Source organism: Dyella sp. (assembly GCF_036746095.1).
In the GTDB taxonomy this organism is placed as follows: domain Bacteria; phylum Pseudomonadota; class Gammaproteobacteria; order Xanthomonadales; family Rhodanobacteraceae; genus Dyella_B.
In genome coordinates this window covers 1-55,214 of sequence record NZ_DAIOEU010000007.1, presented here as the reverse complement: position 1 = coordinate 55,214, position 55,214 = coordinate 1, and the positions used below count along the sequence as shown (strand labels likewise).

Here is a 55,214-nt window from a genome sequence, read left to right as displayed (position 1 = left end):
CGTCATCAAGTAGAAGATCACGAACGTCGCCAACGACACGAAGGTGCCTGCCACAAGCGCACCCGGGTGTTGCGTGAGCACGTTGAGCATCGGCACTTTCACCCGCTCATGCTTGGCCATCGCCTGCGCGAATGCCGGCGTTTCGGTCAAGCGCAGGCGCATCCACAGGCCGATCAGCACCAGCGCCGAACTGGCCAGGAACGGCACGCGCCATCCCCATGCGAAAAACGCCGCATCGCCCATTTTTTCCGTGATCCAGAGAAACAGGCCGGTTGCCGCAAGAAAGCCAAGCGGCGCACCGAGCTGCGGAAACATGCCGTACCACGCACGCTTGCCCGGCGGTGCATTCTCGATCGCCAACAACACCGCGCCGCCCCACTCGCCGCCCAGGCCGAGGCCTTGCCCCAGCCGGCACAACGCGAGCAACGCAGGTGCCAGCAGGCCGATATGGTCATACGTGGGCAACAGGCCGATCACCACCGTGGAAACGCCCATGGTGAGCAAGGCCGCCACCAGTGTGGCCTTGCGGCCAATGCGATCGCCGAAGTGGCCGAACAGCGCCGAACCGATCGGCCGCGCGACAAACGCCAGCGCGAACGTGGCGAAGGATTGCAAGGTCGCCGTCGCGGCATCGCTTGCAGGAAAGAACAACTTCGGAAACACCAGCACCGCCGCCGTAGCGTAGATGTAGAAATCGAAGAACTCGATGGTGGTGCCGATCAGGCTGGCAAACAGGACCCGGCCGGGTGAATTGGCCGGCGTGGCGACGGCATCACGCATGTGTTTTGACTTCCCGGTAAGCGGAGCGCCGATTCTGCCAGACAAGCGCTCCCATAGGTTGTCATGAAACACCTTACCGCCTCATGGCCGTCATTCCCGCGAAAGCGGGAATGACGGCCATGGAGAATTCACCACGGCGAAAACCTATGCCTCGGCGCTACTTGATGTTGGGGTTCGCGTGCTGCTCACCCCAATCTACCAAATCTTCTTGCACATTCCGCCTGGCGTCGCTGCAAAAACCGCCGCACCGCGGGATCGTGTGCAAGGCCGATCGCCATCTCGTACGCATGCAAGGTTTCGTGCTCCTCGCCGATGCGCGCGCACAAGGCCGCACGCGCCGCCCAATACGGTTGATAGTCGGCCAGGCGTTTGTCGCCGGATAACATACGGATGATCGCCATGGCCGCTTCCGGTCCTTCCAACTCCGCCACCGCCAAGGCACGATTGAGCGCGACGACTGGCGAGTGCGTGAGTGCATACAACGCGTCGTAAAGCTGTACCTCCGGCGACCAGTCGCCACGCCCGGAACGTTGGCGCTCGATGTGCGCCGACTGCAACGCGGCCTCCAATTGATAGCGGCCGATGCGGCCGAACGTGCTTGCCCGCTGCAACAAAGTTTCGGCTTCATCGATCATGCCGGTATCCCACAGGCGCGTGTCCTGCTCGGCCAGCGGCACGTACTCGCCGTCCTTGCTGCGACGTGCGCGACGACGGGCTTCGGTGTACAGCATGCCGGCGAGCAAGCCGAGCGTCTCCGGTTCCTGCGGCAACAGCTCCGCCTGCAGGCGTGCGAGAAAGACGGCTTCTTCTACCAAGTCACGGCGCGTCAAGTCGGCGTCGTCCGGCTCGCTCCAGCCTTCCGCATACGTGGCATAGATCGCCGCCAGCACGGCTTCCAGCCGTTCGTTCCATGCATCGCGCTCGGGAATGGCGAAGGGAATGCCAGCTTCGCGAATTTTTTGCTTGGCGCGGCTCAAGCGCCTGCCCATCGCGTCGGGCGAGACCAGAAACGCCGAGGCGATGGTTTTTGCCTCCAGGCCCAGCACGGTCTGCAGCATCAGCGGCGCGCGGATGTTCACGTCGATGGCCGGATGCGCGCAGGCGAACAGCAAACCAAGGCGGCGATCCGGAATGGATTCGTCCTCCTGCGTGTCTACGCATTCGGCATGCATATCCGCGATCGCCTGCAATTGCACCGAGGCCGCCTCGCCGCTGCGTCGCCGCCGTGCGCCATCGATGCCTTTGCGGCGCGCCACCGTCATCAGCCACGATTCCGGATTGTCGGGGCAGCCATGCGCTGGCCAATCCGCCAGCGCGGCGGCGAAGGCTTCCGACAAGGCATCCTCGGCCGCCGACACATCACGCATGTCGGCGGCAAGGTACGCGAGCAGCTTGCCGTAGCTGCGGCGCGCTACGTCATTGGCGGCTGCCCGCGCTTCATCGGTCACGCCGCGCTGCTCCCCGGCATGGCCCATACCGGGCGCACCTCGACCACGCCGTGGCTGGCCGTGGGGCAGCGGGCCGCCCAGCCCAGTGCCGCATCCAGGTCGTCGGCCTCGATCAGGTAGTAGCCGGCGAGTTGTTCCTTGGTTTCCACATACGGTCCATCCAGCACCTGCGACTTACCGTTGGCGAGCCGCACGGTGGTTGCCGTGGCGGTGTCCTGCAAACGGTTGGACCCCACCCACGCGCCGGCTTTTTTCAGAGCTTCCGTATAGGCGGTGTAGGCCGCGCCTTGATGCGCCTTTTCGTCATCGGACATGCGGTGCCAGGCGCTTTCTTCGACAAACAGCATCAATAGGTATTGCATGGATATTCTCCGTCGGGTTGGAGCGGGCAACATGCACCGCCACTCCGATGACGCGCGAACCGGCGCCGATCGGACATCCTCGCGCAGCATAGCCAGCCCATCCTTGGCCAGCACACCGCAAAGAGCAACCAAATGGTTGCATGAAGCCCTGCGCGGAGACTAATATGCAACCAGGAGGTTGCCCATGAACACATCGACAGATCGCATCGAACGACAGATCCATATCAAGGCCCCGCGCTCGAAAGTGTGGCGTGCCTTGGCGAATGCCGAATCCTTCGGCGAATGGTTCGGCGTCGCACTGAAAGGAAAACAGTTCGTGGCCGGTGAGCCCTGCGAGGGAAACGTCACCTACCCCGGCTACGAGCACCTGACCTGGAACGTGACCGTGGAACGCGTCGAACCGGAACGCCTGCTTTCCTTCCGCTGGCATCCGTACGCCGTCGATCCCAATGTGGATTACTCACAGGAACCCACCACCCTGGTCAGCTTCGAACTGGAGGAAACCGCCGATGGCACGCTGCTACGCCTGGTGGAATCGGGCTTCGGCCAGCTCCCCGCACATCGCCGGCTGGAAGCCTTCCGCATGAACAGCGGCGGCTGGGATCAGCAGATGACCAACATCGACACTTATGTCGCTTCGCACTAGCGCTTCGGCACGCAACGCCGCCGCGAAATTTCCATTGCTGCGCAAGGCCGTGCCGGTCTTCGCGGCATTGGGCGACGAAACGCGCCTGCGCCTGATCGCCCTGCTCTGCGCCGGCAGCGCGCTGTCCATTGCCCAACTGACAGCCGGCACCGACGTCACTCGGCAAGCAGTTACCAAGCATCTGCGGGTGCTTGCCGACGCAGGCCTGGTGCGCGATCTTCGCCAGGGGCGCGAGCGCCTGTGGGAATTGCAGGCCTCACGCCTGGACGAGGCACGCCGTTCGCTCGAGGTGATTGCCGAGCAATGGGACCAGGCGCTGCTGCGGTTGAAAGCGACGTTGGAGCAATAGCAGTTTCTTACTGCATCACTTGCGGCTGCTTGCGCGGCCGGTGTGCCGGCCTTGCCCGCGCGTACCGCCCAAGCGCCGCCTCCACCCGCGCCTGGAAGGCCAGCGATCCCAGGGCACGCTGCTGCTGGATGTACATGCGGATGTCGCGCAACACCTCCGGCTCGATATCCAGCTCAAATGATTGGCGATACGCGCGCATGCATTGCTCGAGGTATTTGCCGAGCGCGAGATATCTGGCATGCGGAACGATCATGGGATCAGGCAGGCCGAGCGCGTTACAGGCGTAGCTGGACCACGCATAGGCCGATGGCTCGCCCACCAACCCTGCGCGTACCGGATTGAGCTCGATGTAGCGTTGGCAGACCAGCAGATAATCGTCGCCGATCAAGCAGGATTTGAAACGCCCCTCCCATAGCGTGCCTGTTCGATGATACGTGGCATTGAAGTAGCTCACGTAGTTGCGGCCGATGGCCTGCATCATGTGCGCGAGCGCACCCACGTGCGAGGGTGTCACCAGCAGGTGCACGTGATTGGGCATCAGCGCGTAAGCGTGCACGGCGCAATCCCAACGCGAACTGGCATGCAGCAATTGCACCAGATAGCAGCGGTAATCCGCCGGACTGTAAAAACATGCGTGCCCATCCTGCCCGCGCTGGATGATGTGCTGTGGCACGCAGGCAAGATCGAACCGTGGCGATCGTGGCATCGTGTAGCCTCCATGCGGCGATGCGTGTGTTAGGTCGCGTGATTGAAGATGTCGCCCTGTTGCTTCGAGACCGTGGCACGCGAAAGCGTCGCGTTATTCTGCGAATGTGCGTGGATCGAAATCGAATAAGCGCCTGCCTCACGACATGACCGAAGCAGGTTGGTGCAGAAGCTGTGCAGCTAGCCTTATCGCGCCGCAGTGAAAAGGCCGTGACGGCAAAGGCACAATGTGACGCAGCGCAAACGGGGACAGGTCGGCTTAACAGGGACAGGGAAAGAGACTGGCGCACACCAGCTCAGTAATATTCCCCCAACGCGGAAAACTTCGGGGAACGGCATGCCCAAGACCATGCGCACGATGCGTTTGTTGGCCGGCTGGCTCACCGTGGCCTTGTTCTTGCTGTTCGGCTCGTCATGGGTCGGCAACATCGGCAGCCCATGGGCTGCCCTCGCCCTGTTCGCATGGTTGTTCCTGGTGATCGTATGGGTTGCCTTCGGCGTCGTGCACGAGGCAGAAGAACTGGCGCATATGCTGGGTGAACCGCTCGGCACGCTGGTGCTGACGCTATCCATCGTGATCATCGAAGTGGTGCTGATTTCCGCCGTGATGCTCGGCTCCAGCGGCAGTTCCACCTTGGCTCGCGACACCATGTATGCGGTGCTGATGATCGTGCTCAACGGCGTGGTGGGGCTCAGCCTTTTGCTCGGCGGCTTTCGCCATTACGAGCAGACTTACAACTTGAAAGGCGCGTCGGCGTATCTGTCGGTAATCATTCCGCTGACCATCATCGCGCTGGTGCTGCCTAACTTCACCACGTCCACGCCCGATGGCTCATTGGCCCGGCCACAGTCCTTGGCCTTCTCGCTGCTCACCATCGCCTTGTACGGCGTCTTTCTTTGGCTGCAGACGGGACGGCATCGCGGCTATTTCGTCACCGCTGACAAGCCAATCGATACCGAACACGACACGCAGCGGCCCGCCGCCACGACCACCGACACAAAGTCGTTGTCGCTGCACTTCGGCCTGCTGCTGTTGAATATCCTGCCCATCATCATTCTGTCCAAGAGCCTGGCGAAAATTCTCGACTATGGCATCGACGTCGCGGGCGCGCCCAAGGCGCTGGGCGGCATCATCATCGCCATCCTGGTGTTCGCACCGGAAGGCATTTCCGCCTTGATTGCCGCGCGCGCGGACCGGTTGACGCGCGCCATCAATCTTTGCCTGGGCTCTGTCGCTTCGACACTGGGGCTGACCGTGCCCGCCGTGCTCGCCATCAGCCTCTACACCGGCCAATCCGTGCTGCTCGGCGTACCGCCATCAAGCATCGTGATGCTGATGGCCACGCTGATCCTCAGCGCCATGACGTTTTCAAATGCGCGCACCACCATGCTGGAAGGTGCGGTGCATCTGTCACTGTTCGCTGTGTTTGTCGTGCTGGTGTTCAGTCCGTGAGGACGGCCATGGGGTTACGCGTCCAAATACTCAGCCGCGAAAGAGCAGATAAACCGCGCTGTATGGCACGCGCACTTCCGCATTGACATGTGCAGCATCGCAGCCTGTAGCAGGGGCCACGCCGCCCTCGGTGCGCGTACGCACGATGTACTGCACACTCGCCATTTCGCCGTTGCCGCTATGCGACTTGGCGTGCAGCACCAGCCATGCGACCGCCCCCGCATCCGGTGAAGGCGACGCGTTCAACGTCTCGCCCACCACCACGCTACCGTCCGCAGCTTGCCAGCTCGGCCCGGCGAAATGCTTGCCGATGAGATGACCCTTGGCGTCGCTCAAGGTTGCGTCCGGCCCTTTCAACGTCCACGCATAACGGTTGCTGGCGGCCTTGCAGCTGTAGATCTGCACGCCTTTGGCGAACGCTTCGATGGCATGCGGTTTGGCTGCCGGCTCTTGTGCATGGATGCCGCCTGCGAACGTGGCTAATGCGAAAAGCAAAGAGGTCCGTAATTTCTGCATGGTGTTCTCCTGATGAGTTTCGTCAAGCCAGGCAAGGATAAGCGGCGATTGTGTTGATTGTGCTGCACGGTGCATTACATGAACCGTTGCCAGCGACACCGACCGACTCATCATCAACGCGCGTGGCGTTTGGCATAGACTCCGGCCACGGTTGTCCACCGCAAAACTCACCATTGCGGCGCATTTTGTTGCGATGACCATCTTCGCACGCACCCCGGTATGGCCCGATGCATGCGACACACATTGCGTAGTGAGGAGGGTAAGTAGATGACTCGCACCCCGCTATATCGGCAGCTTGCTGCCCTGGCCATTGCCGTGGCGGTGATCGCGCCATGCATGCCGGCCCAAGCGCAGTACCGCCGCCCCGACCGTGGCTGGCATCGGCCACCGCCACCACCGCCGCCGCGCTGGGATAACCGCCACCGTCGTGGCAACGACAATGCCGGCGTAGCCATCGCTGCCGGCCTGCTCGGCGTCGTGGCTGGCGCCGTGCTCGCCAACTCCGCCGCCGCTGCCTCGCAGCCACCTCCGGGCGTGGTCTACCAGTCGTCCGCACCACCGCCGCCGCCACCGCCCGGCGTGGTCTATTACGACAACAGCTACGCGCCGCCTCAGGGTTATGCGCCGGCCCAGGGATATTGATCTGCCCGCATCCAGCCATTTAAGGCAACACTCATGCATCGGAGCGTCCCATCATGAACAAACTTTTCAGCAAGGCTGCCTTACCCGTCGCGCTCTCCCTGGCCCTGCTTGGCGGCACCACCATGGCGCAGAGTACGGCACCGGCTTCGACCCCGTCGTCCAGCACGGCACCGGCTGCCAAGAAATCGCACATGCAGCGGCGCATGGACGAAGTGGAACAACAGATCAACGACCTGCACGAAGAGCTTGGCATCACGGATGCCGAGTCGAGCCAGTGGAACGCGTATGCCCAGGTCATGCGCGACAACGCGCAAAACACCGGCAAAGCTTTGCACGAACGCCATCAGAAAATGGAAAGCATGAGCGCGGACGATTCCATGAAATCCTATGCTCAACTTGCCCAGCTCAATGCGGACAACATGCAGAAACTGTCGTCCGCTTTCACGTCGCTGTATGCCGTGCTCTCGCCGGAGCAGAAACAGACCGCCGACGAGCTGTTCCGCAATCGTCCGCCGAAACAGCGAATGGGCGGGCATAGAGAGCACGAGGGCAAGCCGGCCAGCGCTTCATCGACGTCCGGCGGCTGATCCGCCGTTTCGCATCACGCATGCAAGGCCGGAGGTGCCACAGCCTCCGGCATTTTTTTGCAAACGTAACCACCTATGATCTACCGCACCACCCCTCAAGCATCTGCCGGGCATACGTCGACATCTATACGTTCGCTCAGGAGGAAGTATGGCTTCCTCTGTTGCGATGCAGTTATGCAGCCTGCTTTGGAAAATCGATGCCGCGCATGGCGTGGATTACGATGCGGTTGCAAAGATGTTGGCGGAAGCGAAGCGCAGGGCTGGCAGGATAGACGTGCTTGGCGTGGGCGAGCTTGCATAGCTATTACTGAATTCCGGCTTTCGCCGGAATGACGGCCGTGAGCTGGCGTCACTGCCAAGGCAGCCTGCGCAACAAAACCCGGCTGTATACTGCCGCCATGCACAACCGCACCGATTCACTTGTTCCGTCGCTGTTCGATGCTGTCACCCGCGACGGCTTTGCTTTCGCCACAGCGGATGTCATGCAGCCGCTATTGCAAACATCGGGCGAGCTGTCGGATTGGGAGGCTTTCACTGCCAGCTGGAACCGCCTCGGCCCCGATCCTTACCTTGCCGCGACCGGACGGCAGCGGCGCAGGCGCCACGCCACATTTGTCGCCAACGCCCACGGCAGCGTCGAGCCTACCCTGCATCAACCGCATTACCAGGCGCTGCAATACAACCAGCTGCAAGGCAATATCGAACGCTGGTTCGAGCCGATCGATCCTGCCATCGCGAACGGCCAAAGCATGCGCACCATTCTCGCCTTCTGCAATGGTTTCTTCAGCTCGCTCGCGTCCACCGTCGCAAACTGGCAGGTGGAAGTGCATCAGTTCCGCATCGAGGCAAGCTCCGATTCGGCAGGCGAACCCACACCCGAAGGCAGTCATCGCGATGGCGTGGATTTTGTGCTGGTGCTGCTGATCGATCGCCACAATATCGCCAGCGGCACCACCACGATCCACACACCAGACGGCAAGCCGCTCGGTGATTTCACCCTCACCCACCCGTTCGACGCCGCACTGATCCACGATCCGCGCGTGTTCCACGGCGTCACGCCGGTAACGCCGATGGTACCGGGCGAGCCGGCGCATCGCGACGTGCTGGTGGCGACGTTCCGGGCCAAGCCCTGATTTAACCCATAGACGCAATCGGAGTTCGGCATGACTTTTCACATAGTTGCCAAAAGCAACTATATGGTTTTAGAGTCGCGCCATGAACGCCAAGTCGATGCCACCGCAGCTTGCCCGGCAGATTGCCGCGATACGTGAGTTCAACCGCTTCTACACCGCCCGCCTCGGCCTGCTGCGCCGACGGCATCTGGATGGCGAATTTGCGCTGACGGAAGCGCGCATCCTGTACGAGGTGAGCGCACAGCCAAAGCTGACTGCCTCCGCATTGCAGGAAACCCTGGAGCTGGATGCGGGCTACATGAGCCGGCTGCTGGCGGGACTGATCCGGCGCAAGCTGATACGCCGCGTCACCTCCGACACGGATGCGCGTGAAAAACCACTGGTACTTACCGCCACCGGGCAAAAGGCTGTTGCACGGCTCAATCAGCAATCCATGCGGCACATCCGCGACATGCTCGTGCATGTGAGTGCGGCCGATCGCGATGCCTTGGTGGCATCGCTTGCGGGTGTTCGCAGTTTGCTTGAAGACCGTGCGCAACCTTTGCGCATCGTTCGCCTTGCCGAGGTCAACGATGATGCGCTTGCCATCATCCACGAATACTACGAAGCCGTGCACGTGGTGCAGCGGGACAAACCCGGCGGCATCCAGAAGCTGATCGACACGCCTGCTTCAGGCATATGGCTGGCGTATCTGGCCGATGAAGTAGTGGGCTGCGTCGTACTGCGTAAGTTGGCGAAACCGCGCGGCGCCAGCGAATGCAAGCGCCTTTATGTGAAACCCGGCGCGCGCGGAAAACATATCGCCGACAAGCTGCTCGATGCCCAGGAAGCGTTTGCCCGTGCCGAGGGCGTGCAATGGATCTATCTCGACAGCTACGATGATCTGAAAGCCGCCATTGCGTTGTACGAAAAGCGTGGGTACCAGCATTGCAAGCGCTATAACGACAACCCGCAGGCAACGGTCTTTATGCGCAAGTACCTCGGAAACGATCGTACCCCGCCATAAAAATAGGAACTTCTCACGGCAGTCATTGCCGCGAAAGCGGGAATGACTGCCCGGATAGCATTCATGCCGTTGGATATCAGGCACCAAGCCACCCTCACCCCCGACGGCGCGACTTCCATGCATCGATCCGCTGCTTGATGTACCGATCGTAATCGTCCCCTGTCGCCAGCTTCGCAATACCCGGCCGCGCACCCGGCGCCGGATCGGGCATCGGCAAATGCCCGGCGAGTTCCGCATACACCTGCTGCAGATGCGAGGGTTTGTTCGCCGAAGGATTCATACCCTTCGACTGCGGCACTGCCACACCGGACAGCGGGTCATCCGTGCGTGGCGTGCCCAGGCTGAGCACCGCGCTCACATCCGGTGCGGCGGCATCACGCGCCGTCAGCGCCGGCAAGCCCCAGCGCAATTCCACCGTCTTCAAAATCGACGTGTGGTCGAACGGCGTGGCGCCCGATGCACGGAACACCGTACCCGCCGGAATCCATGGCGAGATCAACAGCGCCGGCACGCGGGGCCCGAAGCGCTTGAAATCAAAACCGTATTCGCCGGCCGTGCTGTCCGGCGGCACCGCATTGGCGGGCGGCGCGACGTGGTCATAACAGCCGCCATGTTCGTCATAGATGACGATCAACAGCGTTTGATTCCACAGCGGGCTACGACGCAGCGCGTAGTAGACGTCATGGATGAACTGCTCGCCGAGCGCGACGTCGTAGTTCGGATGCTGGCTGTTGCCCTTCGAACCCCAGCTCGGCTCAAGAAAGCTGTACGACGGCAATGAACCGTTCGCCGCATCCGCTTGGAAATCCGTGAACTGCCCGAAATACGTCTCGGCCAGGTTGGTAATGTCGGTGAAGGTATGCCGTGTCAGCGGCTCGGCGTTGTAACCGTAGATTTTCCAGCTGACGTCCTTCTGGCTGAGCGCGGCATAGATGGTGGGCGCGGTGAAGGTCTTGGTCTTGTCGTCCAGGTGGCCTTGCGAGGTTGCCGCGTGCACGAACGCGCGATTGGGCAGCGTTTCCGTCGGCACCGACGCGTACCAGTGATCGCACACCGCAAAGCCACGCGCCAGCGCGGAAAGCACCGGCAAGGTTTGCGGTGTGTGCATGCCCATGATGTCGTTGGCGGTGGTGCCCGGCAGGATGGAATAGCCTTTGCTCTTCGACTCCCAACTCAAGGTGTAGGCGAAATTGGTGACGAAGCCATGCTGGGTCGCCACCGGCGGTATCGGCGCGGTGTTGCTGCCGAACAACTGCGAGTTCGTGGCGGTGTAACCTTCGCCGGGATCGGCGCCTGGCATGAAATACGTGCTGCTGGTACCGCCCTGTATCTTGAATACAGAGACCGGCTTGCCATTGGCATCGGGGTTCGACTCATTGCCGGTGAGCCCTTCGTACGCTTGTCCGGCCAGCGAAACATTGCCCGCATCGGCATACAGAAAACCGAGCATGTGATCGAACGAGCGGTTCTCCAGCATCAATACGACAATATGGTTGATCGCGGACAACGCCTTGCCGGAAGTCGCCATGGCATGCAGCCTCGTGTGTGAAGGAAATGTCATGGTGCGTCGCAAGCGCCCATGACCGCCGCTACCTTAGTCAATCGTGATGACAGTTTTCCGCCAATGGCGTCGACGATTCACACGCGATCCAGATACGGCGCCAGCATGTTGGTCAGCCATTCCATGAACACTTGCACGCGTACCGACAGGTTGCGCCGTTGCGCATACAGCAGCGACACCGGCATCGGCTCGGCTTCGTATTGCGGCAACACTTCCACCAGGCCACCGGAACGCAGCAAATGCGCAACGCCCGCGCGCGGCGTCTGCGTGATGCCCAAGCCGGCAGCGCAGCCGCTGGCATAAGCTTCGACACTGTTGACGGTAAGCACGCCATGCATGGGCACGTAGCGGCACTCGCTGCCTTCCATGTATTCAAAACCCGGCGGCCGCTGCCCCAGCACGGACACGTAGTGGATCAGCCGGTGATGGGCCAGATCCTCCAGCGTTTGCGGTACGCCATGTTCCGCCAGATAGGCCGGGCTGGCGCAATTGACGATGCGGTACTGGCCCAGCGGCCGCATGATCAGGCTGGAATCGGTCAGCGTGCCTACGCGTACCACGCAATCGAAACCTTCCGCCACCACGTCGACGCGACGATCGCTGCAGCTCAGTTCCACCTGGATGCCTGGATGCTCGCGCAGGAATTGCGGCAGGTGTTCGATCACATGTTTGGCGACGCCGCTGTTCGTATCCACGCGCACGCGTCCGCACAGCGCTTGCGGGCCTTGCTGGAACATCGTGCTCAATTCATCCAGGTCTGCCAGCACGTCCTTGCAACGCTCGTAGAAACGCTGGCCGTCTTGCGTCAGCTGCACGCGGCGTGTCGTACGGTGCAGGAGTTGCGTGCCGAGCTGCGCTTCCAGCTGTTGCACGGCTGTGGACGTACTGGCCTTGGGCAGGCCCAGGCTGTCGGCCGCCCTGGTGAAACTGGCCAGTTCAGCCACCCGCGCGAAGATGCGCATGGCCTCGATCCGGTTCATCGTCTGCCTCGCCCGATTGTTCGCCAATTACGAACACAGCACTCATGATCGGACGATTTATGCGCCGAGTACAGATCAATATCCTGCTCGCCATTGGTTACTTCGCTTCCCTCCAAGGAGACCACCCATGAGCACGAACCCTCCCATTGCCCTGATCACTGGCGGCAGCCGCGGCCTCGGCAAGAACATGGCGCTGAAGCTGGCCGGGCACGGCACCGACGTGGTGCTGACCTATCGCTCCAACCAGGCCGAGGCGGAGGCCGTGGTCGAAGCGATCCGCAAGCTCGGCCGCCACGCGGTCGCGTTGCCGCTGGACGTAGGCAAGGCATCTACGTTCGCCGCTTTCGCCGGACAGTTGCGCGCCGCGCTGAAAGACCATTGGCAGCGCGATCGCTTCGACTATCTGGTCAACAACGCCGGTATCGGCATCCATGCCAGCTTTGCGGACACTACCGAAGCGCAGTTCGACGAACTGATGAACATCCACCTGAAGGGCGCGTTCTTCCTCACCCAGGCACTCCTGCCGCTGATTGCAGATGGCGGACGCATCCTCAACGTCTCCAGCGGCCTGGCCCGCTTCGCATTGCCCGGCTATTCGGCATATGCGGCGATGAAGGGCGGGATCGAAGTGTTGACGCGCTATCTTGCCAAGGAATTGGGCCCGCGCCGCATCGCCGTCAACACGCTGGCGCCCGGTGCGATCGAAACCGATTTTGGCGGCGGCACCGTGCGCGACAACGCGGATGTGAATGCTTTCGTCGCGTCGCAGACGGCGCTGGGGCGCGTGGGTTTGCCGGACGACATCGGCGGCGTGGCGGCGATGTTGTTGTCCAAGGAAAGCGGATGGATCAACGCGCAGCGGATCGAAGCATCCGGCGGCATGTTTGTGTGAGGACATAACTCCATGACCGTCATTCCGGCGAAGGCCGGAATCCAGTTAAACATGCTGTGCGAAGCACACAACACAAAGAAGTTATATGTCCTTCGGACGCATATTCGACTGGATTCCGGCTTGCGCCGGAATGACGCTGAGGCAATTACCCGCCTCGCAGGAACGTCTGTTGTTCCTTCGTTGACGAAGCGCGTGCATCCCAATCGGTGTACCTTCCCTCTCCTGACACCAAGAGGGATCCAACCGTGGTCAGCAACAGCCCATCGCACACCGTACCCAGCCGCGAACAGGCGCTGCACGCGCTCTATGAGGCGGCCGAGCTCGAACACTGCCTGATGTGCACGTACCTTTATGCGGCCTTCTCGCTGAAGTCCGCGGTGGAGGAAGGCGTCACGGCGGAGCAGCTCGAAGCGATCAAGCGCTGGAAGCACAGCATCCTGCAGGTGGCGATCGAGGAAATGGGCCACCTGATGTCGGTGTGGAACATCACGGTGGCCTTGGGTGGCGCGCCGCGCGTGGGACGCTCGAATTTCCCGCTCGATCCGGGTTATTTGCCGGCCGGTGTGGTGGTGAAGCTGGCGCCGTTCAACATGACCACGTTGCAGCATTTCATCTACCTGGAGCGCCCGGCCGGTTCGGCCGAACCCGATGGCGCCGGCTTCGAGCCCGAACGCCAGTTCGTGCGCGGCGCAAGCGGCCCGCGCCTGACGCCGATGGGCCTCAACTACGACACCGTCGGCGAGTTCTACCAGACCTTGGGCAATGGCTTGCGCCGGCTGGTCGAAGCACACGGCGAAAGCGGTGCGATGTGCGGCAATCCGGACTTGCAGTTGAGCAGCGCGGAAATATCGCTGCCGGGTGCGAAGAAGGTGATCTGCCTGAAGACGGCGCTGGCCGCGTTCGAATCCATCATCACCCAAGGCGAAGGGGCGCAGGAGAACACCGAGAACTCGCACTACCAGCGCTTCGCGGCGATACGCGCGGAATACCAGGCGCTGCTCGCGGCGGATCCTTCCTTCAAACCGGCCTTCCCTGCTGCGACCAATCCGGTGCTGCGTCGGCCGCCGCGTCCCGAAGGCCGCGTGTGGCTGGAAGATCCGGACGCCATCGCCACGGTCGATCTGGCCAACGCTGCCTACGGCCTGATGCAGCGGCTGCTCGCGTATACCTACGCGGTGCCATCACCCGATCCGGACAAGTGCCTGTCGCTCGATCTGGGCATTGGCCTGATGCGCGCGCTGGCGCCGCTGGCCGAACGTGCTGCGCGGCTGCCGGCAGGGCCATCGAATCCGGAGTGCCATGCCGGTGTCTCATTCATCACCTTGCGCGATACCGCGCCCCTGCCACCCGGCCCGAGCGCACGCCGTTTCTTTCGCGAGCGGCTCCAGCAATTGACGGAAGCGGCGCAACGCATGGCCGCGTCGGGCGATCCGCGCACCGTTGCCGCCGCATCGGTATTTGCGGGCCTTTTGCAGCAGGCCGAGCAGGGTTTCGATCTCGATCGGCCGGCGCCATCGGCCGCAGCACCTGCACCCGCTGCATCGACGCCCACGCCGGCTGCACCGCCATCCACCGTGCAAGACGGCATCGAGCAAGTGGAGGGCGAGAAACTCACGCTGCAATTCGAAGCCAAGCGCTGCATCCATGCGCGCTTCTGCGTTACCGGTGCGCCAAAGGTGTTTCTTGCCAACGTGCAAGGGCCTTGGCTTCAACCCGATGCCATGGACGTGGAACGGCTGGTCGACATTGCGCACGCCTGCCCGTCCGGCGCCATCCAATACCAGCGCCGCGATGGACGGCCGGACGAAACCGCGCCGCCTGTGAATCTGGCCGCCACACGCGAGGCGGGCCCCTATGCGTTTCGCGGCGATCTGCGCCTGAGCGGAAAACAGGCCGGCTTCCGCGCCACGCTGTGCCGCTGCGGCGCCTCCAAGAACAAGCCCTTCTGCGATGGCTCGCACCACGACATCGGCTTTGCCGCCAGCGGCGAACCGGCAACCGACAGCTCGGCCGCTGCGCTGGACGTACGCGATGGTCCACTGCAGATCGATCCGCAAATGAACGGCCCGCTGCGCGTGCGCGGCAACCTGGAAATCGTCAGCGGCACCGGCCGCATGGTGTCGCGCGTCACCGGCACGTACCTGTGCCGCTGCGGACACAGCCAGAACAAGCCGTTCTGCGACGGCAGCCACGCCAAGGTCGGGTTCACCGCCGACGGGGCGTGATCACTCTTCCTCTTTGCAGCGTTGGTTGTCCTCGCCGGTGTCGTTCAGAGCGTCGCCACTGTCGTTGGTATCCTCCAGGCGCTGCGGCGGACCGCGACGCTTGTGCGGGTCGTAGGGTTCGCCGGCTTCGCGGCGGGGGGATTCTTCACGCGGGTTAGTGGGCATGGTGGGCTCCTTTCGCTGGTGCGCGATCACTATCTGGCTTGCGCAAGGAACGCTTGGTAACGATGGCGTCAAGAATGTGTACAACCCCTTGCTGGCGTGATCTGCCCCTCCCCTGCGGCAGTAGGGAGGGAACCGCATCTGGCGAAGCTGAGATTCAACGCTAATCAGGTGCAGGAGCAGGAACGGACTCCCTGCGGAAGCGCATGGTCCCCCTCCCCCTTTAGAATGGCGCCCTTGTATCCATCCGATGAGGGCAATTCGTGGTCATCCATCCCAAGGTTCGCGGCTTTATCTGTGTCACGGCGCATCCGGTCGGCTGCGAGAAGAACGTGCTGGAACAGATCGGCATCACCAAGGCCAAAGGCGCTGCCGCCAACGGCCCCAAGCGCGTGCTGGTGATCGGCGCATCTACGGGATACGGCCTGGCCTCGCGCATCACGGCGGCCTTCGGTTTCGGCGCGGCCACGCTGGGCGTGTTCTTTGAAAAGCCCTCCAGCGACAGCAAGCCCGGCACCGCCGGCTGGTACAACTCGGCCGCGTTCGACAAGCTGGCCAAGCGCGCAGGGCTGTATTCGCGCTCGATCAATGGCGATGCGTTCTCCAACGAAACGCGCGAACGCGCGATCGAGTTGATCAAGAATGAAATGGGCGGCCCGATCGACCTGGTGATCTATTCGCTGGCCTCGCCCGTGCGCAAACTGCCCGATAGCGGCGAAGTGGTGCGCTCCACACTCAAGACGATCGGCAAGCCGTTTACGGCATCGTCGGTGGACACCAACAAGGACGCCGTGGTGCAGGTCACCGTCGAGCCGGCCAATGAGCAGGAGATCAAAGACACCGTCGCCGTGATGGGCGGCGAAGACTGGGCGCTGTGGATCGATGCGCTGAGCCAAGCCGGCGTGCTGGCCGATAACGCAAGCACCGTTGCCTACAGTTACGTCGGCACCGAAATCACCTGGCCGATCTACTGGCACGGCACCATCGGCCAGGCCAAGCAGCACCTGGACGACACCGCGCAAGCCCTCAACCAGCGCTACGCCGCGCAGCACCTGCACGCGTACGTCGGCGTGATGAAGTCGGTGATCACGCAGGCCAGCTCGGCCATTCCGGTGATCCCGCTGTACATCTCCATGGTGTTCCGCATCATGAAGGACAAAGGCATCCACGAAGGCACCATCGAACAAGCCAACCGCCTGTTCCACGACGTGCTCTACCGCCAGGACGGCACGCCGCCGCCCACCGACGACGAAGGCCGCCTGCGCCTGGACGACTGGGAAATGCGCGACGACGTGCAGCAGGCGTGCAAGGCATTATGGCCGCAGGTCAACACGGAGAACTTGTGGGAGTTGACCGATTACGCCGGCTACAAGCAGGAGTTCCTGCGCTTGTTCGGCTTTGGCCTGAAGGATGTCGATTACAATGCCGATGTGAATCCGGATGTAAGTTTCGACGTGGTGCAGATGTAACGCGCCATCCTTAATGGCCGTCATTCCCGCGAAGGCGGGAATCCATTTTTGGAACGCATCAGAGCAAATGGATTCCCGCTTTCGCGGGAATGACGGCTCCCGGTATATGGCGGTTGCCGGGACACTACTGCTTACCCATAAAAAAGGCCGGCTTTCGCCGGCCTTTTTCGCATCACCGCATGATGCCTGTGTGCCCCAGCGAATACCGCCCAGGCTGCGGCCACACCGCCAGCCCGTGCGGCTCCATGCCGACCTTGATGATCTTCACCTTGCCGGTCGCGGTATCGAACGCATACACCACGTCGTCGAAACGGCCCGACAGCCACAGCCACTTGCCGTCCGCCGTGACGTTGCCCATGTCGGGGCTGCCACCGCCCGGGATCGGCCAGTTGGCCACCACCTTGCGCGTGGCAAAATCGATCACCGACACGCTGCCCGGACCACCGCGCGGACCATGCACCTTGTTGGAACCACGGTTGGCCACGTACAGCCTGGTGCCGTCGCGGCTGGGATACAGGCCATGCGTGCCGATGCCGGTCTTGATGAAGCCGATCTGCTTGAAGCTGTCACCATCGATCAGGTACACGCCATCGGCCATCATGTCGGCGACGTAGAACACCTTGCCGTCAGGCGATACACGAATGTCCTGCGGCATGCCGTGCTTGTTGAGCAGCAGGTAGCCGAGCACCTTGCGGTTGACCATGTCGATCTTCACCAGCTTGCCGCCGAACTCGCAGGTGAAAATGGCGTACTTGCCGTCGATCGAGAAATCCGCATGGTTGATGCCCTTGCATTCCGGTGCGGGCAAGCGGGAAATCAGCGCCATGGTATGCGGATTGCGAAAATCGAGGCGCGCGAAGGCTTCGGCCACCACGATCGCTTCCTTGCCGTCCGGCGTGAAATACATGTTGTACGGATCGTCCACCGGGTCGGCCTTGCCCGGCTTGCCGGTCTTCGGATCGATCGGGGTGAGGCTGCCATCGTTGCGGCCTTCGGCGTTATTGGTCACCCACAAGGTTTTCAAATCCCACGACGGCACCACGTGCTGCGGACTGCGGCCGACCGGAAACTTGTCCACCACCGTGAACGTGCTCGGATCGATCACGTACACATCGTTCGAGCGCAGGTTCGGCACATAGATGCGCGGCAGATCGCCCTTCACCACCGGGCTGAACATGTTGTAGCCGGCGTTGCTGTACATATTGCTGGGGTTGGTCACCGGCGGCATGCCCGGCACGGTTTGCACCGTTTGCGCCGCAACTGTGGCAGTGACACCCAAGCCGGCCAACATCACGCCGGCACGCAAGGCAAGACGCACAAAACGATCACATTTCACGGCAGATTCCCGTATTTGAAGAGAACAACGATTTATTTCCCATGACGCGTTTCAACGCCCCGCCGTTTCCTGGCGAATGGCATCGACCGTGCGCGAAACTATAGCATCCACGCCCAGTTGGCCGAGCTCCGCACTGGAACGCCGAGGATCGCCGCCGTACACGCCATCGGCTGAGCCCGGCTTGGATGCATGGCGCAATGCATTCGCGCGCACCATCTGCGGTGCGACCGCCAGTTGCAGCGAGGTATCGGCCAGGCCGGCGTGCGTGCCGATCTCATCGTCACGATAACCGCGCTGGCGCAGCAGTTGGGCATAGCCATCGGAAGAGGTTTCGTAATACGCCGCCGGCAGGATCGCCCGCGCATGCGTGCCCGCCCAGGTTTTGTTGAGATGGGCCACCACCTGCTTCAGGTCTTTCTGATAGCCGCCGTGATCGCCCAGAAACACGATGTTGCGAAAACCGTGCACGGCAAAGCTGTTGGCGGCCGATTCGAGCATTTTCTCGAATACGTCATCCGGAATGGTGATGGTGCCCGGAAAGCGCATGTGCGACGTCGGCGGCGCATAGCCGCCTTCCGGTACGTAAGCGACCACCGGCGCCACGAGGGCATTGCCGAGTTTCTGCGCGATTCGGGCGGCAAGGACTTCCACGCGCACGTTGTGCTTGCCCACCGCGACATACGGACCGCTCTGCTCCGTGCCGCCGATGGGAATGATCACGGTGGTCTTGCCGGCGTGGATCTGATCACGCAGCTCGGTCCAGGTGAGATCCTGCAACTGAACCGTGGAAGGTCCCTGCGCGAACGCAACTTGTGCCGCGACGACAAGGACGACAGACGCAAGCATGCGTCGGAGAAAAACGTGGCGCTTGGTCATGAGGCTGTGCGAGAAAGGGATGTGAAGAACGACGGCACATATGGTTGCACGCCGTTGACGTCTTCGCATCCCTTTGACATCACTTGCCCGCGTTTTGCCCTATTCGGTCGCGCTCATTCGCTCTCCTGGGGTATCGCCCGCCGGAAGATTTCCTCCCAGTAGGCCATGCGTTCGGAATACGCTTCGCGCACCGACTCGGGCTGATCGTTCTGCAGGCTGCGCACGTGCGTGATCGGCAGGGTAGCCGAAGCCATCTGCCGCCACGCATCGGCGGCGGCTCTCAAGTGGGAATGGGACGCCAGGAGCGCAGCGATCACCTGCTGGTCCACCATTTGCTGCGCGCTGAGCGCCATCAATCCTTCCAGCGCAATGTCGGTACGCTCGGAGAGGAACGCGACGGCCTCGCCCCAGTTATTGAAACTGACTTCCATGGGCGACTCCTCGGTTCTGGGAGACAGTCACAGCCTAGGGGGACGCCGATCAATTCTGTGTAGGCAACGCGGCGATGTGAATGAATCTGTTCACACAAGTTAGCCGGCATGCACAAGCACGACCGCGTAACGTCGGCGCTTCACTTCGAGGTAACGAACATGCAAGACCAGACATTGGCCAACGGCAGAAAGCCGGGTTCATCCGACCGGAATGAAAAAGAAGTTGCGCGGATGGATCATGACGCGCAGAAGCAGCGCGACCAAAAGACTGAGCAAGGCGTGGAAGAGAAGGACAAGGACGCGCGACGGCAGATGGGCATCGAGCATCCGGGGGCATATTGCCTTAAAAACATCCCCTCTCTGCGTGGAGAGGGGACGTTGGCTGGATGAAATCCCAGCATGCCTGCGGCCGGCATTTATGCGGAAGCGCCGTCCCGGCGGAGGCCTGGGCGACGGCTCGGTAGCGTTGAGTTTGCCGGCAAAAATGTCAGCATCCGATAAGAGCAGAGAACATTTTCCCGGACACCAGTGCGCAAAAGCGGGAATGACGGCAATCAGGTTGCGAACCAGCACTGGGAATCAGGCAGCTTCCGCTTGGCCCAACGGCGCCCACGCATGCTCCGGGTAGTACTGCCGCATCAGCTTGTCGACGTAGGCAACCAGATTGGGCCGGCCCACCACCGCATCGCGCAACGGCGTATCGAAGAACGGCGTAAGAATCGACGCCAGCATGGCGAATGCCGTCGCATCCACCGCACTCAAGCGGTCGCCCACCAGATAAGGTTTCTCGCCCAGCAAGGTAGCGACCGCATCGATGGAACGCACGCCCAGGGCCGCAATTTCCGCTGCCGAATGCCGGCCGATGCCATGGCTGCGCAGGTCGGCGTCCCTGCGCGTTTGCATTTCGCGGCGCAACTGTTCGCGTTGTTCCTCCGGCGCGCCATTGGCGAAGTTTGCCGGACCCTTGGCAAAGTTCTCCGGCACGATCCAGCGGAACCACACCATCGCGAAATAAAGGTGATCTTCCAGCATCCGCTCGATCGCCCAGGACTCCGCACGCTGGCGCGCATCCAGGCCTTCATCCAGATCCACGCCGTACTTGCGTTCGATATGCGCGCGAATGAAGGTGGAATCGCACACCACCTCGCCGGCATCCACCATGTAGGGCACCTTGCCCTTGGGCGCCTGCGGTGGCGTGGCAGATTCCCTCACGTAGGCGAGGCCCGCCATCTTCAACTGCACTTCGGTCTTGATCACGAACGGGCTGGTTTCCGGCATGCCGAAACCAGGGCGGGTGGCGTACAGCGTAATGCTGGGTGTAGTCATGTCCTTGAGGTCCACGCGGTAAGGAGCGCGTAGCGTGCGTGCCTGCTGCTGACAGCGTGTTGTCAGCAGTTGCGTGCTCCGCCTCGCCGTGCCAAGCGTGGATGGCGATGCTGGGTTCGCGTTCGCGCAGCCAACCTACGAAACCGATGCATACCACGCCAGCACGCTGGCGGGGACGAGCTTGTCCAGCGCCATGCCCACCGCGCGGCACGCATCGAGATTATCGCGCAACGCCCGCGCGTAGCGCGGATCGCGCGCTTCTGCCGCTACGTTCGCCGCCTGCCATTCGATCATGTCCAGCAAACGCTGCGACCAGTCATACAACTGATCCGTCCGTTCCGCAAAGCGTGCATGCAGCCAACTGCGCAAGGGGGCGTGCAGCGCATAGCCATACCGGTCCGCCGTGCGTCGCACGAAGGCATCCACCTCATCCCCGATGCCGCGAAACCATTCGGTATGCCCGCCAGCCGTCTCCGCCACCAACAAGGGGGCCGAGGCGCGATGCTCAGGCCAGCGTTCGATCAACAGGCGTTCCAGGCGGCGCGCCTCGCGCAGCTGCCCGGTCTCCACCAACAATCCCTGTTCCAGATCGAACAACGCAAAAAAACGCGGATGGAAGCTGCGGAATCGCTGAACCGGGGCCTGCGTAAAACCTATCTTGGTCAGGTCTTCGCCCAGCGACGGCAGCACGTAGACGAACGTTCGTCCGCCACGCACCGGATCGGGCAAATCCCAGTCACCCCATGTTTCGTGCTCGCTCAAACCTGCCTGCCCCATCATTGCCACGGCGCTCGACGATGGCGTCCCGGCACGTAATACTGCAACGTAAAGCAGTAGGGGAATACCATTTTGAACGGCACACCTGCCAATGGCAGCCTGGCCTGCGTAGGCATAGGCATGACGCTGGGCTCTCACCTCTGCCCGCGCGCCCGCAGCTACATCGAACAGGCGGATGTGGTGTTCGTCCTGGTCTCCGACGGCATCATCGAGCTATGGCTGCAGGGCATGAACAAGGACGTGCGCAGCCTGCAACCCTATTACCGGGAAGGTATGTCGCGGATGAAGACTTACCGGCAGATGGTGGCAGCCATGTTGGCCGAGGTGCGCACCGGCAAGCGCGTCTGCGGTGTGTTCTATGGCCATCCCGGCGTATTCGCATGGGTTCCGCACAAGGCCATCGAGACGGCGCGCGGCGAAGGTTTTCCGGCCCACATGGAACCGGGCATTTCCTCCGAAGATTGCCTCTACGCCGACCTGGGCATCGATCCCGGCGCGCGCGGCTGCCAGCACTACGAAGCCAGCCAGTTCATGCTTTACCGGCGTTGTATCGATCCAAGCGCGTGGCTGATCCTGTGGCAGATCGGTATTGCCGGCGACCAGACACTCAAGCGCTTTTCCACCGGCGAAGCCCATCGGCAGGTGCTGGTCGACGTGCTTGCGCGGCATTACCCACTGGACCACCAGGTGGTCATCTACCGCGCCGCCACCCTGCCCTTCGAATCACCGCGCATCCTGCGCCTACCGCTTGGAAGGCTGCCGCCAGCAGAAGTAGGCATGGCCGACACCCTGGCCATTCCACCGGCCCGGCCGCTGGAAGCCGACGACGAGATCCGTACCCGCCTGGCGGCCCTGGCCTGAAAGCGGTCATTCCGATGCACGAATAGTGGCAAATACGCCTGACGCGTTAGCTTGTTTCGATATCGCCACGCGTGCTCCCGGCGCGCGATATGATGGACTACCGCTCGTGTCCAGGAACGATGACGGCGGCCTATAAGGGGGCTCCACAGCAGTAATACAGGGGTAATTTAGATGTCGAATGTCATTCGTTTTTTGGAAAAAATGGGTGGCGAGGCCCAGTGGGGCAGCGTCATCAAGGAAAAGGTGGAATGGGCATTGGCGGATGCTGAAGTTGAGGATTCGCTCCGCTCGGCCATTCTGGATAAGGACGTAGCCCAGTTGCAGGCACTTCTGCAGCAGAAACCATTAGTTGGTTACGTACAGGCACCGGGCGCGCCGGACGAAGAAGAAGAGGAAGAAGAAAATGAAGAGGAGCCTTCCGAAAAGGATGCTCAACGATCGCTCTCTCATTTGTTAGCTTCCACGGCGTAATGCGCGTCGACGGAATCAAGCGCCGTGAATGCAACGCAGGGACCTTCCTGCTATTTGTCATGTTTGCAGGTGCGGCCACAGCCGCACCTGCTCTAGAGAACTTTTCACAGCAGCTGGACCACACGGAAAGCATAAAGACCACCAATTATTTAGAGTTCGTCAGGCAACTGCATGAACTTGAAGCCCGCACGACGGAAATGTCCGAGGCACAGAAATGGCGCTTGCGTTATCTGGAAGGCTGGCAGGCAACTTACGCTGGCGAGAGTGACAAAGCTAAGTTGTTACTAGAAGCAGTGATCAACCAAGCACCCGATAGCGGCGTAAGGGCAAAGGCCACATCAGTTCTGATAAACCTCTTGGGCGTACGACACCGCTACGAGGAAGCTTTCGAGTATTTGGATCGTGCGCTGGACAATCTCTCACAAGTCACCGATCGGGAAGCGCGTGAACACATTCTGGGTGAAGGCTCTCAATTATTAAGCGAAGCGGGGCAGTATGATCTTGCCGCCGGTTATGCCAAGCAAATAATTGCGGAATACCCTACGGGCAGACTCAATTGCCTGGGGCATATGTACGAATTGCAGGCTGCTACCCGCGGCAGCCAAACCCCGGTACCCAAAGCGCTTTTCCAGGATGGCATAGACCGCTGCCTTGCGGTCGGCGAAAAGTTGGCGGCAGATACTATACGCCGTGACATGGCCATCCTCGACATGCAGCAAAACAGGATAGACGATGCACTTTCGATACTGGACGGATATTACGCAGAGGTAAAAGGATTCGATTACCCCGATCTTACTGCGGAATATGATGTTCTCCTGGCGCAAGTCTATTGGGACAAGAAGAACATCCCTTATGCTCAGAAATACGCAATGGCCGCTGTCGACATTGCTTCAAAGAGTGACCTTACTGAACCTCTGGTCAAGGCGTATCAGTTGCTCTACCAGATTGAGCGGCAATATGGCGATTTACGCAGCGCACTCGCCTATCACGAAAAATACGTAGCCGCGGACAAGGAACACCTCGACGATACCCGCGAAAAAGCCCTCGCCTACCAAATCGTCAAGCAAGAAGTCGAATCAAAGAAGGGCGAGCTGGAAACGCTGAACAAACAAAACCAGATCCTGCAACTGCAACAAGCCCTCGACCACAAGGCCGTCGTCACCAGCCGCCTGTACATCACCCTGCTGCTGACCGTCCTCGCCTCGATCGCCTTCTGGCTCTACCGCCTCAAGCGCTCGCAATTGCGCTTCATGCGCCTGGCGCGCCGGGATGGCCTCACCGGCATCTTCAACCGCCAGTACTTCGTCGATGAAGCGGAACAGACGCTGCGCTACGTAGGCAAGTCCTTGCGCGGCGCCTGCCTGATCCTGATCGACCTCGATCATTTCAAGGACATCAACGACACGTACGGCCACGTCGCCGGCGATGCCGTGCTGAAGCGTGCCGTGGCGGTCTGCCAGTGCCATTTGAATTCCTGCGACGTGTTCGGCCGCCTCGGTGGCGAGGAATTCGGCATACTGCTTCCGGAGTGCACGGTCATCCAGGCGCTGGAGCGTGCGGAGCGCATACGCATAGCGATCCAGCAAGTGGACAGCGACGAAGATGTTCCGCTCACCGCGAGCTTTGGCATCGCCGCCACGGCACACTACGGCTACGAGCTGCGCCGCTTGTTGATTGCCGCGGACAGCGCGCTTTATCGCGCCAAGCACGACGGCCGCAATCGCGTGGTGGTCAGCATGGACGACTATGCACCGCGCGCCACCACCGGCAGCGGCCAAAGCCGGCGCACCGAAGCGTCGCCCTACGCAAGTCCCGCGGAATAGCGCATGGCTTCCACGCAAACGCGCACGAATGCCGGCATCTATTTGCCGGTATCCTGCCCTTTGTTCAAATCGATCATCGGAATGGACCCGGCGCCCATCACCTGCGGCAGAATGCCGTTCCAGTGTTGCAAACCGTAGAAACGCGTGTATTCAGGGTCGTTCTTCAATGCCTGCCCCACCGTCTCGATCGCCTTGGCTTGCGCCTGCGCTTGCAGCACGGTGGCCTGCGCCTCGCCGTTGGCACGCTCCACGGCAGCGGTTGCTTCGGCCTGTGCGGTAACGGTTTTCTGCTCGCCTTCGTAGCGCTTCTGCGCCACGGTGTTCTCTGCCTGCACGGCAAGATTCTTGGCGCGTACGGCTTCCTCGATCGACTGATCGAACACCGGCGAGTAATGAATGCCGACCAGTTGCACGTCGATCACGTCGACGTCGAACAAGCGCTGCAACGCCTCGCTGATGTCCTTGCGCATCTGCGTCGTGATCTGGGCGCGCTGATCGGAAATGGTCAGCGTGTTGTAGCGTGCGAACGCGGCCAGCGCCCGGTCGCGCACCACCGGCAGGATGGTGGCCTGGATATCCACCGAACCGGCACGCCCGACGTGATAGAGCAGGTTCATCACTGCCGAGGTAGGTATCTGGTAGATCAGGCTGACGTCGATGGTGACTTTCTGGTTGTCGTTGGTATAGACGTCCAGGCCATTCAACGTATAGACCGAACGGCTCGTTTGCAGGCGATCCACCGTTTCGAAGAACGGCACCTTGAAATGCACACCGGTCTTGAGCGGCGCGGATGTCATTGGTGTACCGCCCAACCAGCGCGTACCCGCTTCTTCGCTCGGCGAAACCACGAACATACTGTTGAACAGCAAGATGATGACGACAACGGCCACCAGCAGTCCGCCACCGAATTGAAAGCGGCCAAACAGCGAACGCGGGTCCTTGGGCGGCAGATTGAGCATGAGCGATTTCCCCTGATGGCGCACAGGCATCTACATGGCGCATTACTGCCGTTCCAGCCTTCGCCGGCATAACGACCACGTATACATGCACTCAGCTGCCAATAGGCTGGCACCTGTGCTGATGGTGGCGGCATCTTGCACCAACGCCATGGCGTTGACGAGTGGCCTCACCATGCCGCCGTCGCCTTTTTTGCGGAGAATTTACGCGGTCAGGACCCTCGCCTAAAAATCGCGCCACCGCGGCAAGCATGCGAGACTCACGCGCATGCTGATCCGCCCCGCCCGACCCGACGATGCCTTGCGCGTAGCCCACGTGCATGTGCGCGCATGGCAGGCGGGCTATCGCCATTTGCTGCCTGGCGACTACCTTGCACGGCTTGATCCGCGAGAACGCGCCCAGCACTACGACTTCGCCAATCAGGACATGCAACGCCCCAAGACCTTGGTGGTAGAAGAAGACGGCACCATCCACGGCTTCGCCACCACCGCGCCGGCCCGCGACGCGGACACCCCCGATGGCGGAGAACTGTGCGCGCTTTATGTGGATCCCGATGTGTGGGGGCGTGGCTTTGGCACAGCCCTGCTGTCCGCTGCCCGGCTTCGCCTGGCCGAGCGGGGATATCGTCACGCCGTGCTTTGGCTGCTGGCCGGCAACCAGCGGGCCGAGCGCCTTTACCGCGCAGATGGCTGGGCGCTCGATGGACAGACGCGCACGGAAAGCATCTGGGACGTCACCGTGGATGAAGTCCGCTATCGGCGACCACTCCTTGCGTAGACGACGAACCGCGCCGACCCATTGCGTCAGGTGACGCAGGAAGTCACCGCGACACCGCGGCGAGGCTGCCTTGCGCGGGCATGCCATCACATTGCAGGTCGATCGCTGCTTTAGGCAAAACAACCACTTCCACGCACTATCACCAGGTCTTCCGCGCTCGGCTGAGCAGTCTTTGACCACCCTGGCAGCGTCGGTTCTTTGGCGCACTTCCTGCTTGACGAGTTCAAACAGGCACTACGACTCGCACTCGCGAGTCATTCAAGCATTCAAGAAAAAAGCAGGCGCTCAGGAGGGGGCGGTGGCCACGCATAAAGACGGTGGGATCGAGATGGTTTCCAAACTGCCATGGCAGGCCGGCATCGTCCTCGGCGCAGCAGGCTATGTTGCCATGCGTTATGGACTGGGCTGGTGCATGACCACGTTTGGCGGTCCGGTCGGCCAGTCCCTGGGCACCTCGCTTGCCGATGGCGCCTACGCGCCCGCCGCCTGGTTGCTGTTGATCGCCTGCTGGCTCGCTGCGCTGATTTCCTTTATCGACAGCCGGCGCCGGCATCGCCTGCTTACCTCGCAAACCGGTTTGCGCAGCCTGAGCGCGATGGACTGGCGCGAATTCGAAATGCTGGTCGGCGAAGCATTCCGCCGCCAGGGTTACAAAGTGCGCGAGATCGGACTGGGCGGCGCGGATGGCGGCATCGACCTGATTTTGCACAAGGACAACACAACCGTCCTGGTGCAATGCAAGCAATGGCGCACCAAGTTGGTGGACGTGCGGGTGGTGCGGGAAATGTACGGCCTGCTCATGCATCACCGCGCCGACGCGGTGAAGATCGTCGCCATCGGCCATTACACCGACGACGCGCAATGTTTCGTGCATGGCAAGCCGATCGAACTGGTGTCTGGGGACGCCTTGCTGGCCATGGTGCGGGAATGCCAGGCGGCCGCATGCAAATAGCAAACGCCAGCCGCCTTGTAGGCCGGAATGACCATCGCCGTTTGCGGCGGCTTCCGCGGCTGGGATTTCACCCCAACGTGCCTTCGTCCTTGCCTACGGGTTGAACAATGCAGCCTGCCCACGCAGCACGCCCGCCTCATCGACCAGCTGCCACACCGTGCCATCATTGATCCAGAAACTGCGCTCCGATTTGCTGACACGCAATCCGCGATAGCCGGTCGAAAACCCCTGCTTGCTGACCTGGTCCAGAAACCGCTTCCTGTCCTCTACGTGTTGCGGCCGCGCGGACAGCCGCGACGGAAGCCGCAGCAGCTCGTCCCAGGAATATTCGAAGCAGCGCTGCGCGGCCAGGTTGCCATAGATAAACACCGGATCGGCGCGCGTGTCATGCGCCAGCAATCCGAACGGCGCCTCTTGATACAGCCAGCGCGCGCCCTGCTCATCGGTCAGGGCGGGATCGACCAGCGGTCGCTTGAGCCATCGTGCATAGCTGCCGGCGAGCAAGCGATAGAGCGATGAAGCGGAGGCAGGAATCGTCATGAGGGTGCATGCATGCAAAGATGATAGATACCGGCTGTGTACAGCACACGCATCGCTGCGTGAATTACAGATTCTTCAAGCGCGGATTAGGCCCGACCACCTGATGACTGTCGACCGGCACCTCGACCAGCATCGACGGACGATCCCGCCGGTAGGCTTCGCGCATGACGTCGCCGAGATTGCTCAAGTCTGGCGACATGCGGACACTCGACCATCCGCACGCACGCGCCATCGCGCCGAAATCGATCCGTTCCAGTTCGCCATGGTAGCGGCGCGCCGGCGTATCGGGCAGGACCTTGGCAAGCCCCTGCTCCACGATCCCGTAGTTGGCGTTGTCCAGCACGAACAATGTAAGGCCGAGTTGCCGGGCTTCGATCAGGCAGCCCCCGTAGAGGCGGAAGCAACCATCGCCGGAAAATACGAACACGTGCTTGCCGGGTGAAGCGATTTTTGCGCCCAACCCAAGTCCGTAGGCACCGCCCATGGCGGAACCGCGGTACAAGGAATAGATCCTTGCGTGCGGATGGGGGCGCTGCGTGACGTATTGGCGATCTTTGTAGGCCAGGCAAACGTCGTCGAACCCGAGGCTGTCCGGCTGCCATAGCTCATCCAGTTTTTCATAGAAGGCCACGATATCCACGGCGTTGCCGGGCCGATTGCCACGCGCGCCAATATTCAGATGCGTATAGCGCGGCGGCTCCTCGTTGCTGATGTGCGGATGCGCCTGGCACCAGAGAATCGTTTCGCGCAGGATCGCTTCGACGTCGCCAACGGTTTGCTGGAACTCGCCAACCACTTGGTGGCGAAAACTTCCGTGCAAGCTTCCGTAGAAATGCGCATTGGCCGTGATGTTCCACACCAGGCCAGCCTTCGGTTGCGCAAAATTGGTGGTGTACTCATCACCGCAGAAGCCGATGGCGATGAGCAGGTCATGCTCGTTCAAGCTATCCCAGAGTTCGGCAGCGCGATCGTTGCCGCCAAAGCCCAGATAGCCGTAGCCGTAAGCATTGTCGCGCGACACTGCATTGGCGCCATTGATGCTCCATACGACCGGCGCCTTGAGCACCTCACAGAGCCTTGAGGTGAGATAAGGCATGTCCCGATAACGCGGTGCCTCGTCGCCGGCCAGCACGACGATGCGGCCCTTTCTTCGCTGCGATAGATGCCGCTGCAAGAACGTGGCCGCGTTTTCATGCTCGGCCACACTCGGTCGGGGCGGCATGCACCGTTCCGAAGCCTGTGACGTCAGCTCCGACAACGCATCGGGTGGCAGCACCAGCACGACGGGCTTTGACTGCTTCAGCCGATCCCATGCCGCTGCGAGCTGCTCATCCAGCACATCGATGTCGTCCAGCACGAACGTGCCGTGCGGCAACTCGGCCATCAGCTGGCCGACCATGTTGCTGCCGGACTCCGTGCTGTCCTGCAGCGGCGCTTGATATGCCATGTCCGACGGCGTAGCCGCAATCAGGTAGACGGCCGGAATATTGTGCAGCTTCGCATCGCTCAAGCCGCACAGCAAAAGCTTGCTGGCCGCCCCGGTGGTCGCCGCCGCCGCGGCGATCTGGCCGGTGGCAAGGTAATGGCCAAGCGGCACAAAGCCGGCTGCATATTCGCCGATCGTAAAAAACTCGATCTGGCCGCCGCGCGTGCGATGCGGCACGTACGGCTCCATATGCTTCAACAAATGCACCAGGCCGCCACCTGTCACACCGGAGCAAACCTTGACGCCCCATTCCGTCATGGCATCGAGCAGACGCTCGTAGCCGATGCGTGGTTCGACAACAACCATGAGAAACCCCCTGCGACTTTCCATTGACAAGAGCAACAGCTGACCGCTCGAGCATCACGTCGAGCTCGAGGATGAAGTGGGTGGTGCGCGGCAAACCCCGCGATATCCGGTTTGCGCAAAAGCATTCATGCCGCGTACGTGCAATGGCACATGCATCTCGTGCGAGCGGTTTTCGCCATTGATGCTATGGCTGGCTAAGTACGATAAATAGGAACTACCGCACAAAAGAACCGTGAATTCCGTTTTTGTGTATATGTTTCCGCAAACGGCTTTTTTCGTTCACACCATCGTCACAACATCTGCAACGTAACAACGTAGGTCGGGTGAGCGAATGCGAACCCCGACATATGCACGATAAGCCACGTTGGAGTTCGGCGACGAGTTTTTTTATGTCGCCAAAGGGCGGATGCGCATTGAGCTGGAACAGCAAGTCATCCACCTGGGCGAAGGCGATTTCTTCACCGTCCCGCGTGGCGTTCGCCACAATCCCATTGCGGATGAAGAGTGTTGGATCATGCTGATCGAGCCGGCGTCGACCAAGCATACGGGCGATGAAATCATTCCGCAGACGCGCAGCTTGGACGAGCAACTGGCTTGAGCAGCGAACGGGGCTTTTCAAGCGTTGATTAGCCTGCCTGCACCGCGCAGCCGCCATTGCGCTTGACCATGTACATGCGCTCATCCGCGCGAATGCACAGCCCGTGCGATGTCTGCGCATCATCCGGAAACATCGCCAAACCAATGCTCGCACCGATCTGCAGGGCATGGCCATCGATCGACAGCGGCGTATCCAGCAACTGCTGTAGCGCGCTGGCGACATCGGCCGCCTCGTTGCGGGTGATCGGCCCTTCCAGCACTACTGAAAATTCATCGCCGCCGGTACGTGCCAGCGTGTCGATACGCCGCAGCCGTCCGTTGAACAGGCGCGCGACCTGCTGCAATACGGCATCGCCCACGTGGTGGCCCAGGGTGTCGTTCACCTGCTTGAAGCCGTCCAGGTCGATAGCCAGCATCGCCATGCGTGCCTGGCGTTGACGCGCGCGCTCGATCGCGCCGCTGATGCGGTCCTGGAACAGGCGGCGGTTCGGCAAACCCGTCAGTGGATCGTGCTGCGCAAGATGCTGATTGCGTTTTACCTGGCCTTCCAACAGCAGCAGGATCATGCCTATCGCAACCAGATACTTGGGCAGATTCCATACTTCGGCACCCACGTCGACCTTGGGCCAGTACAGGTCGAACAGCATGCCGACCGGAAACACCAGCGACCAGGCCAGCAAGCCCAGCGCCGTCACTACAAATCCGCCGGTCCTGCGCTGTTTCGAAAACGCAAATTGCAGGCAGCAAATGAAATAGGCCGCGAATAGCGGCAGCACGCCCATCAGGTCCGAGCCGTGCGCGGAGAACTGCCAGCGCAACAAGGCAATGGCCAGCGCGGTATTGATGCCCACGGTGATCCACCGCGTCGCCGGTCGCTCCGCATGCGGGGTAATGGCGACGATCGCGAGCGGCACCAGCGCAAACAGGCTCGCCGCTGCCACCATGACGCCGTTGGGCACCGACTGCAGCGACGTCAGCGACAGGTAGAACGTGTAGACGATCGACATGGTCCAGAACAACAGGCGGCTTTCCCACTGATGAAGCCGCGGATCCATGGACCAACAGAACAACGTAGCGCACCACACCAGTGCCGCAGTACCGACGATATCGGCAAGCACACCGCCCCATCCCGGCACGTCGAGGAACGAATAGGCGGCAAAATGCAGCTCAACGCAGATCCAGCCCGCCAGCCAAAGCCGCGTCATCATGTTGCCGGCGGGACGCGACACGGTTACGAACGCGTAGATCAGCAATCCAACCGCAAGCAGATCAGGAACTTCTTTCCAGGACATTCATTCGCCCACGCCAGTGGGAACCTCTCGTCGATCGTATTGCCATGGGCTATGCGACGTCCTTATCCCCTGAAACATCAAACCACCGGATCAATTCCCATGCATGACTCGTGCCGTCTTTGTCGTCCTGGAGAAATCCCGGTACGCCGGCACCAGCCGGGCGAACCGTGCATACCCCCTGGTCATCGCGGATAAGCAAAAACCTCCTTGCGTGAGACTCAGCATGGGATCGGCAGCCATCGGCAAATCTTTAGTCCGCACGCCTGCCGCATTCAGCTTATTCCTGCCCATTCACGCGCGCTTGTTTATCACAAGCGTCGTTTTAGATCGTGGCAAATTCTCGTTGACGGCGCGTGTCCAAGCGGTTTCGAAGCAGAACCGCCGGCGCAATGGTTCAACCCTAGCAGGACATCCCGATACACCGAAAAAGTTGGGGCTCGCGTTCGTTCTCCTCAACCCGATCTACGCCGTTTTCCTTGGCATAAAAAAACCGAGGGGTTTCCCCCTCGGCTTCTCTTCGAACGCACCCTTTACCGCTCAGTTCGATTCGGTGAACTGAATGTATGGCGAGGAACCGCCCACCCCACTGCAACTGCCCAGATTCAAGTTGTTGCTCTCACCGGTGCTGCCGTCGTTGGCAATGCAGGACGGTGCAGTGGTCGAGCCGTAAGTGGCGGCGTTCTTCACGGTGATCGAGGAGCCGCTGTTGAACTGGGCTTCCGATCCGCCGGCATTGCCGACCACGTTGAACTCAGACTGCTTCCAGACGGTGGCAATTTTCAGCGTGCTGTCGCTGGCGCTGATGCTGTAGGCAGTGGTGCCGTTGGTGAAGGTAACCTTGTCGCTGCCGCCCGAGGCGGCGGTGAAAGCCAGCTTTACGTTGCCCAGCTTCGTGGCCGCCACGTCCGGCGCGGTGGCGTAGCTGCTGTTCCGATAGCAATCGCCCGCACCGTCGCTACCCCAACCACTCGGGCAGCGGGTGCCGCCGTAGCCGATCAACCAGTACTGGAAGAACACCGCGGCAGAGCCCGTGGTCTCGTAATCGGGTGCATACACGGCTTGCTGCCACACGGTGCAACCGGAGTGGCCATTGCAAGCGGAGGTGGTCGAGGTGAATTGCGTATTGATCTGCAGCGAGTATTCGTTCGGGCCGAGAATGCCGCCGCCGCCATATGCGGCCACACCCACACCCGTTTCGGACGTTACGCCCGTCACCGAGGGAAAGCTGCCTGTGGTGCTCCTGATGAGCGATGAACCTGGCGCTTGCAACACGTAGTCGTTGCCATTGCCGGCGTCTTGCGCCAACTGCTGCTTCGCCTTGAGCGGCAGCACCGGATGCACTGCATGCTGGGTCAACTGCCTGCAGGCCACCTGCTGCCAGACGATGCTCGGGTAATTCGCCTGGAAACAACCTTCCGACGGCGTGGCAATCTGCGCGATATCATCACGCCAGGCCTGGCGTGCAACCGCTTCGATCGGACCCACCTGCTGATCGCTCTGCCCAAGAACGTCCACGGACGGCGCCGCAAACGCCGCGGGAACACAGGCAGCACTGACCAGACCAGCCAAAAGCGCGTACTTGAACTTAGCTTGCATGTTTTGATTCTCCCCAGAAGCAAAAGTGGCAATTCAGTTCGGCTCCGGACCATTCCGAGAGCCGCGGCACTACCAACAGCAACTGCTTCCATTCAGCACAACGACAAGCCTCGCGATCAAAGAGGCCCCACGACAAAAACACCTGGACGTAAAGCGCAATCACTTCGCCAAATCATTCCCACACATCTAAGACGTGCATGATGGCGGCGCCCCTACCTGCATCAGCGCGTGAATTTCGCGCTCGCAATTTTCTTGCACACAAACAGCCTCCGTCACCGCGTTGCGATCAACGCAGCCAAAAAACTCAACAAACACATTCCCCTCAGACCCTAAAGGCGCATTCGCATTGAGTCTCCTACGTGACCTTGCGCTTCGGACTCTCCCCAGAGACCGGATGCCTGGTTAGCGACTTGAGCATGCAGAGCCATATGTATAGGAAACGTGATACGAAACCGGACGTAAAACTTTGCGTCGCACCGCAAGTGCTTCTCCCTGGCAGAACATATTTTTTGCTTTGATATAGCCGGAAATATTGGCCTGCGGAGATAAGCAATGCGGCCTGCCGGGACTGCTGCGCCGATCACGCTTTTCGTGGCTGGCTGGGCAGAAGGCGAACCCAACGGCCCCTATCGTTGCGTGCCACGTGGAGGTTCGGCTTTTGCCCGCGCCCAACCTACAGAACTTGCGGTTCCAGCCGCTAGATAACGTAACGGCATTGGCAACCGGGGCGATGCATTGGCAGTCTCTCTGCTTCGCTGCCAGCAGTGATGCTCTCGGCGCAGTACGCTGAAGGCGTCGTACGATCAGGGGGAAGACGACATGTTTGCAGCATTCCGAAATGGCACGCCAGTGGAAGTCTGGCAGGCGCTGGTGCAGGAGGCATACGAACGAACCGGGCGGCGGCTCGACGAGTCGAGCGAGAGCTACCTGGTCTTTGTACTGCTGCGCTATCAGGCCGACAGTCAACTGTTGTCGCATGCGCAAGGCCTCGATTGGTTGCAGGCGCTGGAACTGGTAGGGCGCACCCGCGCGGACGCACTGCGCGACGTGGGCGATCGCTGCCTGCTGGTGGCTGGCTTGTTTCCCGGTGTGGCTGAACGGCGCCGGGTAAGCGTGGATTACTTCGTCAGCATCGGTCGCAGCGCCTATCAGGGCGTTGCCGACGCCACCCGGCAAGCCTATGCGGAACTGTACGAACAGCTGGCGCGCAGCTATCGCGAACTGGTGCGTACGCTGGATGCGATGCGGGCGTTGCCACGCTCCACCACGCCTGGGATCACGCACTGATGGCGCCATCGCCGTGCTCGCTCGTTACGCGGAGGTGATGCATACAAACACTTGCCTGCATTGCACCTGCGCAACATCCCATTCACGACCAGCCGACGGCCGTCACAGTGCAATGGCATGGCACCTCGCATAGGAGCCGGCCATGACCATTCTCGATACCCTCAAGAGCGAACATGAGACCTTGCGCAGCCTGTTCGCGCGGATCAACGCCACCACCGACGATCAAAAAGACCTCCGCGAAGATCTGCTCAAGCAAGTCGAAGAAGCACTGATCCCCCATTCCAGGTGGGAAGAAACCGTGTTCTACCCCGCCTTCAACAAGCGCGCCACGCACGACCAGCAACTGCTCTACGCGACGTCGATGGAGCAGCACCGCGTGGTGGAAAAAACCCTGCTGCCCGACGTCCATGCCGCCGGCTTCGACACCCGGCAGTTCGCCGGCTCCGCCAAAGTGCTTTCGCAGTTGATCGAAGAGCATGCACATGAAGAGGAAAACCTGCTGTTTCCCGTCGTGTCGCAACTGTTCAACCCGAGTGAGCTGACGGAAATGAATCAGCAGTATGCGCAGTGGAAGCAATCGTCCGCGGCCTCAGTCATGCGCGCGTTCGCCAAGTTCAAGACGGCTGCCAAGGCGGCCCTGCATCAGCCGCGGTCACCCGGGTAGATTGCAAGGAAAGCTCTTCTCGTCACGTATCGCGTGGCGGGATCATTCGAACGGCATGCACCAAGCACGCATTTTCATCATCACAGGATGACAGACCCCTCCCCTGCATCAGCAGGGGAGGACATGCACACGCCACAAATATCGAGAAGAAAAAGCACCCATCACGTCCACACCGCTGTCCGGACAACGTGGACGGCCGGCGTCGGTACATCAGCAAAACATCAAAGAATGGGCTGGGAATGCGGTTTTCCGTCATGCTCGCCTTCGGGCAGGACGGCCTCCGCCAACTCCATCAACGAGCAACCATTGCGGAACTGGATGTTTCTCGTGTCAGGTCCGCCATGAAGTTCGTTTCCCATGTTTTTCCGGCGTCGGCTGAGTACGCCTCTTCGAAGTGATACGTGTTGGCAGTCGCGCCGGAATAAATATCGCGAACCAGCACCGCATGTCCGTCGATGATGTCCTTGTTGTAAAACACGCCGCGCCCCTGCTTGAACTCGCCCACCATCGGCTTGCCAATCGTGCCGTCGTCTTTGCTGGCCCAATAGAGATTCCACTCATGCGTCTTTGCGTTGTACAGCCGCAAAGTAATGCCCTGCAAATGCTCTGTCGCGTTGCCGGCACTCAACTCCTCAAGATTGCCACCGCCGTCCCGGAGCTGGCGCGTGACCACCGTCCCGTTCCACTCGGCCCATGCATGGGAACCGCTCAGCGGGTGTTCCAGGCGCCTGATGTGCGTCTTGAAAGCACCGATACCGAAATCGAACTCATGCCCGTTGTTCTGTGCGTCATCGGACGGCTGGGCATGCGTTGCGACCGAGCCTGTCGCCAACAGCAGCGCGCCTATCACACAAGCTTTGCCAAGTTGATTGAGCATAGCCATGCGTCTCTCCCGCGAATTTGTTCGCGGTAGAAACTAGGCCAAAAAGTGGCTTGTAAAAATAGCCACTACGCTGCGATGTCATATGACCACTTTCATGCTTCGACCAACGCCAGCGCGTCCGCTCCCGCCACGATACGAAGCGGGCATGCCGGCTCATTGGCGGCGCGCCACACTGCCTCGGCCACATCCAGCGATTGTGTAACAGCCGTTGCCTTCTCCCATCCCGTGAAGACACTTTGCACCAGATCGGCATAAGGCTCCGGAAAACCAGCCTGCATCCGCGCACGCGCATTTTCGCCAAACCGAGTCTCCGGCGACCGCCCCGGCAACACCAGGTTCACGCGTACCTGGAACGCTTTCAATTCCAGCGCCAGCGATTCGGTAAACGCATTCACCGCCGCCTTGCTCGCGGTATAGACGGAAAGCAACGGCAACGACCGCAACGTCACGCTCGAGGTGACATTCACGATCACGCCCGCCTTGCGTCGACGGAACTGTGGCAGCACTGCTTGCGTCATGGCGATCGTCCCGAGCGTATTGGTCTCGAAGAGTTCGCGCGCGATATTCATCGGCGTGCCCTCGAGCGCGTTGAGCATGCCGATTCCTGCGTTATTGACCAGCACATCGATCGGGCCTGCCGTCTCCATGGCGTGGCGAATGCTGGCCGGGTCGGTGACATCCAGGGCAAGCACACGCAGACGTTCGGAACGGGGCAAAACGTCCGCGCGCGGCGTGCGCATGGTGGCGATAACTTTCCAATCGCGATCAAGGAAATACCGCGCGATTTCAAGGCCGAAGCCGGACGAACAGCCGGTGACCAGAACAGTCTTCATGGGGTTGCCTGTGATGGGTTGCGTACTGAGACGATAGGCCGTCGCAACAGGACTCACTACAATCGAGCGTCCAAGTTTCTTTTGCAGGAGTCCGGAAATGACCGACCCGCTGGCCGAGGTTGTCGCGCTGCTGCAGCCGAGCGCCCGGTATTCCAAAGTGGTCAGCGGCGCCGGCTGCTGGCGCGTTCGCCGAAGTGAGTTCGGGCAACCCTTTTACTGTGCGCTGCTGGAGGGAACGAGCTGCCTCACGATCGAGGGACATGAACCCCTCACGCTCAGGCCCGACGATTTTGTGCTGATCCCCGCGGCGCATCGCTTCACCATGACCAGCCTGGAACCGCCGGCAGCGGAAGCCCACGACGTGCCTCCCGTGGCGCTGCCCAGCGGCGAATTCAGGCTTGGCGCGCAAGGCATGCCACCCGATGTTCGACTGCTGATAGGCCACTGCGCTTTCGCTTCACCGGACGCCGCCTTGCTGGTTTCCCTGTTGCCGCAGCGCGTGCACGTGCGCGGCGAGAAGCGGCTGGCCGCGCTCGTGCAGCTGGTTGGCGATGAATCGCGCGCCCAGCGGCCCGCGCGCGAGGTGGTTCTCGCCCGCTTGGTGGAAGTGCTTTTTATCGAAGCATTGCGATCCACGGCGGGAATATCGGCATCACCAGGCCTGTTGCGCGGATTGGCCGATGCTCGACTGGCCACTGCGATACGTCGCATGCACGAAAGCCCGACCACGGCCTGGACGATCGCACGGCTCGCGAAAGAGTCCGCCCTTTCCCGCTCGGCGTTCTTCGAGCGATTCAACCGTGCCGTAGGTGTCGCGCCGATGGAATACCTGCTTGCCTGGCGCATGGCGCTGGCAAAGAACCTGTTGCGGCAGCATGACATGGGCGTTGCGGAAGTGGCCGAACGCGTTGGCTACAGCTCGGCCAGCACGTTCACCGTGGCCTTCGCACGCCATGTGGGCGTGACGCCAACGCGTTATGCGCGAGAGCAAGCGGCATAGCGCGCTATGGCTGGGACGATCCGTATCGCCATGCAAACAAGCATCACGCGGATGCCGTATCCGAATCCCATCGCCTGAGCTTTGAAAGCTCATGGCCAAGCCAAGATCGCATGGCCGGATCGCGCACTTCGAACAGATCGAACATGCCGAGCGCGCGCAAGACGGGCAGTTGCGCCACCAGCGTAGGTTCCACGCGTTTGCGTACCGATTCCGGCGTAGCCGGATCCAATAGCTGATGCGCACAAGCCACGAACGTTTCCAATGGCGATGGGCGGAATTCGGTATTCGACGCGGACAACTCGATCGCGGACATGAAGACATCCTCTCTGCATCAACGTGCCAGTAGGCTGGCCGGTGAACAGACAATCGCAACGGAATAAAAAATCCTCGACCGACACACAACGCTGCTCACGATCAGCCCAACGTTCATGTTAGGCGCAACGTTGACGCTACGTTCCGTCCGTATTTTCTTGCTCGGCGTATCACTGTCTGCATGGCATTCGCCGATATCTGCAAGGGCCATGCGAGCCGGATGAGTGAACGCGAACCCCAACCTTCCCGGGCGCCGAGATACCAACGCGAGGTTTGGGTTGAATCTCACCCCCACCTACCCCGGCGAAACGGGATGATTTCCGTCGCCAAGCGACACATTCGGGATTACCCTCTGCCCAGCGATCACTCGCACCGCATAAACGCAATCCGTCGTCGAACTTACAAAGCGTTCTCACTCAACGTGGAGCGCACGCTGCAAACCACGGAACCGGCTGACTCTTTGGCGCGATCTTTGCAACCCAACTCCATGCGACCGCCGCCGACCGGCAGAGGGAGAATATTGATGCTACGGCGCGGCCAAAAAAGCAGCTGTAACCGCTACTGGGGCGCCATGGTGCCCTTTTGGATTTGGCTCATGCCCATTTACGGCAGTTTTTCCGCAATCTTCCGTACTACGCGTGCATCGGTAGCGCCATCCGTTATTCGTAAAAATTAGCTTTCAGCTTACGGGCCACCTCCCCATGCCTGGTACCTACAACCTTTTGCTCGTCGCGGTCTCGCTGGTGGTGGCCACGCTCGCCTCATATACGGCGCTCGACCTGGCAAGCCGCATTTCGATGCTGAAGCACCCGGCGAGCCGCCATGCTTGGTTGGCTGGCGGCGCTACAGCCATGGGGGTGGGAATCTGGTCGATGCATTTCATCGGCATGCTCGCGTTTTCGCTGCCGATTCCACTCGGCTTCAATCCGGCCATTACCGGCTATTCGTTGCTGATTGCCATCTGTGTCTCATGGTTTGCGCTGCATGTCACCACTCGCGCGCGGCTCAGTTCGCGCGGCGTCGCGGCAGGCGGCGCGCTGATGGGCCTGGGCATTGCCGGCATGCATTACACCGGCATGGCCGCACTGCAGATGCAACCGGGTATCGACTATGAGCCGCTGCTGCTCGGGGCATCCATCGCGATTGCCATCGTGGCATCGACCGCCGCGTTATGGATCGCACGCATGCTGAGCAACATGCGGCAGCGGTACGCCGCCGCCAAGCGTGCGATGGCGGGACTGCTGATGGGCACGGCGATTACCGGCATGCACTACACCGGCATGGCCGCTGCCGATTTCATGCCGGGCTCGATCTGCGGTGCGGCCAATGGTGTCGACACGCAGTGGCTGGCGACAACCATCACACTGTTCACGCTGGCGATCCTCATCGTGACGCTGATCCTGTCTCGCTTCGACGTGCGCACGGCGTTGCTCGCCGGCTCGGTGACCAAGCTCAACGACCAGATCGTGCGCATGGTCAACCATGATGCCTTGACCGATCTGCCAAACCGCCGGGCGCTGGTGGAGCGCATCGAAACGGTCGTGCATAACGCCAAGCGCGCGCATGAAACCTTCGCCGTACTGTTCCTGGATATCGACGGTTTCAAAACCATCAACGATTCGCTCGGCCACTCGGTCGGCGATGAAGTGCTGAAGACATTCGCACGGCGGCTGCAGCAGTGCGTGCGCGAGGGCGATACCGTGGCCAGGCTCGGCGGTGACGAATTCGTCGTGCTGATGGAAAACCTCACCTCGCCGGACGAGGCACAGGACGTGGCGCAAAACGTTCTCGATAGCACGGAGCGCGGCCATTGGCGCGACGGACAGCCGTTCCAGGCCGTGCCGAGCATCGGCATTGCGATGTTTCCGCGCGACGGCGAAACTCCCGATGCCTTGCTGAAAAACGCAGACGCCGCCATGTATGAGGCCAAGCGCGCCGGACGCGCAACCTGGCGTTTTTTCGAGGCCAGCATGAATGTGGCGGCGATGCGTACGCTGCAGATCCAGAATGCGATCCGCGTAGCGCTTGATGAAGGTTATTTTTCGCTGCACTTCCAACCCAAGTTTTCCAGCAGCAACGAGCTGGCCGGCGCGGAAGCGCTGCTTCGCCTGAATCATCCCGAGCTTGGGCTGCTGACGCCGGCGGAGTTCATCCCCACCGCCGAACGCTCGGGCCTGATCGTGCCGATCGGGCAATGGGTGGTACGCGAGACATGCCGGCAGATCCAGCATTGGCAGGCACTGGGATTACCGGTGATCAAGGTGGCGGTGAACCTTTCGCCACGCCAGATGGCGCAGCCCGATCTTATCGAGACAATGGTCGAGATCGTGCGTGCCGAAGGCGTCCCCTGCGAGCAGATCATGTTCGAGATCACCGAAGCGGTCGCCATGCACGACGCCGCCAAGACTACCGAGATGATCCAGGCCTTTCAGCACGCCGGCTTCGAGATCGCCATCGACGATTTCGGCACTGGCTATTCCAGCCTTGCTTATCTTGAGCGCTTCCGCGTCAAGCAATTGAAGATCGACCGCCTTTTCACCTGCGGGCTGGATGCGCAAGGCCACGAAGGCCGGGCGATCGTTTCGGCCATTATCGCGCTCGCGCATTCCCTGAACATGGAAGTGGTAGCCGAAGGGGTGGAAACGACATCGCAGTTTTCAGAGCTGCAAGTGATGGCCTGCGACCAGATGCAAGGTTACCTGCTGGCCAGGCCGATGACGGGCGATGCGTTCGGCAGCTTGCTGGAACAGCAGATGGCACGCGTTTGACCCCATGCGCGGGTGCTTTTTCGTTGACCCCGGGTTTGCGCCGCTCGCTGTGCTCGCACCCCACCCCGGCCCCTGAGGTATCCGCAGGTTTTTTGCTCGTCATTGCGGCGAAGGCACGGCATGTTGCTGGCGGCGATTGAACACCACGGATGTTTCCACGCGCTGCACCACGGCATGGCGATTGAAGTGTTCGGAAATAATCACTTTCAAATGCTCCATGTCGCGCACCACGACGTGCACGATCAAGTCGGCGCGCCCGGATACGAGGAACACGCCGCGAACTTCCGGCACGGCCGCCGTGGCGTCGACGAAGCTATCGACCACGTCGATAGCCAGCTTGGCGAGCTGGACGAACAGCACTGCCTCCAGGACGAAGCCCATCGCCTGCAGATTGACCTCGGCATGGGCGCCCAATAAAACCCCACGTTCCCGCAGCAACTTGATGCGCTCATGGCAGCTTGATGGCGCAAGGCCAACTGCCGCGGCGATCTGTTTATTGGAAAGCCATGCATCCTTCGCCAAAAGGCCGAGGATGGCGAAATCTATTCGGTCCAGATCGGTATTGGCGGCCATGATTCCGAAATCAATTCGTTTGACGTCCTGGCAAGCCTAATATCATTCTAATTACATGACAAATAAACGAATATTTTTCATTCATAGCGCGATAGCCGCCTTGCTGCTGTCCTGCGCGGCTCCCGTCGCTCCCGCCCATGCCGCGGCCAGCCCATCCCTCCCCGCGCCCGGCGATGCCATCGGGCAACACTTGATATCGGCGGAACGAACGAGTTGGGAGCTGGCGATCAAGCGCGATGCCGCTGCCTACAAAGCCTTCCATGCACCGGATTTTTTTACCGTCACCGGCACCGGTGTGGTGCGCCGGGCACCGAGCGAAGCATCTGCCATGGACTCGCAGGTGCGCTTCGACCAGTGCGCGCTTTCCGGATTCGAAGTGCATTTCCTGGCTAAGAACGCGGCGCTGGTGACCTACCACGTCAACGCGTCGGGACTTGATCACGGCAAATCCTTCCACCTCGACAGCTACGCATCATCGCTGTGGCTGAAACGCGATGGCAGGTGGCTGAACGTGTTCTACCAGGCAACGCCTGCGCCCGCGACGTAACACCTATCCATGCAATCGCTTGTCGGCCACCCGGATATGCCGGGTTTTGCCCAGCAAGCTATGGACCAGCACGACTTCATGTGCCGGCCACACCACCGGTTCAATCGGTTGGAACGGCATTGCGGGCTGGTTATAGGCCAGGGTCATGTGCGGCGTAAACGAACCCTTGGTGTATTGATTGAGCGCAGCAGCATTCAGATGCACGGCCAATTGCTGGCGAAATGCGTGCAGGGCTTCATTGCCGTCACCGGACGTCAGCACGAAATCGCCATGGCTGCTGCGGTGGTTGAAGCTGCCGATCTGGTCGAAGCGAACGGTGAATGGATCTGCATCCAGATGCGCAAGCGCTTCGGCCGCTTGCGCGACGAGGCGAGGCGGCATCTCGGTGTAGTCACCGAGATGAAAAAGCGTGACATGCAGGCGGCCAGCTCCCACCGGCTTGCCATCCATGCGCCGCGCAGCAAGATGCCTGGCCGCAAAGGTTTCCAGGCGGGCAGCGTACGTGGCGTCGGGAAAGATGGCGAGAAACAGGCGATCCGTCGGGATGGCTTCATCGAAGCCGGGCAGCGATCCTTGGGTGGACATGTGGTGTTCCTTGCTACGTGTGCAACAGCGGGCGGATCACTTGCCAGGCAAACCTGCGCTAACCTCCCTCCCTTCGCATCATTATTGCCTTGCAGTCCATGCCATGAAACCCGAAGACCTGCAGCGGCTGGTAACCGTCGCGATTCCGTTCGGCAAATATCAAGGCCGGCTGATTGCCGACCTGCCCAGCGCCTATCTTTCCTGGTTTGCCCGCAAAGGTTTTCCACGCGGCGACCTGGGCAACTTGCTGGCCTTGATGCTCGAGCTTGACCACAATGGCTTGCGATCGCTGCTCGATCCATTGCGCAAGCGCCCCGCGTAAGCCGGGATACCAATCCCAGCATGCCGGCGGCCAGCGCACTCGCCGCCATTTCAAAATGCGTTGGCGTGCCGTTTATTCAGCGGCTAATGACTTGAGCAATTGCTGGCGCCCGTCCTTCAATATCTCATCAGCCAGAGCGGGATCAGACGCAGCCACCGCGCGCGACAACATCAGCGCGCCGGCCATCTGACAGAACAACACGATGGCCTTTGTTCGTTTCGCTTGGGCATCCTCGCCCTTGATCACATTCGCCAGCTGATCGAAATTCCATGCCAAGCCATGCGCATACGATTGCTGGGCTTCCTCGCCGAGCCGTCGAACATCGCCCGCGAACGCAGTCAGTGGACAACCTGCCTGGATGTTCGCCAGGTGTTCGGAGGACAGATACCACTCGACATGCCGGGCTATCGGGTCGCCCTCCGCATCGTCGGATGGATCGATGCTGCCGACAAGCAAGGCCGCGCCGTCTTCCAACGCCTTCTGCATGACCGCGGCAACCAGCGCATCCTTCGATTCGAAGTGGTTGTAGAAGCCGCCCTGGGTGAAACCCGCGGCCTTGGTCAGCTCGCTCAGTCCAACGTCGGCCACGCCGCGCTCGCGGAAGAGCTTTTCCGCAGCGGCAACGATAGCCCGTTTATTTTCAATAGCTTGCTTCTTAGAAACGCCCATACGCTTGCTCCTGCCTCCCGGTGCCAGCCTGGGTCGCCCGAATCACGATGGTGATTGCCATTGACAACAGGGCGGCGGCGCCTCATCTTAGCGCACGTCAATGGTGATCACCATTGTGACTTGAATCCTGCGCCCGGCCGCAAAACGCCCGGCTCGGCCATCGCTTAACCCACCTTAGGAGCATGCTCATGAAACTCACTGGCAATACCATCTTCATTACCGGCGGCGGTTCGGGTATCGGCCGCGGGCTGGCCGAGGCGCTGCACAAGCGCGGCAACAAGGTCATCATTGCCGGCCGGCGCCGCAGCCATCTTGATGCGGTGACCGCAGCCAACCCGGGCATGGAAGCTGTCGAACTCGACATCACCGATCCGGCCAGCATCGATCGCGTGGCGAAAACATTGATCGCTGATTACCCCGAACTGAATGTGCTGGTCAACAATGCAGGCATCATGCAGCCTGATGCGGTGGCAGGAAAAATCGACGACGCGTTGTTGACGTCGACCATGTCGACCAACGTATTGGGCCCGATCCGCATGACCTCCGCACTGATCGAGCACCTGAAGACCAAGAACGACGCGATCGTGGCGTACACCAGCTCCGTGCTTGCCTTCGTACCGCTCGCGGTGACCGGCATCTATTCGGCAACCAAGGCCGCGCTTCACTCTTACGTGTTATCGCAACGCTTCATGCTGCGCCACACCGGCGTGCGTGTACTGGAGATCGCGCCGCCATGGGTGCGCACGGAACTGATGAACAGCCAGGAGGCTGAGCAGGCCATGCCGCTTGATCAGTTCATTGCCGAGACGATGGACGTGCTTGGAACGGACGCGGATGAAATTCTGGTGGAAGGCGCCAAGCAGTTCCGCGCCAATGTGGGGCCGAGTGAGCATGGCTTTGTGAATGGTTTCAATGAGCAGGCGCTGGCATTGTTCGGTGGAGCTCGCGCTGCTGGCTAATGGCTAGTAGGTCGTTACGATAACCTTTGTGCTGCCTCATCGTCATCCCGACGAACAAATGCCGGAATGAGGATGAGGCGCGCCAGGACTTTCTTCGGCAGGTAGTTTTCCTGACCTCAATAAGAAAACGATAACGAACTCATCCACGTCAGCGATGGCGGCTGTTTCGGTGCCGGAATCGGATTGACCGTGTAGCTGAGCTGGTTGGAAAGATAAACACCGCGCGTCACGCGGAAAACGTAGGACAGCGCATAGTTGCGGCTGAAGTCCACGGCGGTAACGCCCTGCCCCTGTTGCATCCGCTCGAAGGAGCGGCTCAGCCGATCGAAGGTATAACCCAATGCAACCACGTCGTCGGGCCTTCCCGCTGGCCCCAGAAAGTAGAGCGTAACGCCCACGTCGCCGGCATAGACATTCCGGTCCGGTGGTGCGTAGTCGGCTTTCGTATTGATGTAAAACCCACGGTACGGTTGCGTGGCATCGACCTGCAGCAACTGATAATCGCCGACCAGGTAATAGGCGTAATTATTATGGGCGTAGCCACCGTGGAAATCGGGGAAATGGCTATCGTTGAACATCACGCCCTGGCGCAGCCACATCATGCTTTTTTGAGGCGCGGCGTCCGTCAGGTAACCCAGTTCGTTGATGTACAGCGCCTTGGCTCCCGGGATATGCCACTTCAAGCCCAGGAAATTATTCTTGTCCCAATCCGCTTGGGGCCCCTTCGGATCCACGCTGCGCGTGACGCCGAAGCGCTCGTAAAAATGCTTGTTGCGCGAAGCCAGCCGCAAATTGATCTGGGGCGCGGTCTTGTTGAAGATGAAGCCAACCTCGTAGGGAATGGAACTGCCGACACCGGCCGGCGACGTTGTCGAATTGGTACCTAGCGAAAAGCCATAAAACTGATTGCCGAGTTCTTCAAAACCATATTGCAGCTGCGTACGCCCATCATTGAATCGCTGGCTGATATAGAAACTGTTGATGGCGAAGCCGGTGGGATTTTCTCCGGCATACGAAAACCATTGCACGTTCGCATTGAACACCCATTGTGCCGCGCCGGCGAAACCGAGCCGGGAGAGATCGTAAGTAGCGGTGACAAACGAACCGGAGCGGTAAGTGGGATTCTGACCAATATAAAGCTGTGGGTGGGCGCCATGATTCAACCAATCAAAGGTGCCACCCACGCTGGTGCCGCCTTGAATCAGCCAGCCATGATCCGCCAGGCTTTCGCGAAGCTTGCCCAACTCCGGCGACATGGTTTCACACGTGCTGATCGCAGGGCTGGTTGTGCCCTGCGGCTGCAGGCCGTCATACCGGTGGCATGGAATGACATCGGTACCCATGCTTGCGCCAGATGGATCTGTCGCCGCTATCAGCGTTGCGCGCGCGGTATTGCCGATGGCCGACAAGGCCAGCAACAAACTTCCCGCCAAGACGAGTGCAATACGATTGAAAATTGGAGACATGACAGTCTCTCGCGCCCGTTTATTCAACGGGCGACAAAGCTCACAGGGTTGTCGTGGGGAAGCTAGGCTTGCTGATTAACGTAGTCGCGCGAGCGGCACATATACAGTGCCAGATGGCATATCCAGTTCACTAAAACGAACTCAACACTTTGTCGCCTTGCCGTAACCGCATGTCCGTCACGCCGACGGCCCTGTGGCCTGCGAACAGACAGGGCTGGTGACGACGGCGATGCTTATTCAATGTTGCCTTAATACTTCGCCGGAGCGACGACTCGGTAGTGTTGAGTTTGCCGGCAAAAATGTAGGCATCCGATAAGCACGGGTGCTTGTTTAGAGCACAGAACATTTTCCCCGGACCGCAATGGACGAAAGCCGGGACGACGAATCGGCAGCACTGAATTGTCGGGAAAAATTTTGGAGCCTTACCCCACCCGTGCCAACCCAGTTCATTCGGTCTTGAGCACGACCACCGTGTCATTCGGATCAAGCGGCTTGCCCCGCAGCTGCAGATCAAGCGCACTGCCCTTTTGCGTGAATTTCAGCGGCGCATGCTTCGGATCGGCCAGGAAATAAGCCTGCTTGACCTGCGCAGTGACATGAGCCAGGTGGAATGTTTCGCCTGGCCAGGTCAACAAGTGAATGTAGATTTTTCCCGGCTTCGTGGTTGCGCGCCAATCCCATGCCGGTATCCACTTTGGCTTGTTATCGCCAACGGTCTTTTCGGTGGCCGAAAACGTTCCATGATTGCCAGGGAACGGCGTGGGCCCGGTGCCGTAAATCGATTCGCCATTCACATCGAGCCACTTGCCGATGGCCTGCAAGCGCTCCGCTTCCGGCGCGGGAATCACGCCTTGCGCGTCAGGCCCGACATTGAGCAGCAGATTGCCGCCCTTGCTCGCAACGTCAACCAGCGTACGCAGCAACTCCTGCGTCGATTTGAAATTCGTGTCGTTCGATTTGTAGCCCCAGGTGTCGTTGATCGTCATGCAGGTTTCCCAATCGCGACCTGGGTAACCTTGCGCGGGAACATTCTGCTCGGGTGTTTCGGTATCGCCGTTGTAGCCGCCGCCGAGACGGTTGTTCCAGATCAGGTTCGGATGCTGGTTGAGCAGCGCGACGATCTCCGAAGCAAGCTGCGGCGTCATGTCGGCCGTGGGCGTGTCAAACCAAATGATCGCCGGTGACGGCTGATAGTTGCTCAGCAACTCTTTCAACTGAGGAATGGCCTTGGTATGCAGATACTCGGCAAAGTCGCCTTGCTGGGCCTTGTCCCAACGGCCGTTATGCAACTTGTCGTACGTCATCGTGGCGCCGCCGGGCGCCGTCCAGTCCTGATCCTGCGAATAATAGAACCCCAGCTTGATCCCCTGCTTTTGCGCTTCCTTGGCAAGCGCCTTCAACGGATCGCGCTTGAACGGCGTGGCATCCACGATATTGAAAGGATTCGCCTTCGAATCGAACATCGCAAAGCCATCGTGATGCTTCGCGGTAATGACGATGTATTTCATGCCCGCCGCTTTTGCCAACGCAACCCAGGCGTGCGCATCGAACTTGGTGGGATTGAACCGCGATGCCAGCTTCTTGTAATCCGAAACGGGAATCCTCGCGTTGTACATGATCCATTCGCCGATCCCATCGACCGGCTTGCCGTTCCATACGCCGGCCGGCTCGGCATACAGCCCCCAATGAATGAACATGCCGAAGCGCGCCTGCCGCCACCAGCCCATGCGTGCGTCGCGCTGCGCGGGCGTCTCGGTGTCCTGCACCGCGGGAACGGGATGCGCCGATGGGGCCTGCGTAGCTCCCACAGCAGCGGATGAGGCCGCCAGCGCCGAAGCCAGTGATACGGCGTAAATCAGCGATTTCATTGCATATATCCCCTTCGTGGTCTGCCTCTCCGCATGGGACGGGCGACATGGCTCGAAACGCATGCGCCACCTAGATTCATATTTGAACCTATTTTTCAAATAGGAAACATTCAAGCTGCGGTGCAACATTCGGCGTGAACCCGTCCGTCGTCATCCCGGTCCACAGATGGCTATCTGCGAAGGAAGGAATGTGCGTGGGCCCATGTAGGTCTACGGCAACTCATACGCCGTCATTCCTGCGAAAGCCCACTACTGTCCGAGGAAATTTTCGCCGTTCTTGCAGGAAAACTAAAACGACGTCATTCCAGCGAAAGCTGGAATCCAGCGACTTGAAAATCTGCAAAGGCACTGGATTCCAGCTTTCGCTGGAATGACGAGCTGATGGCACTGAATTTCCATGGGAAATTTTCGATGCAGGGTGCTATGCCCGCGCATTTCTGAAGAACTTCATTTTCCCCGGACAGCAGTGCGAAAGCCGGAATGACTGCCCTAGGGAATACGGCGATTTCGAGTCTTGCCCTCGATAGAAGAACACCAGATTGCGTCATATCCACATCTTGCTGCGGCTTCGCAAAACCCGAGCCGGACACTAGCGGGAAGGCCGGGACCACACTGTATTAAGGCAACACTGATTAAGTATCACAGCAAGTGTTGTGATGTTTCCCCATGTGGCAAACGTACTTCGCATTGCCCATCCCATTCCGACCACACCTCGCCAGCACGTTCATGATAACGGCAGCAACGCCTCCCATGTGGCGCCAGTAACATTGGAAGCCTTCAAAACACCCGCTAGCATCCCCTTTCGAGCACGATGCTCCATAAACCCAAAGGGGAAACAGATGCTATCGATCCGCAAAGCGGTTCTCGTCGCCTTGTGCCTATACCCGCTAGGTGTTCTTGCCGCCGATCAAGCGCCCAACTTCGACAGCGCCGATGGGCAGTATCTGGATTGGCTGGATCGCAGCGTCAAACCGGGTGTCGACTTTTTTCATTTCGCCAATGGCGGCTGGCTCAGGGCCAACCCGATTCCGCCGGACCGCTCCGAATGGGGTGCGTATGTGGCGGTCGACCTGCAGAACCAGCGGTTTATCCATGACATGGTCGAGAAGGCCAGTCAGAACACCAAGGCGGCGCCGGGCAGCGTCGAACAAAAGGTGGGTGATTTCTACGCCAGCGGCATGGACGAAAACACCATCAACGGTGCGGGTATCAAGCCCCTGCAGCCGGAACTGGATCGCATAGCCAAGCTCAGCACGATCGAGCAACTGCCGGACGAATTTGCCCATCTGCAGACCATCGGCGTCAATGCCCCGCTGGCGGTGATGCAGATGCAGGATTACCAGGACAGCAGCAAGGTGATCGCCGCCGCCACGCAAGCCGGGCTTGGCCTCCCCGATCGGGATTTCTACGTGCAAAGCGGCCATGCCAGCGAGAACATCCGCACGGCGTACGTGCAGCACATCGCGCGCATCTTCCAATTGCTTGGCGACAAGCCCGCGCTGGCTGAAACCGAAGCAAAGTCCGTGATGGCCCTGGAAACCAGCCTTGCGAAAGGCTCCATGACCGACGTGGCGATGCGCGATCCGAAAGCCATCTACCATCCGATGGAAGTTGCCAGCATCAACGCGCTCGCTCCGCGCCTGCATTGGCAGAGCCTGATGGCCGGCATTGGCCATCCGGAAATCCGCAGCCTCAACGTGGCTACGCCGGATTTCTTCAAGACCGTGAACATGGAGCTGGCGCACACCTCTCTCAACGACTGGAAAACGTACTTGCGTTGGCAGCTGGTGCAAACCTATGCGCCCTATCTGTCGCAGCCATTTGTGGATGAGCACTTCCGCATGTCCTCGGTGCTGAGCGGCGAAAAACAACAAAGGCCACGCTGGCAACGCGTCTTGCGCGCAGAGGATTTCGCCCTCGGCTTTGCCATCGGCAAGATGTATGTGGACCAGAAGTTTCCGCCTTCCTACAAAGTGGCGGCAACGCAGATGGTCAACCAGATCCGCGAGGCGATGCGCGAAGACCTCAGGACACTCGCATGGATGACACCGGCAACGCGCGAGGCGGCGATCAAGAAGCTCGACATGATGGAACTGCGCGTGGGCTACCCGGACAAGTGGCGCGACTACTCCGCTCTGCAGATCGATCGCGGCCCCTATGTGCTCAACGTCATGCGCGCCATGACGTTCGAAGATCGGCGCGAATTGGCGAAAATCGGCAAGCCGGTCGACCGCAGCGATTGGGACATGACGCCGCAGACGGTCAATGCCTACTACGACCCGTCGATGAACAATCTCAATATTCCCGCTGGCGTGCTGCAGCCGCCGCTGTACGAGCCATCCTGGCCTGACGCGGTGAACTACGGCAACACCGGCGCCACCATCGGCCATGAAATGACCCACGGCTTCGACGACCAGGGCGCCCAGTTCGATGGACATGGCAACTTGAAGAATTGGTGGGCGCCCTCGGATCTGAAGAAATTCCAGGCCGCAGTAAAGTGCATCGCCGATCAATATTCGCAATACACCGTTGCCGATGGCGTGCACGTGCAAGGCAAACTGGTCACCGGCGAAGCGATTGCCGACCAGGGCGGCCTGATCCTGGCGCTGCACGCATTCCACGCCCAACCGGCCTTCGCGCAGGCCAAGACGATCGACGGCTTCACGCCTGACCAGCAATTCTTTATTGCCTACGGCCATTCCTGGGCCATGGCGACGCGCCCGGAAACAGCCAAGACGCGCGTCACCACCGATCCGCATCCGCCGGAGATTTATCGCACCAATGGTGTGTTGGCCAACATGCCGGAATTCGAAAAGGCATTCGGGGTTGTGCCACCCAGTCCCATGATCAAAGCAAACCGCTGCGTCATTTGGTGAAGCAACAACGCAGGTTGGGGCGAGGCACAGCCGAACCCCAACATGGCCCACACCCCACGACGTTGGGGTTCGCGTTCCGCTCCCCAACCTTCGCGCCCGTGCATGTCGCACTGTTGCGTACCACGTAGGCTTATGCCAACGCCTCAAAGCACTCGTCTCTGACAGATAGTGCGAGACGTTTTATGCGAAGGTGCGACTGTCGGGCGTGCCCATCCGCTGCGGTGATTGCGACACGCCCGACATGAGTGAAGTAACGCGGATCGCCCGAGTAGCAGCTCAGACGATCCGCTGGCCACCACCAACTAAATCGGAGAGTTGATCATGGTTACGCTCGATCATACGGCACCTGCACATCTTCGTGCTCCCACCTCGGTGCATTTCCCCTACTTCACCGCTGCGCAAGCTGCGCGACGTCGAGCCAAAGTGGGCATTCGTCAAAACGGAAGCAGCTGATTCCGACAAAACGAGCAGGATTTTGTCCTGAAGCCCTTCACGCCGCGCGCAATACGCGGCGTGACCTAAGCGCGTGGAGAACACCATGGAAGACATGCACGGCGGCCGCTGCGGGCCGCAACTCTATCTATTGTCCGAAGAAGGCTACGAAAGCTTGAAACACCTGCAGGACATGCTCGCCCTGATGGCGCTCATCACCTATAACGAAGAACACGTGGCGAATGGCGACCTCATGATGGCCATTGGCCGCGCCGAACTCTATTTCATTTTTCAGGCGATCAACATGCAGCTCGACGATGTGCTGGAGCGGTTGGGCAATGAAAATTGGCTTGGCGTCATGAGCCATGTGTTGCAGTAGCCCACAAGCCGCTTCACCGCGTAGGACGGGATGAAATCGCTGTACCGAGGGCTGCCATAAAGCCTGAGGCGACTCCCGCCCACCGGCCTTGCTATGCTGGGCCCGTACGGCGCGGGGGCGCCGCTTATCAGGGAGGTGACACCATGGCAACACGATCCAGGGGACCTGCGGCCGGCTTTGGCTGGCTCAGCAGGGGTATCAGCGCGAGTTTCCGCCATCCAAAACCACTCTTCGGCGGGGCATTCTTGGTCGTGCTGGCGGCATTGGTGCCGGCGCTCATTACAATGCCCATGCAATTTTATGTGATGTATTCGGGCACACCGCCGCATATGGCTACTCTCGCCGGCATTGCGGCGATATCCATGCTGCTTGGCCTGCTTGTTTTGCCGATCTACGCCGGCTACTTGCAAGTGGTCGACACGGCAGAGGCTGGGCGACCCGCCCGGGCACGCGATGTAGTCAAGCCTTTTCGGGAGGGCAAGGCGCTGCGCGTGATCGGCTATGGCATCGTCATGGCCGTCATTTACCTCGCAATCTTCGCTCTTATCTTCGTGTCGACGGGAAGCGGCGTCGGCCACTGGTATCTGGAAGCCTTGACCGCGCAAGCCAACCATCTGCCGCCGCCAACCACGCTGCCCGAAGGATTCTGGAGAACGATGTTGCTTGCGGCGCTGTTCGGCATTTTCATGATGGGGTTCTATGCAATAGGCCTTGGCCAGGTCACCCTCCGCAATCGTGGCGTATTCGGCGCCGTCAGCGACGGCGTGATCGGCGCATTGAAGAACCTGCTACCGCTGCTCATGCTGGTCGTGGGTCTTCTGGTTGTATGGGTCGGCATCGTGATCTGCTTTGTGATCGCCGCCATGGTGATCGCCCTGCTTGGCAAGCTGGCCGGAGCGTGGCTAGCGCTAGTGCTGGTCATCCCGCTCTACATCGCCTTGTTGCTCGCAATGTTTATGATGATGTTCGGCGTGATGTATCACCTGTGGCGCGATGTGTGCGGTGACGACATGGACGTGGATACGGCTGCAGCCATTGCCGTTTGACCGGGTGTATCCGTTCGCATCTGCAAGGCCATGATTGCTGTAAAAAACGAGGCCGAAGGTAGTTTACCTTCGGCCTTTATATATCGGTCCAAGCTCGTCAGAAATACCATATATTGTATATCTTTTGCTTTATCGATGGCTCGACGCAAAGATGTGGGTGGCCGAAATCAAACGTAAGATACCCAATGGCCGCTCTGCTGCATCAAGCAGGCAAATCAGCACCTGGACCCCGATCCTCGACGAACTCTCCAGACGCCACCATTTTCAGGATCAGCTCGTGCACTTGCTGAGCATCAGCTTCCAATCCGCCAAGGCTCACGTTCAAAGCTGAAAAACCCATCGCCTCGTTTGCGCGGACGACCGCCCGCTTGGCGGGAGACAGGCGCTGCAACCACTGCAATGGATCACGCAACTCAAGACAAATGAAATCGACACTCATGATGGATCGCAGGTAGGCACCGGTAATTTCCGACCATGGGATAACGCCGACTCCAAGTGTTCGATCGAAGATACCCTGCTCATCCATAACCAAGCGTGGCCGGGCATCTAACAGCTGCCATAAAAACAGCGGAATGCAGGCTCCGAACAGTACGATGTTTGCCCAGCCAAGCCACGCCTCGGTCGCGGCGTCGAACGCCACCATGAAGGCTCCCGCGAAGACGAAACCCACAGCAACAAGTAGTAGCAAAGCGTACTTGAGCCTTGAGGCATTGATGACGATGGGACTCATGAAAAAGTGACCTTTATCGATATCAGGACGACAGCGCCGCGGCAGGCTGCATCGGTTTCGCCAGCAAGCTGTTTATTTCGTTCGCCAGATCGTTAAGCGTGTCATCGTCGTAGCCGTCGTGGGCATAAGCCACCTTGCCATCGCGATCGATCAGCCAAGTGCGCGGTATGGTCTTTATCGCGTATGACTTCGATACCGGTGCCTGGCCGAAGGTATAAATCAAACCAGGCGCTATCTTCGGCAGCGCGTGGCTTAGCCTAAGAAAGGTATCGTGGTCGTCTACGTCGACAGCAACGACCTGCAATTTTTCGGGGCTGATAAGCTTTTGGATACCCGCAAGCACGGTCAGTTCCTTCTGGCAGTATCCGCACCAGGATGCCCAGAACGCGATCACCACGACCTTGCCATGCATGTCGCTCGCAAGGACGCTATCACCTCCGCGCGTTTTACCCAGAAAGTCAGGCGGCGTATCGCCCACCGCCACACCGGCCTGCGCCGCCGACGCGGGCAACAAGAACAGTATCGCCAATAGATAGCGCCTAAGAAACATCTGCATGTTTTCCCCTGTATTCACATCCAGCCACAGCTATCGTAAAGCGCCGTTAACTGTCATAACAATAACAGGCCACATCGCTACAGCCACAGTGACATCCGTCGCGATGGGAAAAGTCATTGAAGCGGGAGGGAGCAACGCGGCACGCCATTTCGCCATCAACAACACGGCCTAGGCAAGCGCTGACGTCAGCGCCATGATCCCCCCGCTCTGGTACTTAGCGAGCGTGCCAATGACGTTATTGGTCCATTCTTGTCGCAGTTCGGGCAACTGCTGGAACTCGACTGCGAAGGAACGGCGAAATCCGCCATTTCCGCAACGTGACCAACGTTGTGCCGCGCGTAGACTTTGAGCACTTCCCAAAGACCCAGTTGGGAACGTCAAAATGGAATTGCTTGATGACGCGCTGGTCTCTAAGGAAGCCGCCATTTTTCAAAGATCCTTCGCCGCCTGAAAGTACGCATTTATATCAATGATGCAGGGAAGGCGATCCTCTGATAATTTCGGCAAAGCCAATTGGTATTGAGTGCGGCCTGCTCGCGCCACTCGAAGGTTGATGCGGAACTGAAAATAACCATGCGCGACATAGGTCAATCCGGCATCGTTTCCTCTTGCCAACCACCCTAACGGAAGGAACTACATGAAAATCTTTTTCCGCGTCGCCCTGCCACTATTACTGATCAGCACAAGCGCTAGCGCCATAGTTATACGTCACGATCAACCCGATGCACGCTACCGCGTCAACCCGCAATCCACCCCTGCGCTGGCCGATCTGCCCGACGAAGGCCACGGCACCTTGATTGCCCCACGCTGGGTCATCACCGCCGCGCATGCGGTGAACATGATGCAGATGATGCCCGAAGAACATTTCGTGACCATCAACGGAAAGCGGCGCGCGGTGAGCCGCATAGTTGTCTACCCCGACTACCCCGCCGCGCGAGACGCTTGGCAGCAGATGTTCAAGCAAGTCAAAACCACCAAACCCGACGCGTTCATGCATCAGTACATGGCTGCGATGGCTGCCATGCACGACATTGCCCTGCTGGAACTTGCCGAGCCGGTCACCGATGTTGCGCCGATGCCGATCGATCGCGGCAACGCCAAGCCCGGCATGCTGAGCACGGTCTACGGCGCAGGCGCCA

At 60.3% G+C, this 55,214-nt stretch carries 59 protein-coding genes (1 of these 59 running past the window's edge); 30 read left to right on the top strand and 29 right to left on the bottom strand.

Annotated features, from left to right (window positions below):
• From V7M64_RS05215 to V7M64_RS05205, 3 genes are all read right to left on the bottom strand, one after another.
• Nucleotides 1-780, bottom strand: the 5' portion of a protein-coding gene (locus tag V7M64_RS05215; RefSeq protein WP_333677546.1) for an MFS transporter. The gene continues 483 nt to the left of window position 1, outside the view; 780 of the gene's 1,263 nt are visible here — the first part of the coding sequence; it begins with the start codon at nucleotides 778-780; its stop codon lies beyond the left edge, outside the window.
• A 185-nt stretch (nucleotides 781-965) separates the two neighbouring features.
• A complete protein-coding gene (locus tag V7M64_RS05210) occupies nucleotides 966-2,255 on the bottom strand; it encodes a DUF6596 domain-containing protein (RefSeq protein WP_333677545.1) in 1,290 nt (429 codons plus the stop codon).
• Nucleotides 2,225-2,590 carry a YciI family protein gene (locus tag V7M64_RS05205; protein ID WP_333677544.1) on the bottom strand — a complete coding sequence of 122 codons (366 nt, stop codon included), beginning with the start codon at nucleotides 2,588-2,590 and terminating at the stop codon, nucleotides 2,225-2,227. Before V7M64_RS05205 ends, V7M64_RS05210 begins: the two co-directional genes overlap by 31 nt.
• 184 nt (nucleotides 2,591-2,774) lie before the next feature.
• On the opposite strand from V7M64_RS05205, the gene V7M64_RS05200 reads away from it, so the two are divergent.
• Nucleotides 2,775-3,236, top strand: coding sequence for an SRPBCC family protein (locus V7M64_RS05200; RefSeq protein WP_333677543.1), 462 nt, complete (start codon nucleotides 2,775-2,777; stop codon nucleotides 3,234-3,236).
• Complete coding sequence (locus V7M64_RS05195; protein ID WP_333677542.1) at nucleotides 3,220-3,585, top strand: metalloregulator ArsR/SmtB family transcription factor; 366 nt, start codon at nucleotides 3,220-3,222, stop codon at nucleotides 3,583-3,585. The genes V7M64_RS05200 and V7M64_RS05195 overlap by 17 nt, the downstream gene beginning before the upstream one ends.
• 7 nt (nucleotides 3,586-3,592) lie before the next feature.
• Here V7M64_RS05195 and V7M64_RS05190 read toward each other — a convergent pair whose 3' ends face one another.
• Nucleotides 3,593-4,291 (bottom strand): transposase, encoded by a 699-nt coding sequence (locus tag V7M64_RS05190; protein WP_333677541.1) that lies wholly within the window; start codon nucleotides 4,289-4,291, stop codon nucleotides 3,593-3,595.
• A gap of 336 nt (nucleotides 4,292-4,627) precedes the next feature.
• Between V7M64_RS05190 and V7M64_RS05185 the strand changes: the two genes are divergently transcribed.
• Nucleotides 4,628-5,743 (top strand): calcium:proton antiporter, encoded by a 1,116-nt coding sequence (locus V7M64_RS05185; RefSeq protein ID WP_333677540.1) that lies wholly within the window; start codon nucleotides 4,628-4,630, stop codon nucleotides 5,741-5,743.
• A 30-nt stretch (nucleotides 5,744-5,773) separates the two neighbouring features.
• Here V7M64_RS05185 and V7M64_RS05180 read toward each other — a convergent pair whose 3' ends face one another.
• The gene (locus V7M64_RS05180) at nucleotides 5,774-6,259 is read right to left on the bottom strand and encodes a DUF3455 domain-containing protein (protein WP_333677539.1); all 486 of its coding nucleotides are present in this window, start codon (nucleotides 6,257-6,259) and stop codon (nucleotides 5,774-5,776) included.
• A 267-nt stretch (nucleotides 6,260-6,526) separates the two neighbouring features.
• On the opposite strand from V7M64_RS05180, the gene V7M64_RS05175 reads away from it, so the two are divergent.
• The 5 genes from V7M64_RS05175 (at nucleotide 6,527) to V7M64_RS05155 (ending at nucleotide 9,627) form a co-directional block, all read left to right on the top strand.
• Nucleotides 6,527-6,901 carry a hypothetical protein gene (locus V7M64_RS05175; protein WP_333677538.1) on the top strand — a complete coding sequence of 125 codons (375 nt, stop codon included), beginning with the start codon at nucleotides 6,527-6,529 and terminating at the stop codon, nucleotides 6,899-6,901.
• Between the two features lie 53 nt (nucleotides 6,902-6,954).
• Nucleotides 6,955-7,488, top strand: a complete 534-nt coding sequence (locus V7M64_RS05170; protein ID WP_333677537.1) for a Spy/CpxP family protein refolding chaperone — start codon at nucleotides 6,955-6,957, stop codon at nucleotides 7,486-7,488.
• A 148-nt stretch (nucleotides 7,489-7,636) separates the two neighbouring features.
• Nucleotides 7,637-7,789, top strand: a complete 153-nt coding sequence (locus tag V7M64_RS05165; protein WP_333677536.1) for a hypothetical protein — start codon at nucleotides 7,637-7,639, stop codon at nucleotides 7,787-7,789.
• 97 nt (nucleotides 7,790-7,886) lie between these two features.
• The gene (locus tag V7M64_RS05160) at nucleotides 7,887-8,621 is read left to right on the top strand and encodes a 2OG-Fe dioxygenase family protein (protein WP_333677637.1); all 735 of its coding nucleotides are present in this window, start codon (nucleotides 7,887-7,889) and stop codon (nucleotides 8,619-8,621) included.
• An 82-nt stretch (nucleotides 8,622-8,703) separates the two neighbouring features.
• Nucleotides 8,704-9,627, top strand: coding sequence for a helix-turn-helix domain-containing GNAT family N-acetyltransferase (locus tag V7M64_RS05155; protein ID WP_333677535.1), 924 nt, complete (start codon nucleotides 8,704-8,706; stop codon nucleotides 9,625-9,627).
• Nucleotides 9,628-9,721: 94 nt separating this feature from the next.
• Here V7M64_RS05155 and V7M64_RS05150 read toward each other — a convergent pair whose 3' ends face one another.
• Nucleotides 9,722-11,155 (bottom strand): alkaline phosphatase family protein, encoded by a 1,434-nt coding sequence (locus V7M64_RS05150; RefSeq protein WP_333677533.1) that lies wholly within the window; start codon nucleotides 11,153-11,155, stop codon nucleotides 9,722-9,724.
• Between the two features lie 110 nt (nucleotides 11,156-11,265).
• Nucleotides 11,266-12,168, bottom strand: a complete 903-nt coding sequence (locus V7M64_RS05145) for a LysR family transcriptional regulator (protein ID WP_333677532.1) — start codon at nucleotides 12,166-12,168, stop codon at nucleotides 11,266-11,268.
• A gap of 127 nt (nucleotides 12,169-12,295) precedes the next feature.
• Between V7M64_RS05145 and V7M64_RS05140 the strand changes: the two genes are divergently transcribed.
• Nucleotides 12,296-13,060, top strand: a complete 765-nt coding sequence (locus V7M64_RS05140; protein ID WP_333677531.1) for an SDR family oxidoreductase — start codon at nucleotides 12,296-12,298, stop codon at nucleotides 13,058-13,060.
• Between the two features lie 245 nt (nucleotides 13,061-13,305).
• Nucleotides 13,306-15,285 carry a ferritin-like domain-containing protein gene (locus tag V7M64_RS05135; protein ID WP_333677530.1) on the top strand — a complete coding sequence of 660 codons (1,980 nt, stop codon included), beginning with the start codon at nucleotides 13,306-13,308 and terminating at the stop codon, nucleotides 15,283-15,285.
• Here the strand turns inward: V7M64_RS05135 and V7M64_RS05130 are convergent, their stop codons facing one another.
• Nucleotides 15,286-15,450, bottom strand: a complete 165-nt coding sequence (locus V7M64_RS05130; protein ID WP_333677529.1) for a hypothetical protein — start codon at nucleotides 15,448-15,450, stop codon at nucleotides 15,286-15,288. It lies immediately after the preceding gene.
• A 260-nt stretch (nucleotides 15,451-15,710) separates the two neighbouring features.
• On the opposite strand from V7M64_RS05130, the gene fabV reads away from it, so the two are divergent.
• On the top strand, nucleotides 15,711-16,916 hold the full coding sequence (fabV, locus tag V7M64_RS05125) for an enoyl-ACP reductase FabV (RefSeq protein WP_333677527.1): 1,206 nt from the start codon (nucleotides 15,711-15,713) through the stop codon (nucleotides 16,914-16,916).
• 172 nt (nucleotides 16,917-17,088) lie between these two features.
• On the opposite strand, the gene V7M64_RS05120 is transcribed toward fabV, so the two are convergent.
• The 3 genes from V7M64_RS05120 to V7M64_RS05110 form a co-directional block, all read right to left on the bottom strand.
• Entirely contained in the window at nucleotides 17,089-18,252 is a 1,164-nt protein-coding gene (locus V7M64_RS05120) for a YncE family protein (RefSeq protein WP_333677526.1), read from the bottom strand.
• 51 nt (nucleotides 18,253-18,303) lie between these two features.
• Nucleotides 18,304-19,128, bottom strand: a complete 825-nt coding sequence (locus tag V7M64_RS05115) for a creatininase family protein (protein WP_333677525.1) — start codon at nucleotides 19,126-19,128, stop codon at nucleotides 18,304-18,306.
• A gap of 113 nt (nucleotides 19,129-19,241) precedes the next feature.
• Nucleotides 19,242-19,559: a hypothetical protein gene (locus tag V7M64_RS05110; RefSeq protein WP_324148766.1), complete on the bottom strand. Its 318-nt coding sequence runs from the start codon at nucleotides 19,557-19,559 to the stop codon at nucleotides 19,242-19,244.
• Nucleotides 19,560-19,667: 108 nt separating this feature from the next.
• Between V7M64_RS05110 and V7M64_RS05105 the strand changes: the two genes are divergently transcribed.
• Complete coding sequence (locus V7M64_RS05105; RefSeq protein ID WP_333677524.1) at nucleotides 19,668-19,949, top strand: hypothetical protein; 282 nt, start codon at nucleotides 19,668-19,670, stop codon at nucleotides 19,947-19,949.
• A 189-nt stretch (nucleotides 19,950-20,138) separates the two neighbouring features.
• Here V7M64_RS05105 and V7M64_RS05100 read toward each other — a convergent pair whose 3' ends face one another.
• Together V7M64_RS05100 and V7M64_RS05095 are read right to left on the bottom strand one after the other, a co-directional pair.
• Nucleotides 20,139-20,885: a glutathione S-transferase family protein gene (locus V7M64_RS05100; RefSeq protein WP_333677523.1), complete on the bottom strand. Its 747-nt coding sequence runs from the start codon at nucleotides 20,883-20,885 to the stop codon at nucleotides 20,139-20,141.
• A 135-nt stretch (nucleotides 20,886-21,020) separates the two neighbouring features.
• Nucleotides 21,021-21,647: a GIY-YIG nuclease family protein gene (locus tag V7M64_RS05095; RefSeq protein WP_333677522.1), complete on the bottom strand. Its 627-nt coding sequence runs from the start codon at nucleotides 21,645-21,647 to the stop codon at nucleotides 21,021-21,023.
• A gap of 87 nt (nucleotides 21,648-21,734) precedes the next feature.
• Here V7M64_RS05095 and V7M64_RS05090 point away from each other — a divergent pair, with 87 nt between their 5' ends.
• From V7M64_RS05090 to V7M64_RS05080, 3 genes are all read left to right on the top strand, one after another.
• Nucleotides 21,735-22,523 (top strand): SAM-dependent methyltransferase, encoded by a 789-nt coding sequence (locus V7M64_RS05090; protein ID WP_333677521.1) that lies wholly within the window; start codon nucleotides 21,735-21,737, stop codon nucleotides 22,521-22,523.
• Between the two features lie 171 nt (nucleotides 22,524-22,694).
• Nucleotides 22,695-22,994 carry a hypothetical protein gene (locus V7M64_RS05085; RefSeq protein ID WP_333677520.1) on the top strand — a complete coding sequence of 100 codons (300 nt, stop codon included), beginning with the start codon at nucleotides 22,695-22,697 and terminating at the stop codon, nucleotides 22,992-22,994.
• Complete coding sequence (locus V7M64_RS05080; protein ID WP_333677519.1) at nucleotides 22,994-24,817, top strand: GGDEF domain-containing protein; 1,824 nt, start codon at nucleotides 22,994-22,996, stop codon at nucleotides 24,815-24,817. Before V7M64_RS05085 ends, V7M64_RS05080 begins: the two co-directional genes overlap by 1 nt.
• Before the next feature lie 38 nt (nucleotides 24,818-24,855).
• Here V7M64_RS05080 and V7M64_RS05075 read toward each other — a convergent pair whose 3' ends face one another.
• Nucleotides 24,856-25,776, bottom strand: a complete 921-nt coding sequence (locus V7M64_RS05075; RefSeq protein WP_333677518.1) for an SPFH domain-containing protein — start codon at nucleotides 25,774-25,776, stop codon at nucleotides 24,856-24,858.
• A 265-nt stretch (nucleotides 25,777-26,041) separates the two neighbouring features.
• Here V7M64_RS05075 and V7M64_RS05070 point away from each other — a divergent pair, with 265 nt between their 5' ends.
• Nucleotides 26,042-26,551 (top strand): GNAT family N-acetyltransferase, encoded by a 510-nt coding sequence (locus tag V7M64_RS05070; protein ID WP_333677517.1) that lies wholly within the window; start codon nucleotides 26,042-26,044, stop codon nucleotides 26,549-26,551.
• A gap of 298 nt (nucleotides 26,552-26,849) precedes the next feature.
• The gene (locus tag V7M64_RS05065) at nucleotides 26,850-27,503 is read left to right on the top strand and encodes a restriction endonuclease (protein WP_333677516.1); all 654 of its coding nucleotides are present in this window, start codon (nucleotides 26,850-26,852) and stop codon (nucleotides 27,501-27,503) included.
• Nucleotides 27,504-27,596: 93 nt separating this feature from the next.
• Here the strand turns inward: V7M64_RS05065 and V7M64_RS05060 are convergent, their stop codons facing one another.
• Together V7M64_RS05060 and V7M64_RS05055 are read right to left on the bottom strand one after the other, a co-directional pair.
• Complete coding sequence (locus V7M64_RS05060; protein ID WP_333677515.1) at nucleotides 27,597-28,043, bottom strand: MEKHLA domain-containing protein; 447 nt, start codon at nucleotides 28,041-28,043, stop codon at nucleotides 27,597-27,599.
• Nucleotides 28,044-28,107: 64 nt separating this feature from the next.
• On the bottom strand, nucleotides 28,108-29,835 hold the full coding sequence (locus V7M64_RS05055) for a thiamine pyrophosphate-dependent enzyme (protein ID WP_333677514.1): 1,728 nt from the start codon (nucleotides 29,833-29,835) through the stop codon (nucleotides 28,108-28,110).
• A gap of 364 nt (nucleotides 29,836-30,199) precedes the next feature.
• Between V7M64_RS05055 and V7M64_RS05050 the strand changes: the two genes are divergently transcribed.
• Nucleotides 30,200-30,433: a cupin domain-containing protein gene (locus V7M64_RS05050; RefSeq protein WP_333677513.1), complete on the top strand. Its 234-nt coding sequence runs from the start codon at nucleotides 30,200-30,202 to the stop codon at nucleotides 30,431-30,433.
• A 28-nt stretch (nucleotides 30,434-30,461) separates the two neighbouring features.
• On the opposite strand, the gene V7M64_RS05045 is transcribed toward V7M64_RS05050, so the two are convergent.
• A complete protein-coding gene (locus V7M64_RS05045) occupies nucleotides 30,462-31,724 on the bottom strand; it encodes a diguanylate cyclase (protein ID WP_333677511.1) in 1,263 nt (420 codons plus the stop codon).
• A gap of 103 nt (nucleotides 31,725-31,827) precedes the next feature.
• On the opposite strand from V7M64_RS05045, the gene V7M64_RS05040 reads away from it, so the two are divergent.
• A complete protein-coding gene (locus V7M64_RS05040) occupies nucleotides 31,828-32,283 on the top strand; it encodes a hypothetical protein (RefSeq protein ID WP_333677509.1) in 456 nt (151 codons plus the stop codon).
• Here V7M64_RS05040 and V7M64_RS05035 read toward each other — a convergent pair.
• Nucleotides 32,262-33,320 carry a hypothetical protein gene (locus tag V7M64_RS05035; RefSeq protein ID WP_333677508.1) on the bottom strand — a complete coding sequence of 353 codons (1,059 nt, stop codon included), beginning with the start codon at nucleotides 33,318-33,320 and terminating at the stop codon, nucleotides 32,262-32,264. The two genes, V7M64_RS05040 and V7M64_RS05035, sit on opposite strands and share 22 nt — an antisense overlap.
• Nucleotides 33,321-34,139: 819 nt before the next feature.
• On the opposite strand from V7M64_RS05035, the gene V7M64_RS05030 reads away from it, so the two are divergent.
• Together V7M64_RS05030 and V7M64_RS05025 are read left to right on the top strand one after the other, a co-directional pair.
• The gene (locus tag V7M64_RS05030; RefSeq protein WP_333677507.1) at nucleotides 34,140-34,607 is read left to right on the top strand and encodes a hypothetical protein; all 468 of its coding nucleotides are present in this window, start codon (nucleotides 34,140-34,142) and stop codon (nucleotides 34,605-34,607) included.
• 142 nt (nucleotides 34,608-34,749) lie between these two features.
• Nucleotides 34,750-35,271 (top strand): hemerythrin domain-containing protein, encoded by a 522-nt coding sequence (locus V7M64_RS05025; RefSeq protein WP_333677506.1) that lies wholly within the window; start codon nucleotides 34,750-34,752, stop codon nucleotides 35,269-35,271.
• A 292-nt stretch (nucleotides 35,272-35,563) separates the two neighbouring features.
• On the opposite strand, the gene V7M64_RS05020 is transcribed toward V7M64_RS05025, so the two are convergent.
• Nucleotides 35,564-36,154, bottom strand: coding sequence for a hypothetical protein (locus V7M64_RS05020; RefSeq protein ID WP_333677504.1), 591 nt, complete (start codon nucleotides 36,152-36,154; stop codon nucleotides 35,564-35,566).
• Between the two features lie 92 nt (nucleotides 36,155-36,246).
• A complete protein-coding gene (locus tag V7M64_RS05015) occupies nucleotides 36,247-36,987 on the bottom strand; it encodes an SDR family oxidoreductase (RefSeq protein ID WP_333677503.1) in 741 nt (246 codons plus the stop codon).
• Between the two features lie 97 nt (nucleotides 36,988-37,084).
• Here V7M64_RS05015 and V7M64_RS05010 point away from each other — a divergent pair, with 97 nt between their 5' ends.
• The gene (locus V7M64_RS05010; protein ID WP_333677501.1) at nucleotides 37,085-37,987 is read left to right on the top strand and encodes an AraC family transcriptional regulator; all 903 of its coding nucleotides are present in this window, start codon (nucleotides 37,085-37,087) and stop codon (nucleotides 37,985-37,987) included.
• A 43-nt stretch (nucleotides 37,988-38,030) separates the two neighbouring features.
• Here the strand turns inward: V7M64_RS05010 and V7M64_RS05005 are convergent, their stop codons facing one another.
• Nucleotides 38,031-38,300 (bottom strand): hypothetical protein, encoded by a 270-nt coding sequence (locus V7M64_RS05005; protein WP_333677499.1) that lies wholly within the window; start codon nucleotides 38,298-38,300, stop codon nucleotides 38,031-38,033.
• 700 nt (nucleotides 38,301-39,000) lie between these two features.
• On the opposite strand from V7M64_RS05005, the gene V7M64_RS05000 reads away from it, so the two are divergent.
• A complete protein-coding gene (locus V7M64_RS05000) occupies nucleotides 39,001-41,067 on the top strand; it encodes an EAL domain-containing protein (RefSeq protein ID WP_333677497.1) in 2,067 nt (688 codons plus the stop codon).
• A gap of 99 nt (nucleotides 41,068-41,166) precedes the next feature.
• Here the strand turns inward: V7M64_RS05000 and V7M64_RS04995 are convergent, their stop codons facing one another.
• The gene (locus tag V7M64_RS04995; protein ID WP_333677496.1) at nucleotides 41,167-41,640 is read right to left on the bottom strand and encodes an Lrp/AsnC family transcriptional regulator; all 474 of its coding nucleotides are present in this window, start codon (nucleotides 41,638-41,640) and stop codon (nucleotides 41,167-41,169) included.
• A gap of 55 nt (nucleotides 41,641-41,695) precedes the next feature.
• On the opposite strand from V7M64_RS04995, the gene V7M64_RS04990 reads away from it, so the two are divergent.
• Nucleotides 41,696-42,187 carry a nuclear transport factor 2 family protein gene (locus tag V7M64_RS04990; RefSeq protein ID WP_333677494.1) on the top strand — a complete coding sequence of 164 codons (492 nt, stop codon included), beginning with the start codon at nucleotides 41,696-41,698 and terminating at the stop codon, nucleotides 42,185-42,187.
• A 3-nt stretch (nucleotides 42,188-42,190) separates the two neighbouring features.
• Here the strand turns inward: V7M64_RS04990 and thpR are convergent, their stop codons facing one another.
• Complete coding sequence (gene thpR, locus V7M64_RS04985) at nucleotides 42,191-42,772, bottom strand: RNA 2',3'-cyclic phosphodiesterase (RefSeq protein WP_333677492.1); 582 nt, start codon at nucleotides 42,770-42,772, stop codon at nucleotides 42,191-42,193.
• A gap of 103 nt (nucleotides 42,773-42,875) precedes the next feature.
• On the opposite strand from thpR, the gene V7M64_RS04980 reads away from it, so the two are divergent.
• Nucleotides 42,876-43,094, top strand: a complete 219-nt coding sequence (locus V7M64_RS04980) for a DUF3820 family protein (RefSeq protein WP_333677490.1) — start codon at nucleotides 42,876-42,878, stop codon at nucleotides 43,092-43,094.
• 72 nt (nucleotides 43,095-43,166) lie between these two features.
• Here the strand turns inward: V7M64_RS04980 and V7M64_RS04975 are convergent, their stop codons facing one another.
• Nucleotides 43,167-43,763: a TetR/AcrR family transcriptional regulator gene (locus V7M64_RS04975; protein WP_333677488.1), complete on the bottom strand. Its 597-nt coding sequence runs from the start codon at nucleotides 43,761-43,763 to the stop codon at nucleotides 43,167-43,169.
• Between the two features lie 188 nt (nucleotides 43,764-43,951).
• On the opposite strand from V7M64_RS04975, the gene V7M64_RS04970 reads away from it, so the two are divergent.
• Nucleotides 43,952-44,722, top strand: a complete 771-nt coding sequence (locus tag V7M64_RS04970) for an SDR family NAD(P)-dependent oxidoreductase (protein ID WP_333677486.1) — start codon at nucleotides 43,952-43,954, stop codon at nucleotides 44,720-44,722.
• A gap of 116 nt (nucleotides 44,723-44,838) precedes the next feature.
• On the opposite strand, the gene V7M64_RS04965 is transcribed toward V7M64_RS04970, so the two are convergent.
• The 3 genes from V7M64_RS04965 to V7M64_RS04955 form a co-directional block, all read right to left on the bottom strand.
• Nucleotides 44,839-46,188, bottom strand: a complete 1,350-nt coding sequence (locus V7M64_RS04965) for a hypothetical protein (RefSeq protein ID WP_333677484.1) — start codon at nucleotides 46,186-46,188, stop codon at nucleotides 44,839-44,841.
• 446 nt (nucleotides 46,189-46,634) lie between these two features.
• Nucleotides 46,635-48,056 (bottom strand): alpha-L-fucosidase, encoded by a 1,422-nt coding sequence (locus V7M64_RS04960; RefSeq protein WP_333677483.1) that lies wholly within the window; start codon nucleotides 48,054-48,056, stop codon nucleotides 46,635-46,637.
• 299 nt (nucleotides 48,057-48,355) lie between these two features.
• Entirely contained in the window at nucleotides 48,356-48,604 is a 249-nt protein-coding gene (locus V7M64_RS04955; protein ID WP_333677482.1) for a hypothetical protein, read from the bottom strand.
• A 291-nt stretch (nucleotides 48,605-48,895) separates the two neighbouring features.
• On the opposite strand from V7M64_RS04955, the gene V7M64_RS04950 reads away from it, so the two are divergent.
• The 3 genes from V7M64_RS04950 (at nucleotide 48,896) to V7M64_RS04940 (ending at nucleotide 52,789) form a co-directional block, all read left to right on the top strand.
• A complete protein-coding gene (locus V7M64_RS04950) occupies nucleotides 48,896-50,932 on the top strand; it encodes a M13 family metallopeptidase (protein WP_333677481.1) in 2,037 nt (678 codons plus the stop codon).
• 538 nt (nucleotides 50,933-51,470) lie between these two features.
• A complete protein-coding gene (locus V7M64_RS04945) occupies nucleotides 51,471-51,743 on the top strand; it encodes a hypothetical protein (RefSeq protein ID WP_333677480.1) in 273 nt (90 codons plus the stop codon).
• A 143-nt stretch (nucleotides 51,744-51,886) separates the two neighbouring features.
• On the top strand, nucleotides 51,887-52,789 hold the full coding sequence (locus V7M64_RS04940) for a hypothetical protein (protein WP_333677479.1): 903 nt from the start codon (nucleotides 51,887-51,889) through the stop codon (nucleotides 52,787-52,789).
• A gap of 202 nt (nucleotides 52,790-52,991) precedes the next feature.
• On the opposite strand, the gene V7M64_RS04935 is transcribed toward V7M64_RS04940, so the two are convergent.
• Both V7M64_RS04935 and V7M64_RS04930 read right to left on the bottom strand, forming a co-directional pair.
• On the bottom strand, nucleotides 52,992-53,519 hold the full coding sequence (locus V7M64_RS04935; protein ID WP_333677478.1) for an STM3941 family protein: 528 nt from the start codon (nucleotides 53,517-53,519) through the stop codon (nucleotides 52,992-52,994).
• Nucleotides 53,520-53,541: 22 nt separating this feature from the next.
• Complete coding sequence (locus tag V7M64_RS04930; protein ID WP_333677477.1) at nucleotides 53,542-54,033, bottom strand: TlpA disulfide reductase family protein; 492 nt, start codon at nucleotides 54,031-54,033, stop codon at nucleotides 53,542-53,544.
• 679 nt (nucleotides 54,034-54,712) lie between these two features.
• Here V7M64_RS04930 and V7M64_RS04925 point away from each other — a divergent pair.
• Nucleotides 54,713-55,214, top strand: a 502-nt coding sequence (locus V7M64_RS04925; RefSeq protein ID WP_333677476.1) for a trypsin-like serine protease, incomplete at its 3' end; no start/stop codon positions are given.

Coding starts and splice junctions, on each gene's coding strand:
- V7M64_RS05210 (WP_333677545.1), bottom strand. CDS start 2,255: ATGGGCCATGCCGGGGAGCAGCGCGGCGTGACCGATGAAGCGCGGGCA.
- V7M64_RS05205 (WP_333677544.1), bottom strand. CDS start 2,590: ATGCAATACCTATTGATGCTGTTTGTCGAAGAAAGCGCCTGGCACCGC.
- V7M64_RS05200 (WP_333677543.1), top strand. CDS start 2,775: ATGAACACATCGACAGATCGCATCGAACGACAGATCCATATCAAGGCC.
- V7M64_RS05195 (WP_333677542.1), top strand. CDS start 3,220: ATGTCGCTTCGCACTAGCGCTTCGGCACGCAACGCCGCCGCGAAATTT.
- V7M64_RS05190 (WP_333677541.1), bottom strand. CDS start 4,291: ATGCCACGATCGCCACGGTTCGATCTTGCCTGCGTGCCACAGCACATC.
- V7M64_RS05185 (WP_333677540.1), top strand. CDS start 4,628: ATGCCCAAGACCATGCGCACGATGCGTTTGTTGGCCGGCTGGCTCACC.
- V7M64_RS05180 (WP_333677539.1), bottom strand. CDS start 6,259: ATGCAGAAATTACGGACCTCTTTGCTTTTCGCATTAGCCACGTTCGCA.
- V7M64_RS05175 (WP_333677538.1), top strand. CDS start 6,527: ATGACTCGCACCCCGCTATATCGGCAGCTTGCTGCCCTGGCCATTGCC.
- V7M64_RS05170 (WP_333677537.1), top strand. CDS start 6,955: ATGAACAAACTTTTCAGCAAGGCTGCCTTACCCGTCGCGCTCTCCCTG.
- V7M64_RS05165 (WP_333677536.1), top strand. CDS start 7,637: ATGGCTTCCTCTGTTGCGATGCAGTTATGCAGCCTGCTTTGGAAAATC.
- V7M64_RS05160 (WP_333677637.1), top strand. CDS start 7,887: ATGCACAACCGCACCGATTCACTTGTTCCGTCGCTGTTCGATGCTGTC.
- V7M64_RS05155 (WP_333677535.1), top strand. CDS start 8,704: ATGAACGCCAAGTCGATGCCACCGCAGCTTGCCCGGCAGATTGCCGCG.
- V7M64_RS05150 (WP_333677533.1), bottom strand. CDS start 11,155: ATGGCGACTTCCGGCAAGGCGTTGTCCGCGATCAACCATATTGTCGTA.
- V7M64_RS05145 (WP_333677532.1), bottom strand. CDS start 12,168: ATGAACCGGATCGAGGCCATGCGCATCTTCGCGCGGGTGGCTGAACTG.
- V7M64_RS05140 (WP_333677531.1), top strand. CDS start 12,296: ATGAGCACGAACCCTCCCATTGCCCTGATCACTGGCGGCAGCCGCGGC.
- V7M64_RS05130 (WP_333677529.1), bottom strand. CDS start 15,450: ATGCCCACTAACCCGCGTGAAGAATCCCCCCGCCGCGAAGCCGGCGAA.
- V7M64_RS05115 (WP_333677525.1), bottom strand. CDS start 19,128: ATGACCAAGCGCCACGTTTTTCTCCGACGCATGCTTGCGTCTGTCGTC.
- V7M64_RS05110 (WP_324148766.1), bottom strand. CDS start 19,559: ATGGAAGTCAGTTTCAATAACTGGGGCGAGGCCGTCGCGTTCCTCTCC.
- V7M64_RS05105 (WP_333677524.1), top strand. CDS start 19,668: ATGCACAAGCACGACCGCGTAACGTCGGCGCTTCACTTCGAGGTAACG.
- V7M64_RS05100 (WP_333677523.1), bottom strand. CDS start 20,885: ATGACTACACCCAGCATTACGCTGTACGCCACCCGCCCTGGTTTCGGC.
- V7M64_RS05085 (WP_333677520.1), top strand. CDS start 22,695: ATGTCGAATGTCATTCGTTTTTTGGAAAAAATGGGTGGCGAGGCCCAG.
- V7M64_RS05080 (WP_333677519.1), top strand. CDS start 22,994: ATGCGCGTCGACGGAATCAAGCGCCGTGAATGCAACGCAGGGACCTTC.
- V7M64_RS05075 (WP_333677518.1), bottom strand. CDS start 25,776: ATGCTCAATCTGCCGCCCAAGGACCCGCGTTCGCTGTTTGGCCGCTTT.
- V7M64_RS05070 (WP_333677517.1), top strand. CDS start 26,042: ATGCTGATCCGCCCCGCCCGACCCGACGATGCCTTGCGCGTAGCCCAC.
- V7M64_RS05060 (WP_333677515.1), bottom strand. CDS start 28,043: ATGACGATTCCTGCCTCCGCTTCATCGCTCTATCGCTTGCTCGCCGGC.
- V7M64_RS05055 (WP_333677514.1), bottom strand. CDS start 29,835: ATGGTTGTTGTCGAACCACGCATCGGCTACGAGCGTCTGCTCGATGCC.
- V7M64_RS05045 (WP_333677511.1), bottom strand. CDS start 31,724: ATGTCCTGGAAAGAAGTTCCTGATCTGCTTGCGGTTGGATTGCTGATC.
- V7M64_RS05040 (WP_333677509.1), top strand. CDS start 31,828: ATGACTCGTGCCGTCTTTGTCGTCCTGGAGAAATCCCGGTACGCCGGC.
- V7M64_RS05035 (WP_333677508.1), bottom strand. CDS start 33,320: ATGCAAGCTAAGTTCAAGTACGCGCTTTTGGCTGGTCTGGTCAGTGCT.
- V7M64_RS05030 (WP_333677507.1), top strand. CDS start 34,140: ATGTTTGCAGCATTCCGAAATGGCACGCCAGTGGAAGTCTGGCAGGCG.
- V7M64_RS05025 (WP_333677506.1), top strand. CDS start 34,750: ATGACCATTCTCGATACCCTCAAGAGCGAACATGAGACCTTGCGCAGC.
- V7M64_RS05020 (WP_333677504.1), bottom strand. CDS start 36,154: ATGGCTATGCTCAATCAACTTGGCAAAGCTTGTGTGATAGGCGCGCTG.
- V7M64_RS05015 (WP_333677503.1), bottom strand. CDS start 36,987: ATGAAGACTGTTCTGGTCACCGGCTGTTCGTCCGGCTTCGGCCTTGAA.
- V7M64_RS05010 (WP_333677501.1), top strand. CDS start 37,085: ATGACCGACCCGCTGGCCGAGGTTGTCGCGCTGCTGCAGCCGAGCGCC.
- V7M64_RS05005 (WP_333677499.1), bottom strand. CDS start 38,300: ATGTCCGCGATCGAGTTGTCCGCGTCGAATACCGAATTCCGCCCATCG.
- V7M64_RS05000 (WP_333677497.1), top strand. CDS start 39,001: ATGCCTGGTACCTACAACCTTTTGCTCGTCGCGGTCTCGCTGGTGGTG.
- V7M64_RS04995 (WP_333677496.1), bottom strand. CDS start 41,640: ATGGCCGCCAATACCGATCTGGACCGAATAGATTTCGCCATCCTCGGC.
- V7M64_RS04990 (WP_333677494.1), top strand. CDS start 41,696: ATGACAAATAAACGAATATTTTTCATTCATAGCGCGATAGCCGCCTTG.
- thpR (WP_333677492.1), bottom strand. CDS start 42,772: ATGTCCACCCAAGGATCGCTGCCCGGCTTCGATGAAGCCATCCCGACG.
- V7M64_RS04980 (WP_333677490.1), top strand. CDS start 42,876: ATGAAACCCGAAGACCTGCAGCGGCTGGTAACCGTCGCGATTCCGTTC.
- V7M64_RS04975 (WP_333677488.1), bottom strand. CDS start 43,763: ATGGGCGTTTCTAAGAAGCAAGCTATTGAAAATAAACGGGCTATCGTT.
- V7M64_RS04970 (WP_333677486.1), top strand. CDS start 43,952: ATGAAACTCACTGGCAATACCATCTTCATTACCGGCGGCGGTTCGGGT.
- V7M64_RS04965 (WP_333677484.1), bottom strand. CDS start 46,188: ATGTCTCCAATTTTCAATCGTATTGCACTCGTCTTGGCGGGAAGTTTG.
- V7M64_RS04960 (WP_333677483.1), bottom strand. CDS start 48,056: ATGAAATCGCTGATTTACGCCGTATCACTGGCTTCGGCGCTGGCGGCC.
- V7M64_RS04955 (WP_333677482.1), bottom strand. CDS start 48,604: ATGACGCAATCTGGTGTTCTTCTATCGAGGGCAAGACTCGAAATCGCC.
- V7M64_RS04950 (WP_333677481.1), top strand. CDS start 48,896: ATGCTATCGATCCGCAAAGCGGTTCTCGTCGCCTTGTGCCTATACCCG.
- V7M64_RS04945 (WP_333677480.1), top strand. CDS start 51,471: ATGGAAGACATGCACGGCGGCCGCTGCGGGCCGCAACTCTATCTATTG.
- V7M64_RS04940 (WP_333677479.1), top strand. CDS start 51,887: ATGGCAACACGATCCAGGGGACCTGCGGCCGGCTTTGGCTGGCTCAGC.
- V7M64_RS04935 (WP_333677478.1), bottom strand. CDS start 53,519: ATGAGTCCCATCGTCATCAATGCCTCAAGGCTCAAGTACGCTTTGCTA.